Here is a 55,906-nt window from a genome sequence, read left to right on the forward strand (position 1 = left end):
GCTGCACGAACTCGAGCGCCGCGACGGCTCGACCGCCCTGATCACGATGTGCGCGGGCGGCGCACTCGCGACGGGCACCATCATCGAGCGGATCTGACGCCACGATGAAGCGCCCACCGTTGCTCGATACGCAGTTCACCCGATCCCTCGTCAAGTGGATGTCGAAAACGAACGTCGTCGTGTACCGGGTCACGGGTGGGCGCATCGGCGGCAAGTGGCGGATCGGCAGCGCCGCGAAGCACGGCCTGCCGATCTGCCTGCTCACCACCACCGGACGCAAGACCGGCGAGCCACGGGTGACCCCCCTGGTGTTCCTCGAGGATGACGACCGCATCGTCCTCGTCGCCTCGCAGGGCGGCCAGCCGATGAACCCGATGTGGTACCTGAACCTGAAGGCCGACCCGAAAGTGACGATCCAGATCCGTTCACAGGTACGCAATCTGGTAGCCCGTGTCGCCGACGACGACGAGCGCGCGCAGCTGTGGCCGAAGCTGCTGGCGATGTATCCCGAGTTCGATGATTACCAGGCCTGGACCGATCGGCAGATCCCCGTCGTCGTCTGCGAATAGCGCGCGGCACTCCCCCGCAGGCGCACAGACGGGAATAATGAGGGTCGACGCCCGGCACATCGGCGCCGGGACCCCCGTTCTCGAGGAGGAATGTCGCACCATGACAGTGAAGAACCACGACCAGGTGATCGACCGGCGCGAGATCGCTTCGGCCCTGCTGAAGGCACTCGACCGTCGTCACGAGGTCCTGGACGCAATCGTCGAGAGCAAGGACCGTGCCGCCGCCGTCGCGGCCGTCCGTGACCTGCTCGAGACGTCCGACTTCTGCGCCGAGGCCGTGCTGAACCTGCGTTTCGACCGGCTGACGGTCACGGAACGCGACCGGATCCGCACCGAGCTCGAGGACCTCGACGCCACCCTGCAGTGGCTGCCCGAGCAGCGTCCGTTCAGCACCGGCGCCGGAGTTCGCTTGCGCCCCTTCACCGATTCGGACGGGGACACCGACCTGTTCCGCAAGCGGTCCGCCGAGCGCTTCGACGATTCGGGCGCGCCGTGGAGCCAGGACCGCGTCGAGCAGGAGCGTCGGGACGGGCTCAAGCGCATCGACGACGAGTCGGCGGGGTGGTTCGTCGCGGAATGCACCACCGGCGACGAGCCCAGCAGTGTCGGCCTGGTGTTCGGCGAGCTCACCGGCAACGAGGTGGACGTCGCGATCTGGGTGGCGCCCGACGCCCGCAAGCAGGGCTACGGGACCGCGGCGCTCAAGCAGGCGCGCAGCGAACTGGCCGCCTACTTCCCCGGCACGGTTCTGATCATCCGCACCCCGGCATAAACACGCCGAAACACGAAAACCGCCCGTGCGCATCGAGTGCACGGGCGGTTTTCGTCAGGCGTGAATGCCGCTGCTCAGGCTCCGTAGACCGGGGTGGGGGTCTCGGCCTTCTCGAGCAGGTCGGCCACGACCGGTCCGAGTTCCTTCGGATCCCAACGGTCACCCTTGTCCTGGGTGGGGCCGTGGCGCCAGCCCTCGGCGACGGTGATCTTGCCACCCTCGACCTCGAACACGCGGCCGGTGACGTTCTTCGCCTCGGCGCTGCCCAGCCACACGACCAGCGGGGAGATGTTCTCCGGCGCCATCGCGTCGAAGCCCTCCTCTGGAGCGGCCATCGCCTCGGCCATCGCGCCACCGGCGCCGACGGTCATGCGGGTACGGGCCGCGGGGGCGATCGCGTTGACGGAGACGCCGTAGTTCTTCAGCTCGGCGGCAGCCTGGATCGTCATCTCGGCGATGCCGGCCTTGGCCGCGGCGTAGTTGCCCTGGCCGATGGAGCCCTGCAGGCCCGCGCCCGAGCTGGTGTTGATGATGCGGGCGTCCACCGGGCGTCCGGCCTTGGACTCGGCCCGCCAGTACGCGGCGGCGTGGCGCAGCGGGGCGAAGTGGCCCTTGAGGTGCACGCGGATGACCGCGTCCCACTCTTCCTCGCTCATGCCGACGAGCATGCGGTCACGCAGGAAGCCCGCATTGTTGACCAGGATGTCCAGTCCACCGAACGTGTCGATAGCGGTTTGGATCAGGTTCTGGGCACCCTCCCACGACGCGACATCGTCGCCGTTGACGACAGCCTCGCCGCCGGCGGCCTTGATCTCGGCGACAACCTGCTCGGCAGGGGTCTCGCCGGTGTTGGAGCCGTCGCCGCCGACACCGATATCGTTGACGACGACCTTGGCGCCCTCCGCCGCGAAGGCCAGCGCGTGCGCGCGACCGATTCCACGGCCGGCGCCGGTGATGATGACGACTCGGCCGTCAAGCAATCCGCTCACTTGATTCTCCTTAAGTTGTTGCCGCGGCCAGGAAGGCCGGGCGCTCGCCGCCGCCGTGGACGGTAAGGGTCGAACCGCTGACGTAGGCCGCCAACGGTGATGCCAGGAATGTCGCACAATTGCCGATGTCCTCGGGCAATGCCATCCGACCCAGCGGGACGGTGGCGCCGACGGCGTCGATGCCTGCCTCGTCGCCGTAGTGCAGGTGGCTCAGCTCGGTCTGCACGAGCCCGACAACGATCGAGTTGACCCGCACCTTGGGCGCCCACTCGACGGACAGGCTGGCCGCGAGCGAGTCGATACCCGCCTTCGCGGCGCCGTACGCCGCGGTGCCCGGGGAAGGCCTGCTGCCGCTGACGCTGGAGATCATCACGATCGACCCGCCGTCCTCTTGCTTCTGCATGACCGCGTTCGCGATCTGCGAGATCAGCAGCGGGGCGAGCAGGTTCAACTCGACGATCTTGGAGTGGAACTTGGGGCTCGCGTCGGCCGCCATCGCGAACGGGGCGCCACCGGCGTTGTTCACGACGGTGTCGAGCCGGCCGTACTTCGCGACGATCTGATCGATCATCGACTGCACCTGGTCTGCATCGCGCACGTCGCACGGGATGAAGTCGATGCTGCGCAGCTCGCCTCCGGGACCCGTGACCTCGACCGGTTTGTCGGCCGGGCGACGCGCGCACGTCACCACCGTCGCGCCCGCACACAGGAAGGACCGGCTGATGCCGGCTCCGATTCCGCGCACTCCGCCGGTCACCAGCACGACCTTGCCTTCGAGACCGAGATCCACGTTCATCCTCCCTGAAGCGGCACGGGTCATTCGCACCCGTCTGTGATAACTTACCAAGCAATCGCTTGGTTCGGTCAACAGACGTAAGGAACATGCCATGGGCATCACTTCGACCTCGGACGGTGCCGGGATCACCACGGTCACCGTCGACTACCCGCCCGTGAATGCCATCCCCTCGAAGGGCTGGTTCGAGTTGGCCGACGCCATCCTCGAAGCGGGCAAGGATCCCAACACGCACGTGGTGATCCTGCGCGCCGAGGGACGCGGCTTCAACGCCGGCGTCGACATCAAGGAAATGCAGGCCACCGAGGGTCACGGCGCGCTCATCGACGCCAACCGCGGCTGCGCCGCAGCCTTCTCCGCGGTCTACGACTGCGAGGTGCCCGTCGTGGTCGCCGTCAACGGCTTCTGCGTCGGCGGTGGCATCGGCCTGGTCGGCAACGCGGATGTCATCGTCGCGTCCGACGATGCGATCTTCGGCCTGCCCGAGGTGGACCGCGGCGCACTCGGTGCCGCCACGCACCTCGCCCGCCTGGTCCCCCAGCACATGATGCGCACGCTGTACTACACGGCCAAGAACGTCGACGCCCAGACGCTCAAGCACTTCGGTTCCGTGTACGACGTGGTCCCGCGCGCCGAGCTCGACGCATGCGCGCTGAAGATCGCCGGCGAGATCGCCGCCAAGGACACCCGCGTGATCCGGCGCGCCAAGGAAGCGATCAACCGCATCGACGTGATGGACGTGCACACCAGCTACCGGATCGAGCAGGGCTTCACGTTCGAGCTCAACCTCGCCGGCGTCGCCGACGAGCACCGCGACGAGTTCGTCGCCACGGGCAAGCCGAAGTCGAACACCACCGCACCCAAGGGAGACAGCAAGTAATGGCTGAGAAGCGCGACAAGCGCCGCTCACTGGATGAGGCCGTCGCCGGCATCCAGAGCGGGATGACCATCGGCATCGGCGGCTGGGGCTCGCGGCGCAAGCCGATGGCACTGGTGCGCGCGCTGCTGCGGAGCGACGTCAAGGACCTGACCGTCGTCGGGTACCTCGGCCCGGACCTCGGTCTGCTGATCTCCGCGGGCAAGGTCAAGCGCGCCTACTACGGCTTCGTGTCCCTGGACTCGGCGCCGTTCTACGACCCCTGGTTCGCACAGGCCCGCGTCGCCGGGACCATCGAGTCCCGCGAGATGGACGAGGGCATGGTCAAGGCCGGCCTGCAGGCCGCCGCCGCGCGCCTGCCGTTCATGCCGATCCGTGCGGGCCTCGGCTCGGATGCGCAGACCGTCTGGGGCGACGAGCTCAAGACCGTCGCATCCCCGTACCCGCATGCCGACGGCCGCATCGAGTCCCTCATCGCGATGCCCGCGCTGAACCTCGACGCTGCCCTGGTCCACCTGGACCTGGCCGACGAGCGCGGCAACGCCGCCTACACCGGCGTCGACCCCTACTTCGACGACCTGTTCTGTCTCGCGGCCGAGCAGCGCATCCTCAGCGTCGACAAGATCGTCTCGACCGAGGAACTCGTCAAGTCCGTCCCGAATCAGGCCCTGATCCTGAACCGCGCGATGGTCGACACCGTCACCGAGGCCCCGGGCGGCGCGCACTTCACCTTCGCCGGCGAATACAAGCGCGACGAGAAGTTCCAGCGCCACTACGCCGAGTCCGCCAAGACCCCCGAGGCGTGGCAGGCCTTCGCCGACACCTACCTGTCCGGCAGCGAGGACGACTACCAGGCCGCCGTGCGCAAGTTCGCAGAGGAGCAGAAGTCATGACCGAGGTAACCCGCGCGGAGTACTGCGCCATCGCGTGCGCCGAGTTGTTCGCCGACGCCGGCGAGATCTTCGCCTCCCCCATGGCGACGCTGCCGCTGATCGGTGCCCGCCTGGCCAAGCTCACCACCGAGCCGGACCTGATCATCACCGACGGCGAGGCCCTGATCCTGGCCGACGCGCCGGCCATCGGCGCCACCGCGCCGATCGAGGGCTACATCCCGTTCTCCAAGGTGTTCGACGTGGTCGCATCCGGCCGTCGCCACGTGGTGATGGGCGCGAACCAGATCGACAAGTTCGGCAACCAGAACCTCTCCGCGTTCGGCCCGCTGGACAAGCCGACCCGCCAGATGTTCGGCCTGCGCGGCGCCCCCGGCAACACCATCAACCACGCCACCAGCTACTGGGTGGGCAAGCACTCCACCCGCGTGTTCGCCGAGCAGGTCGACGTGGTGTGCGGCGTCGGCTACGACAAGGTGGACCCGGAGAACCCGGCGTTCCGCTTCCTGAAGAACCACCAGGTGGTCACCAACCTCGGTGTGTTCGACTTCCACGGCCCGAACCAGACTATGCGTGCGGTGAGCCTGCACCCCGGCGTCACCGCCGAGGACGTCAAGGCCAACACCTCCTTCGAGATCGCGGGCCTGGCCGAGGCCGGCGTCACCCGCGAGCCCACCGCCGAGGAGCTGCGCCTGATCCGCGAGGTCATCGATCCGAAGAGCCTGCGTGACCGCGAGGTCTCGCTGTGAGCCAGCTGCTGAAGACGCCGTTCACCGAGCTGGTCGGTGTCGAGCATCCGATCGTTCAGACGGGCATGGGCTGGGTGTCCGGCCCGCGCCTGACCGCGGCCACCGCCAACGCGGGCGGCCTCGGCATCCTCGCCTCGGCGACGATGACCTACGAGGAGCTCGAGGCAGCGGTCCTCAAGACCAAGCAGCTGACGGACAAGCCGTTCGGCGTCAACATGCGCGCCGACGCGTCGGACGCCTCGAAGCGCTGCGATCTGCTGATCCGCGAGGGTGTCAAGGTCGCCTCGTTCGCGTTGGCGCCCAAGAAGGAACTGATCGCCAAGCTCAAGGACAACGGGATCGTCGTGATCCCGTCGATCGGTGCCGCCAAGCACGCCGTCAAGGTCGCCTCGTGGGGCGCCGACGCGGTGATCGTGCAGGGCGGTGAGGGCGGTGGCCACACCGGCGGAGTCGCGACCACCCTGCTGCTGCCGTCCGTGCTCGACGCGGTCGACATCCCGGTTGTCGCCGGCGGCGGCTTCTTCGACGGTCGCGGCCTGGCCGCGGCGCTGTCGTACGGTGCCGCCGGTGTCGCGATGGGCACCCGCTTCCTGCTCACGAGCGATTCGGCGGTGCCGGACTCGGTCAAGCAGGAGTACCTCAAGCGCAGCCTGACCGACACCACGGTGTCGGTGAAGGTCGACGGCATGCCGCACCGCGTGCTCAACACCGAACTGGTGAACGCACTCGAGAAGTCCAGCTACGCAAAGGGACTCGTTGCGGCCACCAAGAATGCCATGAAGTTCAAGGCGATGACGGGCATGAAGTGGTCCACCCTCGCCAAGGACGGACTCGCCATGAAGAAGTCCGGCGACCGCACGTGGCAGCAGATCATCATGGCCGCCAACACCCCGATGCTGCTCAAGGCCGGTCTGGTCGAGGGCAACACCGAGGCCGGCGTGCTCGCCTCCGGTCAGGTGGTCGGCATGATCGACGACCTGCCCAGCTGCCAGGAACTGATCGACCGCATCATGGCCGACGCTGCGAAGCGCATCGATGCACTTGGAGACCTCAAGGCCTGATCGGCCGGCCTCCAGCTGAAGGGACCCTTCATGCGCCACCAGCGCGTGAAGGGTCCCTTCGTCCGTTCAGGCGAGTTCCTCGCTCGCTTCCGCCGGCTGCTCCGGCCGGGAGAACAGTCCGCCGAGCACGTCCAGGACGTCGGTCCAGGCGTCGATCGTCGAGGTCGCCAGACGGCGGTGGTCGATGACTCCGGGCTGCGCGAGGGCCGCGTCGAAGGGCACCTCGACGAATCCTGCGATCCGTGGTGACAGTGCGTCCCGGATCGGCCCCAGATCGACTGGTGCGTCGGGCATCTGGTGCGAGACGACGACGGTGGTGCCGCCGAGCACCTGCGCACCGTACGTCGACATCACCCAGGTGAGGGCGTCACGCATCCGGCTCAGCGGTTCGGAACGAGCGGGCGCGACCACCACCAGTGCCGCACCGGAGCGGATCAGTGGCGCCAGTCGCGGCGAGCGCAGCGCGGTACCGACGTCGTGGACGCGAGCGCTGTGCCGGGCCGCGAGCAGCTCGTCGACGATCGCGGGGTCGCTCGCCTGCGCGTTGCCGCTGCCCACCACCACCACACCGGCGGACGTGAGCGCCATGCGCGACTCGAGCTGCCGGATCGATCGGGCGGGATCGACAGCGCCGAATCCGGCCCGCGCGAGAAGGTTTCCGCCGTCGCTGGTCGCGTCGACCGCCGAGACGTCCTTGCCGGTACCGAGGCGGAGCGCAGTGGCCAACCCGTACACCGTCGTGGTGGTGGCGGCCCCACCCGATCCAGCGACCACCATCGCGGACACCCGCTCCGGCTCGGGCACCCTGGGGGTGCGGCGCAGCGAGACCACGTTGTTCATCGCAGGTCCTCCACCTTGGCGATCTTGAATCCCGCCGGCGACGGTGCGACCGTGACACGTTGACGGATCACACCGTCCGAACCGGTCGGCGACCGCAATCCCAGATCGACCTCGAAGACGTTCGGGTCGGCGGTGGGCACGACCGTGACGCAGTGCTCGGTACCGAGCGGAACCTCGTCGATCCACTTCTGGATGTCCGGAACGGCGTTGGGCGTCAACATCAGTGACGCGACCCTGCCCCCGTCGCGGTCGACGTAGTACGCGTGGTCGAACGCCCTGATCGCGCCCGGGCCGTCGTCGACACTTCCCGGTCCGCGACCGACGCTCCGCCCGTCGGCGACAGAATCCGCACACCACCCGGCGGACTGCGCCGGCGCCACCGCGACCGTCGTGTCCGCTGCCGACGATGACGCCGCAGTGGAACCGGCGACGGGATTCGGCGAGCCCGCGATCGCGTCGCTTGCGCCGCGGAACCCGACGATCGTCGCGGCCGCAGCGATGACGAGGAGCGCGGCGGCGCCGCCACCGATCAGCAGCGGCTTCCTCTTCGCGGACGGCTTCTCCGCCGGTGACTCCGCCGGGGCGGTCACCAGCCACGTCGGCAACTGGTCGAACTCGGCGACCGGCTCGGGTACGGCGTCGGGCTCGGCCGGTTCGATGGGCCCGGGCACGGCGAGCGATTCGGGGGTTGCGACCGGCTCGGGGGGTGCAACAGGCTCTGCGACCACGGCGGGCTCGGGCGCCGGGTGCGCCTGCTCCGGGGGATGCCCGAGGTCCGGTTCGGACGGAACCGGCAGCGCCGCAATCTCTTCGGTCACCGTTCGTTCGGGGACCGACTCCGTCCCGTAGTGCTCGGTGACGTCCGGGAACAGCGAATCGTCCGCTCGGTTGTCCGTCGCCATGTGTCCTCCCCGAAGTCGACGGGCGGGGCGGACACCGGTCCGCCCCACCCGTGGCTCATGCCTGGATGCCGCCCCCGACGGCTCCACTGATCATGTTCGCGGCAACGCCGATTGACGACTCGGCGACGAATGTGGTGATTGCCCCGTCGATCCGTTCGAGCACCTGCGTGCCGCCGGGCTGCGCCGACACGAAATCCCTTGCCTGACGATCGATTCCGGGTGCGGCGTTCACGACGTCCCGCACGGCCGACGCGGTGGCCCCACCGATCGGCGTGGTCTCCCACTGCGCGAGGGTCTCCTGCGTCTGGGCCGTGACCGCGGGCTGGTCGACGTCGTTGAAGTAGCTACGCACCTCGGCAGGCAGCTCCTGCGGCTCGCCGAGATCACCAGTGCCGATGGTGGTTCCCGCGATAACACCAGTCACAGCGCCCGGCACAGCGCCGAGCACTCCGCCGACGGCAGCACCGATCGCGGTGCCGGCCACACCGTTGGTGACGAAGACGACCTGCCCACCTGGAATGAGTAGATCGGTTCCGCCCCACATTCCTGCTCCGATGCCGCCGCCAATCGTCCCGCCGACCAGCGCGCCGGCAACACCCGTCCCGATCGCGCCCGCCGCACCCATCCCCAACTGTGCCGCCGCCAAACGGTTCGCACGCGTGGTCTCGACGCCCAGCGAGCGCCAGAACGTCGACACCTCGGCCTCGATGACGGCGGAGGTGTTGTTGGTCCGCGCGAGGTCACCGTCGGTGATCCAGTTGGGCTGCGGCGTGTGAAAGGTACCCAGGCGCAGCGTTTCGCGCGGCGCGATGATCGGTGCGGTGGGCTCGACATACGTCGGCAGGTGCAGTTCCTCGAACTGGACGGGCGCCACGTAGTAGTTGTCGGGCGCGTTGTAGGTATTGGTGTCGTAGTCGTAGTTGTCGAGCGGCTGGTACTCGATGTTCTGGTACTGGGCCGGGGGCTCCACCCAGTAGACCGGCTCCGGCTGCGCAGGCGCGGACGTGACGCCGCCCTGCGACGACGGTCCGGAGGTGACGCCGCCCTGCGTCTGCGGAGCGGAGGTGACACCGCCCTGCGACGGCAACTGGTCCGGCGCAGCCGACGCCGCGCCCGATGCCGCCACGACCACTGCGGCCGCGGCGGAGGGAACCAACGCCACCCGAGCGATCGTCCTCGCCCGGCTCTTGCGGTGCTTACCCATCTGTGAACCCCCTTGATATGTCGAGCTGACTCGAGTCTGAGACGTCGCGGATGATCAGGCCTGGAAGAACCGCAGGCCGGCGGGCGCGAGGTACACCGATGTCGTGGCCGGGTATGTCTCGGAGATCGCGGGCGCCGACGCTGCCCACACACGATCGTGGGCACACACGTGCCCGTTCGTCCCCCTCGGCAACAAAAGCCGCCCCCATCGCGAAAGTCCTCCCCCACCGACCCGATGCCCCCGGTCGGTCCTTTGCATTGGGCAATATAACAGGGGTTCAGGGTGACTTCGGCGCACCCCTGGAGACGGGACGGGAAGCATGCGGATCGGGATCCTCGCCTACGACGGCTGCCTCGCGGCCGAGATCTTCCTCTTCTCCGATCTGCTGCTCATCGCGAACCGCGTGGCGCGGGAAACGGGTGTTGCGTCGGAGGATCCGTTCCAGGTGTCGGTCATCGCGTCGTCGGCATCCCCTGTCACGGCGGCCGGCGGATTCCCGATCGGGGCGCAGGCGTGGCACCACGACTTCGACCGCCTGGTCGTGCCAGGTTTCGAGCTCGCGCCGTCGGCGGATCTCGACGCCCGACTGTCCGGCCTGAGCCGCGAGACCGCGTTCCTGCGCGCCGCCGAGGCCCGAGGCACCCGCATCGCCTCGGTGTGTGTCGGAGCGTTCCTCCTCGGGGAGGCCGACCTGCTGAACGGGCGTCGGTGCACCACGTCGTGGCTGTTCGCTTCACAACTCGCCCAACGGTATCCACGCGCGAGCGTCCGCGGCGAGGCGCTGATCGCGGACGACGACCGCGTCACCACGACGGCGGCGTTCAGTGCCGCTCTCGATCTCGCGACGGTCATCATCCGCGAGCATCTCGGCGACGACGTCGCCCGGGCCACGGCCCGCATCACGCTCGTCGCCGAGAACCGCTCGAGCCAGGCGCCGTACATCGTCGAATCGATGCTCCCGCCGCGCCGCGGGCAGTTCGTCGAGGACGTCGGCCGATGGCTGGTCGAACACCTGGCAGACCCCTACGACCTGCCTCGTCTCTCGGCGACGTTTCACGTCAGCACCCGAACGATGTTGCGGCGGTTCGGTGCCGAGGCCGGCGAGTCTCCGCTGTCATTCCTGCGACGGGCGCGGGTTCGCGCCGCCAAACGGCTGTTGGAGACGACGGACCGGCCGTTGGAGGAGATCGTGAACCTCGTCGGCTATCGGGACGCCGGCACGTTCCGTCGACTGTTCGTCGAGCAGGTGGGTGTCAGCGCCGGCGACTACCGCCGACGGTTCCGCGCCGATACGCGAGGTGGCGAGAATGCCCCCGAACGTGGCGATCGCGCCTCTCGCCCCGTCGACGCGGCGCGGCGACACTGATCTCGTTCGCACACACGGGATGAGGAGGTACGGCCGTGCCGCACCGGAGCATGAACGTCGACGATCCCCTCGAGGACTTCACGCGTCGGCAGATCGACCTCGAAGGCGCGACGAAGGCGGTGCACGTGGCCGGCGCGGGACCGGCGGTGATCGTCATGCCGGAGATGCCGGGGATCAGCCCGCACGTGGCCCGCTTCGCCCGGTGGGTGCGGGACGCGGGCTTCACCGTGTACCTGCCGTCGCTGTTCGGTCGCGACGGCGCGGTGCCCACCGTCGAGGAGGGCACCGCGGTCCTGCGGCGGGCATGCGTCAGCGCGGAGTTCCGCGCGTTCGCGTCGGACGAGCAGAGCCCGGTGACCGTGTGGCTGCGGTCCCTCGCCAGGCTCGCCCACGCGGAATGCGGCGGCCCGGGCGTCGGGGCGATCGGAATGTGTTTCACGGGCAACTTCGCGCTGACGATGATGCTCGAACCCGCGATGCTCGCGCCGGTCCTGTCGCAGCCGTCGCTCCCGATCGACGATCCTGACGCAACGGCTAGTCCCGCAGATGAGCTCGCCGCCGTTCGGAAACGTCTCGACAACGACGATCTGACGGTGCTGGCCTACCGGTTCCGGGGCGATCGATTCTGCCGGGCGCAGCGATTCGCGGCGTACGCCGAGGCGCTGGGCGACCGCTTCGTCGCGCGCGAACTTCCCGACGAAGCGGCCAATCGGGCGACCTCGCCGTTCTTCGAGCACGTGATCGGGAGCCCGCACAGCGTCGTGACGGCCCACCTGATCGACGGCGCGGGCCAGCCGACGATCGCGGCCCGCGACGAGATCCTGTCGTTCTTCGCCCGCCGCCTCACCTGACGGTCAGGATCCCGCGGCCGCACCCTTCGCCGCCGCCATCCGCGCCCGCACCTCGGGCCGGCGCAGGGGCGGCACCGTCGGGGGCGGCTGCTTGCGCGGCGGCAGCGCCCCGAGCAGTTCCGCCGTGGTCGCGGTGACCTCCTCGACGGCCCGCTCGAACGCGGCGCGGTTGGCGTCGGACAGCTTGTGGATGCCGCTGACCTTCCGGACGTACTGTCGGGCGGCAGCCTCGATTTCCTCGGGGGTGGCGGCCGGCTCGAGCCCTCGCAGCTCAGTGATGTTTCGGCACATGCCTCGAACGGTAATCCCGCGTCCGGCCGCGCAAAAGGCTGTTCCCCGGTCCGGTTACCGCGTACTTTCGGTATCAGACACCGGACGGTCGAACGGGGGCGGGATGCGCGTCGAGGAGAACCTGGAAACCGCAGCGACGGCCGTCCCGCATCCGCCCCGGCGCCTTCCTCTGCTCGGCGACGTCCTGGGCGTCTCGCTGCACACCCCGGTGCAGGACTCGATGAGGATCGGTCGACAGCTGGGGCCGATCTTCGAGCGCAACGCGCTCGGGCACCGCTTCGTGTTCGTCTCGGGCGCCGACATGGTCGCGGAACTGTCCGACGAGTCGCGCTTCGCGAAGAACGTCGCACCCGGGATCGCGGAACTGCGCGGCATCGGCGGCGACGGCCTGTTCACCGCCTACAACGAGGAACCCAACTGGGGCAGGGCGCACAACCTGCTGCGGCCGGCATTCACCCAGTCTGCGATGCGGTCGTACCACGACATCATGGTGCAGGTGGCCGACGAGCTCACCGAGCACTGGGACGGCCTCGCCGGCGGCGCACCGGTGGACGTCTCGTCGGACATGACGAAGCTGACGCTCGAGACGATCGGACGGACCGGCTTCAGTTACTCGTTCGATTCGTTCCGCCGCGAGCGGCCGCACCCGTTCGTGGAGGCGATGGTCCGCGCCCTCACACACGCGCAGCGCCGGACGTTCCGGGCCGTTCCGGTCCTCGGGAAGGCTCTCTACCGCAGGTCCGATCGACAGAACGCCGCCGACACCGCGTACCTGGCCGACGTGGTGGACGAGGTGATCCGCAGCCGCCGCGACACCGCTGCGGCCGGCCCGGAGGACCTGCTCGAGATCATGCTCCGCGCTGCCCGCGAGGACGATCCGAACCGCCTCGACGACGTCAACATCCGCCACCAGGTGGTGACGTTCCTCGTCGCCGGGCACGAAACCACTTCGGGCGCGCTGTCGTTCGCGTTGTACTACCTGGCCCACAACCCCGACGTCCTGGCGAAGGCCCGCGCCGAGGTGGACGCCGTGTGGGGCGACGAGACGCCGCCGTTCGAGAAGGTCGCAAAGCTGCGCTACGTCCGACGTGTGCTCGACGAGACACTGCGACTGTGGCCCACCGCGCCCGGCTACGCGCGGGAGGCCCGTGAGGACACCGTGCTGGGCGGCCGCTACCCGATGCGGGCCGGCGACTGGGTGCTGGTGCTGATCCCGTCGCTGCACCGCGATCCTTCATGGGGCGACGATCCGGAACGCTTCGACCCGGACCGATTCGCCCCCGATAATGTTCGCGGCCGGGCACCGCACATCTACAAGCCGTTCGGAACCGGTGAACGCGCCTGTATCGGACGGCAATTCGCACTGCACGAGGCGGTCCTCGTGCTGGGCACGATCCTGCGCCGCTACGACTTCTCCGCCGACCCCGACTACCAGTTGCGCATCCAGGAGCGACTGACACTGATGCCTACGGGGTTCACGCTGTCGCTGCGGCGGCGTCGAGACTGATTCCGCCAGTATCTATTCGGGCATTTCGCCCACCCGCGCAGTGCAGTGTCGTTACCGTTCGCGTCACATCCGCACACCAGAACGGCGAACAACATGGACTCAGCCCTGGCCACGGTGGCCCTGCCGGCCGCCCTCGCGATCATCATGTTCGGCCTCGGCCTGTCGCTGACGGTCGCCGACTTCGCCCGCGTCGCACGACATCCCCGCGTCGTGACGATCGCTCTCGCCTGCCAGCTGCTGATTCTGCCGGCGGTGGCGTTCGGACTCGTGCTGCTGTTCGACCTGCCGCCGCTGCTCGCGGTCGGCATGATGGTGCTCGCGGCCTCCCCCGGCGGCACCACCGCCAATCTCTTCAGCCACCTCTACCGCGGCGACGTCGCCCTCAACATCACACTGACGGCGGTCAATTCGGTGATCGCCGTCGTGACGCTGCCACTCATCACGAATTTCGCGCTCGGCCACTTCGACCCCGATGACACCGGCACGTCGATGGGCCTCGACTTCACCAAGATCCTGCAGGTGTTCGCGATCGTGCTGATCCCCGTCGCGATCGGCATGCTCGTGCGTGCCAAGCGCGAGGACTTCGCGCAGCGGATGGACCGCCCGGTCCGGATCGCGTCGGCCCTCGTCCTGGTGCTCGTCATCGTCGGCACCATCGCGGCCGAGCGGGAGAACGTGCCGTCGTATCTCGCGGACGTCGGCGTGATCACGATCCTGTTCTGCCTCATCAGTCTCGCCGTGGGCTACTGGATCCCGAAACTGCTCAGCGTCGGGCAGCGTCAGGCGATCGCGTGCTCGATGGAGATCGGCGTCCACAACAGCACCCTGGCGATCGCGATCTCCATCAGCGTCCTCGACAGCGTCGACATCGCGATCCCCGCCGCCGTGTACGGCGTCGTGATGTTCCCACTGGCCGCGGCCGTCGGCTGGCTGATCAGTCGCGGCACGCAGGCCGGGACGACGGATGCCGTCTCGGTTCAGGATCGAACCGAGAGGGCCTCCGAGGCAGGCTGACACAACGTCACGGCACGAGCACGATCGTTCCGCTGGTCGCTCGCTCGTCGATCCGGCGGTGGGCCGTGGCCACCGCATCGAGCGGCATCGTGGAATCGAAGACGGGCCGGACCGTGCCGCCGGCGACGCGATCGAGCGCGATCGAACGAAGCGCGGCGACGCGGTCGAGCCAGGCGGGCCCGGCGCAGGCGGTGACGGTGTACCCACCGGCATACAGATCCGCCGCTGCGATCCGGGGCGCCTCCCCGGAGAGCATCCCGTACGACAGCAACTGTCCGCGCAGCGGCGTGAGGGCGTCGAGCACACGCCGTGCGGTCGATCCCCCGATCGAGTCGAACGCCGCATCGATCGTGCGCCCACCGGCCGCCGCCGCGAGTGCGCCCGGTCGGTCCAGGTCGGCATGATCGAGCACGACATCTGCACCGAAGGATGCTGCACGGGTGCGGCTTTCATCGCTCCCCGCGGTTGCGACCACCAGCCCCGCCCGGCCTCGCAGCAGCTGCGTCAGGTACGCACCGATCCCGCTGCCCGCCGCCTCCACGAGCACCGTCGCATCACTCAGATCACCCGCCCGTTCCAGCAGTGCGAGCGCGACGGGGAGCCCGGTGAGCGCGACGGCCGCATCCACGGCCCCGATCGCGTCCGGCACCGCCACGCACTGCTCGACCGCGGCGCAGACGAACTCGGCGTGTGCGCCGATCCCCACACCACTCACCGCGACCCGGGTGCCGATCAGTTGCGGATCGACGCCGTCGCCCACCTCATCGACCAGCCCCACGGCCTGGGAGCCGAAGACCGTCGGCGGCGCGGCCGGCGACGGCACCAGCCCTGCCCGCATCTGCGTCTCCACCCACAACACCGGACTGGCCTCGGTGCGCACCCGCACCTGCCCACCGGCGGCATGCACATCGTCGCCGTCTCGCGCCGCCAGCGTGTCCGGCCCGCCCGCCTGTGACCACAGAACCCCACGCATCACATCACCCCTTAAATGGACCATCGGTTCAGTTAAAGCATGCGTCGATCTGGACCGGCGGTCAAGATATATTCGGTCACCCTCGTACAACGGCTTCCAGGAGATGTAATGCCCGACGCGCGACCGGAACGCGCCGACGCCGCCCGAAACCGGCGCGCGATTCTCGCCGCCGCGCAGCGTCTGTTCACCGAGCACGACCCGGACCGGGTGTCCGTCGACCAGATCGCCGCGGCCGCCGGTGTCGGGAAGGCGACGGTGTTCCACCGGTTCGGCAGTCGCAACGAACTGGTCCGCGCGGTCGTGTACGAACAGGCGAACGCGCTGCGCCAGGCGGTCCTCGACGCGCCACCGCCACTCGGTCCCGGAGCGCCCGCGGACGCGCGGCTCGTCGCATTCCTCGTCGCCTTCGCGCACCTGATCGTCGACCACCCCGCACTCACCGCCGCATACGACGCCTCCGATGCCGACGAACGCGCCGACGACCTGCACCGGTTCTGGTACGACCACCTGAGCGCGCTGATCACCGAGGTGCGGCCGGACATGGACCCGGACGGGACCGCCGTGCTGCTGCTCGCGATGGTCGCCGGGGCGGCGCGTCCGCTCGCCGCCGGCGGCGCCCGCGCCGGACGGATCGTCGACTCGGTCGAGGCGGTGGCCCGCTCGATCGTCGGCGACCGGGCATGATGGTTTGACGTAGGCATCACAGGCTGGAGGCCCACATGGGCCAACCGTCCTCGCGGGAGGCATTCGAGCCGCGCCGCCCGGTCCGCTTCTGCACGGCGCCGACCGGCACGCGGATCGCGTACACCTGCATGGGACGGGGAAAGGCGCTTCTGGTTCCCGCGGCGTGGATCAGCCATCTGGAACTGCTGTGGCAGGACCCGGCCTACCGAGCCTTCTTCACGCCGCTGGCGGCGGTCCGGACAGTGGTGCAGTACGACCGGCCCGGCTGCGGGCTGTCCGACCCCTCGCCGGGGACGCAGGGACTGGATGCCGATGTAGTGGTGCTTCGGACCCTTGCCGATCACCTGGACCTGGAGCGCTTCGATCTGCTGGGCATCTCCCTGGGCGCACCGGTGTCGGTCTCCTTCGCGGCGCAGTTCCCACAGCGGGTCGGCAGGCTGATCCTGTACGGCGGTTACGCCGACGGCTCGCAGATCGCGACGCCGGAGGTCCGGACCGCCATGCTGGGGATGATCCGGGCGCACTGGGGGTTGGGGTCGGAGCTGCTGGCCGACGTCTTCCTCCCGGACGGCAGTGCCGCGACCAAGGCGCTCTTCGCCCGGCTGCAGCGGGAGGCGGCGTCGCCCGACCTCGCCGTCGATCTGCTCGCGCAATGCTACGAAATCGACGTCGATGATCTGCTCGCCCGGGTCGCCGCCCCGACCCTGGTGGTGCACCGGCGCGGAGACCGTGCAATCCCCTACCGCGCGGGCCGCGAGGTGGCCGCGCACATCCCCGGCGCCCGGCTGCTCTCGCTGCCCGGCACCAGCCATTTCCCGTTCGTGGGCGACTCCTCCGCCATCGTCCGAGCGATCCTGGAATTCCTGGGGAGCAGCCCCGCCCCGCCGTCGGCGGAGCGGCCGGGCCCGCCGTCGGGCGAGCTGACCGCGCGGCAGCTGCAGGTGGCGGCGCTGGTCGCCGAGGGCATGACAAACCGGCAGATCGCCCAGCGGCTGGGTATCGAGGAGCGCTCCGCCGAGGGGCACGTCGAGCGGATCCGTCTGCGGCTCGGCGTGACGTCCCGCGCGCAGGTTGCCGCCTGGTGGGGCCGACGCATCTCTGCCGGTTCGGGAACCGACGTCGAGGTACCGGATTGAGGTATCGGCAGGGGTGATTCCCGCCTATCCACCGCTGCGCCCCTCCGGGAGGCTCGTAGTCACATCGATGACCGCGAACCCCGAAAGGAGCGCCAGCGATGGACACCAGCCACGATGTGCTGTCCTTCGAGCCGAAGGAGCCTGCGCCGACACCGGAGACGTTTCGGCCCCACCCGCTCCGCGGGCCGTTCAACGCGCTGTTCTTCACCGCGCTCGACCGGTACCTGGATCACTTGCTTCGGCCACACAAACGATCCCTCTTCGACAACCTTCCCCCCACGGTCGTCGAGCTCGGGCCCGGTGTGGGGGCCAACCTGCGCTACCTCCGCCCCGGCACCCGGCTGATCGCCGTCGAGCCGAATCCGGCCATGCACGATCGTCTGCGGGCGCGAGCCGCCCGCGCCCGGATCGATCTCGAACTGCACAACACCGGCGCCGAACGGCTCGATCTGCCCGACGAGTCGGTGGACGCGGTGATATCCAGCCTTCTGCTCTGCACCGTGTCCGACCCCGTCGCCGTCCTCACCGAGGTCCACCGCGTCCTGCGCCCCGGCGGACGCTACGCATTCCTGGAACACGTCGCCGCTCCGGACGGCACAGCGCTCCGCCGCCTGCAGAGGGCCACGCGCCGGCCGTGGAGTTGGACCTTCGAGGGCTGCTCCTGCGAGCGGGACCTGCGGGCAGACGTCGAGGCCGCCGGATTCGCCGGGACGACCGTCGAGGCCTACCGGCTGCGCTCACCCTTCCTGCAGGTCAACACCCAGATCGCCGGCGTCGCCGTCAAGGCGCCTCCCCGCAGCTGACGCCGGGATGTGAATCCGAGCTTGTGCAGGGCGTTGCGTAAGTGAACGCGTTGACGGTGTCCCAACCCAACCCGAGAGCGCGGGCGACCGCGGACACCGGCATTTTGCCGATCGCCAACCGCTGGAGAATCCAGCGGGCACACCGCCTGGTCGTCGACGCTTTCGGTGCGGCGACCCGGTCGAGGGACTGCCGGAAGATCGTCACCTCGCAGGCTTGGTCCTCGCAGGTGAACCGGTGGCAGACGCACCTGCAGGCGGGTCGGGTGCCCGACCACAGGCAGGTCCGTCAAAACTCGCACGACGTGGTCCCGCAGCTGCCCTGTCCGTCCGCACACCGGGCACGTCGGATCCATCTCGACAGGCCGACATTCGATGTGGGTGAGTTTCTCGCCGATCGCGACGCCGGTGATGGTCACCCCGAGTTCGACGGTTCGGCAGATGGTGTCGGCGACAAGGCACGTAGGCTCAGGCATGGGTCCACGGAACTCGTCGGTGAGCTTGCCGTTCTCGTCCATCCGGTAGTGGTGTACGCGCGAGTCGGTCTCTTCGGTACGCGTCAGGACCCGCTTGCCTTGGCTGTCCGGGCTTACCTGCCATCGCTGCGGGCCGTCCTTACCCGAGATGTCCCGCCAGCCGTAGCCTTCGCTATCGACCTGACCGGTGAATGTGCTGACGAGCCCCCCTCCTCGTTTCGGGTGGTCTCTGAGAATGTCTTGTTGCCGTAGTTGTCGACATGAACGTTGTCGTACAGACCGCTCTGGTTCGCGACACCTACATCGGTGCCCACCCGGTTCCCGTCTTCGTCGTACGAAGCGGTATAGGTATTGTTGTAGTCGCTGGACATCCCGAACTCGTGGCTGGCCTGGCCCGTAGTCGATGTCCCGGGATCGAAGTGCTGGCCGTAGACCTCGGAGTCCTGCGTGTCCTTGCTGGCGTAGGAGGAGGTGCCGGTGGAGTCGTCGTTCCACCGCTGCCACCCGCCATCTCCGTTGTCGACTACACGCGAATTGGTCGTGCTGCCATCAGGATTCGTGATTTCCTGATCGACAGTCTGATTGCCGTTTCCTTTCGGGATGGTGTTCTTGACGGTTCGCCCGTCGGGCAACGTTGTAGTCCACGTATCGCCCTCCTGGCGGCCATTGGTGTCGGGCAGACCGTAGATATCTGACACGGCTCGTCGCCTCCTCAAAGATTTCAGGCGCGTCGCGACCGGACTCGAAATGCTGCAAGCTACGCGGCACCCGGATGGGTAGCGGCGGCGAGCAATTCGGCGTGCGCGCGCAGAGAGTTGTCGACCGGTCTGTGACAAGTCGAGAAGAGACATGTGCCGCGCTCAACCAAAGGTTGAGCGCGGCACATGTAGAACACGATCCCCGATATCGGGAATGGCTTTACACCATTAGATGTGGTGCCGCCCGAGTGCGCGGTGTGCGGGAATGAGCACCGAGTTACGGTTTGATCGCGACGGCCGAAAGCTCGCCGGTGGCGGTGGCGACCGCGTTGGCGGTACGGGCCGTCACCGCGGCGCCGAAGCCCGCGGCCAGGACAACCTGGCCGCCGGACCCGACAGCGACACCAGCCGTAGCCGATCCTTCACTGCCGAGCGAAATAGTCTCCCGCAGTATGGGTTTCGTAGCGAAGGTCAAAGACCCGAGCCCGGTCGCCTCGGCGGCGAGCTTGGCCGAGGGCTTGAAGGTCACGGCTGGGGTGGCGGTTCCGCCGAACGCGGCGTAGACGAATGCCGGGATGACCGGGACCTGCGCACCGTCGACCCGGCTGACCGGCGACCCCGGCAGTGCCACCACCATCGTCGGTGGCGCCGCGACCGCGGTGAGCACTGTCGGTTGCGTGGGCAGTGCGGCCACGATCGCCTGTGCTGGTGCTGGCATAGCAGCCTCCAAATCGAAGAGGTGAATCAGCTCACGGCGAAGGTCGGGGTGATCAGCAGGGTGCCCTGGGCGCTCAGCTTCATCTCGGTGATCGCGACCTTGTCGATGAACGTGCCTGCGGTGGCGGCGCTCCACAGACCGGCGTGGGTGTAGGTGCCGGCGGGCAGGTTCACGGTGACCTGGCTGCCGGTCATCTGGCCGTTGGCCGGCGCACCCCAGGTGGTGGCCACACGGGCATAGGCCGGCGCACCACCCGAGGCTTCAGCGAGGCCGGTGGGGCCCGGGTCGCTGGTATGGACCGAAACATACATAGTGGTCGGAGTGGTCCCCGTATTGGCGTAGGCGGTGCACAGAGCGTTCTTGGTTGACGTAACAGCGATAGCCATGATGTTCTCCTTGAGAAATGTTTCTTTGCAATGAATTGCGCCGTTGTCGAGCGGCGAAAGAGGTCAGTTGCGGATGACGGAGCCGACGTACCAGGCGTAGGTGGTGGCCGGGGTGGTCGTGTAGGTGACCAACATCGTGTAGCGCGAGTTGGTGGGGATCGGATCGGACGTGGCTGCGGGTACGGTCCAGCTGGCCGCGGTCGGGGTGACGGTGGCGGGCCAGGTACCCAGCGATGCGCCGCCGGGCGCGATGAGCACGATGGAAACCGTTGTTCCGGCGGGGAATACGGCCCCATCGGAGGGCTGAATGGTCTGCACGAAGCCGGCGCCGGTGGTGAGTTTGAGTGGTTCGATCTTCGGCTGGTAGCCGAGGTATCCGGGATCGATCGGTGATGTCATGTGATTCCTTCGCTGTGTTCGACCTCGTCCATGAGTTCTCTGGACAGGTTCAGTTCCGGGATGCGGCCGTGCTGGGCCGCTTCGATTACGCCGCGCAGTACGGCGAGCGCCTCGCGGAAAAGGCCGGTGACACGGTCCAATTCCTGCATGGACGCCGCCTGCGCGGCCTCTACCCCGTCGAGCCGCAGGGAGACGACCCGCAGTTCTTCCGACACACGGGACAGGGTCGCCAAGGCGATATCGTTGACCTGTTTGGCAGCGGACACTTCGTGGCGAATATTTTGTGCCGGTTGCGCTTTCCGGGCCCGAAGCCAGGAGTAGAAGCTGGTGGCGCCGGAGCCGCCCAGAAAGGTGGCGGCGCTGATCAGCGTGGTTTCGAGAAGAGGCATCAGGTCCCTTCGGACCTGGGCACGGTCGGCTGGTGATGACTCTGCGCCATTGTGGACTCCAGGGGGTTAGTAGGGTCGCCAACGGGAGAGGGCTCGACCAAGTCGGCCCTGCGAAGGCATCGGGGTTGAGTTGGGCACCGGCTAGGCGCGGTTGATCAGGGCCCCGTCGAAATAGGTGTTGGAGCCGACGAGATTGTTGTTGAGATTGGAGCTGTAGCCAGGAGCGACGACTGCCCCCGCGGGCAGGTAGACGACGAACGTCGCCTCGACGCTCGAGGCGTACCCGTAGTAATCGGTCGTGTATATCGGGTTGCCGTCACCGTCGACGCCGCTTTGGGTGGTCTCGATCCGAAGCTGAACGGTCTTGGGCCCGGCGCGCAACTGCTGCCAGGTCGCGCCGGAGCTCGGGGCCCACCAGAGGTCGGCCCCGATCTCGGTGGTCAGCGCCTTGGCGTAGGTCAGGCCGAGGCTCATCCGGTACCAGCCTGAGACCGGCACCTGAACTTGTCCAAGCCCCAGGGCGGAGACCGTCACTGCCGAGCTATTCCGAACGGTGTCGAAGGTACCTGCCGCGACGGCACGGGACCCCGCTGGCTGGAGCGCGTTCGTGGAACTGATGCGGGCCAGCGCCCAGCCGATACCGGTGACCGGCCGGGACGCGAGATCGCTAGCCGTCAACGCGGCGACGGCGAAGGAGAAATACCCGAACAAGCCCGACCAGTAGTACTGGCTGTCGAATCCGAAAGACCGGTTCCCCACCCCGACGGGTGAGCTCTTGGCACTGTCGTTGTAAGCCAAGACAGCGACCCCGTTGATCAGCACCTGGTAGTTCGCTCCGACCGCGCTCAGGGTGACGGTATCGCCGGTTCGGACGGTAACCGCCGCGGTGCCCCATCGGATGTAGTTCAGCCCGGTTGTGCGGGTGCCTCGTCCGAGCCGCACTTCATTGGCAAGTACGTCGGCGAAGACGAAGGTGGCCAAGTCGGGCGCGGCACGAATGAAGAGCGAGGTGGCGACTGTGCCGGCTTGATTCGCGCGGCCCATGACCGCCGAGACCGCTTGGTCGTCGGTTCGCAGCACCATCTTCGACAGTGCGACGACGTTGCCGGTGCCCTTGTCACCTTGCTGGTTCAGTTGAACCTGACCGCTGACAATGGTCAGGTCTGCAACTTGACCGAATTTATAGGTGGTGTAGCCGGATCCGAGCGCCGTGCGCTCGAAGTCATCAGAAAACGTGGTGCCACTGAGCTGTTCGCCAGGCGGCGGCGGTTTCAGTGCCTCGATAGTGGCTTTGTTGGCATCGGCAACCACCTGCGCACTGGCGGCGGTGGACTTGGCCTCGGAGGACCGCGTTTGCGCCGTTGTGGTGGCGGATTGGGATTTGTCGGTGATCGCCTTCCAGTTGCCGCCGATGGCGGTCACGCCCGCGAACGAGCCGATGACACCGGAAACCATCGACTCGCGGGCACCCTCCCAGGTCAGCTTCTGGAGGTTGCCGATGTTGTTCGAGGCCGCCGCGTCGCCGACGTACGCGCCGGCGGGGACCGATTTGTCAGGTGAGGTCACAGTCAGGCTCCATCAGTAGCTCAGCAAGGCGCCATCGAAATAGGTTGCCGTGCCGACGAACCCGTTGTTGGCACTGAGGTAGTAGCCCGGCGCCACCACCGATCCCTGCTGCAGAAAGACGGTGAATGAGCTGCCGACGCTTTTGGACAATGTGTCGTTGGCCGTGCGAGCGCCGACCCGCGACAACGACCAGGTTCCGTCGGGCGCCGCCGCGGTCCACAGTCCGACCCGCGCTCCGGTGGTAGGCGAAGACAGCGCATACGCGGTCGTGATCGCGTACCAGCCCGATTTCTCGATCTGCACCTGGCCGCGTCCGAGATCGGGTACGGCGATGTTTTTGTTGGGGCCGATGGAATCGAAAGTGTCTGCCGCCAAGCGTGCTTCACCGGCCGGCTGGGCGACAGCGGTGGGGCTGAGGCGGTACAGCGACCACCCGGTGCCGACAATCGGCGGCGAGGAGAGATCGGCCGCGGCGAGTGCGTTGATCGCGAACGAGAAGAATCCGAACAGCCCGGTCCAGTAGTACTGGCAGCCGAAGCCGAAGGACCGGTTGTTCGCTCCGATCGGAGATTCGGGGGGTACGTCGGTAGCCCTATCCGTGTGACCGGTGACGAGAACGCCGTTCACCAGGACCTTGTAGTTGCGACCCACGGCTTCAACCGTGACGGTATCGCCGGTATTGACCGCGGTCGATACCGGGGGCTTCCAATTGTTGTACACGGTGGTGTTGCCACTGCGCGTGCCCCGGCCGATAAAGACCTTGTCTCGATAGACATGGACGTACACGAAAGTCGACAGGTCCGTCGCGGAACGGACAACGATCCGGGCAGCGGCGCTGTAGGCCTCCTGAATCCGGCCGACCACCACGGACACGCGCTGATCATCGGTACCCGTCACGGTTTTGGACAGGGCGACAACATCGCCGGTGTTCTTGTCACCGACGCGATTGAGTTGCACCTGGCCGTCGATGACCACCAGATCCGCCACCGGGCCGGTCTTGAATGTGGTGTAGTCCAGACCCAACTCAGCGCGGCTGAATGCGTCGGAAAACGCTGTACCGCCCGTGGTTTGGCCGGACTGATTGGCGACCAGCTCCGCCAGGTCCACGGCGTTCTGGGCCGTGGTATTCTCCACGGCCACAGCCGACGCCTGCGCCTGGGAGGCGCCGGACTGCGCGGCGGTGGCAGTGTTCAACGCCAGCTTAGTCACCGAGTTCAGATTCGAGCCGATCGCTTCCACACCGGCGAACGACGCTGTGACGCTGGACAGGATCTGCGCCCGGGCCGAGTCCCAGGTCACCTTCTGCAGGTTGCGAATCGAGCCGCCGGTATACGCGCCCGACGGTACCCACCCGTCCGGGCTGGTCATCGGGCACCGCCCGTCGAAAGGTGTCCCGCCACCGCATGGTCGGAGTCCGAGACTCCGACCGCGTCGGTGAACGATTCCACCAGCTCGGCCGCAGCGTCCGCAGCGGCCTCCAGTACCGGCTCGTTCTTGACGATCCACACGTTGACGGTGCGCAGCACTTCGAGTGCGGTGAGCAGTGCAACGCCCACGCCGACCGCGGAAGCCGGCGCGTACTGCAGCAATGCCACCGCAACGGTGAGCACGCTGATGATGCCGCCGATCAGCGACACCACCGCTTTCGCGTTGCGAGCGACGAAAGCTCCAACGTTCTGAGCCATGAGCAACTCCTAGGAAGACAATTGCGCCGGAAGGCGCGAGAAATGAATTGGAGGCGGCCCTGATCCGCGACAACAGCGATCCCCGAAACGTTCGCTCCGCCGGGTTTCCACTGGTCCACAGCCAGTTTCGTGGATTACCTGGCCTGAAGGTTGTCTGAGCCGATGCACCATCCACCTGTTCCCGGGTCTGGTTGGTCTGCAGGTCGGCGTTCGCCGTCGAGGTGTTCTGCGCGGAGGTCGCCGTGGATTGTGCACCCGCCGCGCCGACTCGAGCCGTATTGGCCGTATTCAGAGCGCGGTTGGTCGCCGAATTGAGATTCGAACCGATCGCTTCCACCCCGACGAAAGACGCGCTGACACTGGACAGGGCCGATGCCCGCGCCGAGTCCGAGCTGACCTTCTTCAAGTTCCGGATCGAGCCGCCGGTTTACGCACCCGGGGGAATTGATTCATCCGGGCTTGTCCTCAGCTGCCGTCCGGGAGTTCGTCGGCAGAACCGACTTTCGCGGTGTTCAGGTCGAGATCACGCGGGTCCACCAGGTGCTTGAGTTCACCGGATTCCCTGAGCTGCTCTACCAGGTGAGCCCTTTCGTCCGGCGTCAGCTCGGTGACATCCGGTGCCGAACTCTCCGGCGGACGCGGCGCGCCCTTCTCCGCCCACTGGCCGGCGCCGTTGAGCCAATGCGACAGACCGCGCGCGGGCGGGTGGTATTCCTTGGTCTGCTCGCTGGCGTAGTGGCGAAATCCTAGGTCCCACAGGTGTTTCGACCACTGCCGTAGCACGTCGGGGTGCACGAGAAGTGGTGAGTTCTGGGGGCCGGGCAGGCCGACCAGCGCCCACACGAAGGCCTCGCTGGGATCGTCGGGGTTGCACTGCTCGAGGTAAGGGATGGACATGTTCTCTCCGGAGGGTTTCGATAGGGATTCGGCGGGCGGAACTACATCTGGACAGCCAGTGCGTGGATGTCGTCGACAATGTCGGCGACCACGCGCATGGACTTGGCGAAGGGCATATCGTGGTCACGTTCCGAGCCGACGGTGACCTGCCAGGCCGGGCTCGCGGTCCGCGACCAAGCCAGTTCGAGTTCGGTGACCTGGTCGACGTACACCGAGCCTTCGGGCATGCCCTTGACGGTGGAACCGACACGATCGCCGAGGAAGAAGTGCCCCTGACCCTGGTCGCCGATCAGATACGGTTCGCCGTTGGCGACGATGAACTTGTGGGTGAAGTGCTGACGGGTCTTCCACATCCCCTCACCCAGGGTCAGCAACGAGCCGAGGGTGTAGGCCCGGTCGGCACTGTTTTCGAAGTGCTCCCAGTAGTGCGACCAGCCCGCGTCGCTGACGCGCTGTCCCGATTTGTGTTTCTGCCAGGCCAGCAGCGTGTCCGACAACAGTGACGTCGCGATCGTGTTGGCGACCGCCGTGGCGGCGTTCACCACACCACCGGCGATGGAACCACCGAACGGAATCTCACCGAGGGCGCCGGCGACCAGCATGCCGACTACCTGGATCGCCGAGGAGATCGCCTCGTTCACGCCGGGCATCGAGTGACCGCCGGTGAGAACCTGCACCGCCGACGAGGGGTTGACGATGAACTGTGAGGTCTGGATGCCAGTGTTGTCGTTCTGCCGGTAGACCACCCACGGATTGGACGGGAGCGTGCCCATCCAGCCCCGACTGTCCGGGTTCCTGTACAGCTCAGGCACATTCGGATCCTTCAGCTCATCCGGGCTGTAGTCGAGCATGGTGTTGTCGAGCACCTGCTTGGTGCGCTTGAGCCCATCCCACATGTTGCCGCCGGTGCTGGTACCGGTCCAAAAGCCGGACTTGTCGACGATGTCGACAACCAGGCAGCCGTGCCGGACCTTCGCGCCCTCCCACGGTGGCGGATCACCCTGCAACCAGCGCCGCGTGACGACCGCCAGCTGCGCCGTTTCCAATGTGCCCGCCGAGGCTTCGTGGAAGTTCTGGAAGCGAGAGCTGAAGATCGTCCACATCGACGTATCAGATCGGAACTCACCAGGTTTCACCACGACACCCCACGTGGACTGATCAAGGCTGCCCCACTGACTGGGGTCCATCGGATCGTCGGGCAACGTCCACAGCCCGCCTTGCAGGCGGAGCAGATTCAGATGCAACGCAGTCTTGAGCACCCAGACGCTGGGCCCCGCGAGCAGGAACTGCCGCGGGAACTGAACCGCTTCCGGCAGAAACGGATTCGACCAACAGTAGATGTGCTTGAGATCCTGGTACGAGTGCATGAACAGCAGTTCGACGGTGGTGACACCGTGGCCGTCGGTCTTGATGACAGCCTTCTCCAGCCGCCCGTCCCAGCGCGCGCCGTCCTTGTCGACGGTGATGTGCACGTTCTTCTTGGTGCGGCCATTGATATCGACCGCCCACTTCGCCAAGTAGTAGTCGTAGGGCAGCACCAGCAGACCGGTGCCGGCCTGGTTCAGAATCCAGCGGAAATCAGCGCTGATCTCCGCGCCGCACACACCGCGCAGGTTCCAGTCGCCATCCCACAGGCGGATCAGAGGCCGCGAGAACCGCTGCTGCTTGCGAACCGTCTTGGCCGATTGCGCATCCGCGTAGATCGCGGGGAGGTCCAGCACCGAAGTCACTGCAGCCCCCACGGTCGCGACCAGTTGCGCGGCTGCACCACCAGCACCGACGCGCCGGTCGGCGCACCACTCACCTTGACCGGTACCGCGGTGGCCGGCGTGTACGGGGGCACCGGATAGAGGAAGCTGACGCCGTTCATCAGCGCCCAGATCTGGGAGCCGTCCTTGGCGACGATCATCTCTTCCATCGGGTCGGTGTCGACCGTCAGATCCTTGCCCGCGGCGGTCAGCGGCAAGGTGATCGTCCGCGCGCCGTCGCCATCGACCGCCCCCCACGAGAAGTCCGGCAGTGTCCACTGACCCGGCGCCGAACACACCCACTTGAGCCACATCGGCTGATCGGTCGGGTTGGCGATGGTGATCGTGCCGGACTGGCTCTTGTTCGTGCCGGTGGTATCGATCGTGGAGGTCCAGGATCCGGTCACATCGGACTCGACCCACCACGGATTGCCCGCTGTACAGGTCATGACGACCTTGCCGATCGACTTCAGATGCGGATCCTTGTCCGGCTTGAAGTCTGGTTGCTCCGACATCCGCAGTTTCAGCGTTCGCGTGCCGAAATCGGTCGTGATCGTCAACGTCGCGTCGCGGTCGTAGGCCCAGGCCTTGCGCCACGCGGAATCCACCGCTTCCCACGAACTACCCGCGGTCTGAAAGACATTGACCGCGAAAACGACATCGCGCTTGTTCGTCCGGTAACCACCGAACGAGGAACCGGCCTGAAACGCCGACTGATTCCAAATCGTCGTCACCGGCGCGTCGTACAACCCGGTCGGCGACGTAGCCAGCTCTACACCCTCACGACCACTCCCCTGACCGGCGATGGTCCATCGTGAACCATCGACTCCGGTCACCGTGATCATCGCAGCATTGGACGCCACAGATTCACCTCAATCCATATCATTACGGCGGCGACTAATGAGACAATTCCCATTGCGCCGCGAGAATTTTCAATCGTCCGATGATGTCTTCGTTGCTCGACATCGAGATGTTCACCGTCGCAGGCTGCCCACCGGGGGCCGGCTGGGCCGGGCCGCTACCGCCGCCGGATCCACCGCCCGGCGAACGTGCCGCCAGCATCTTCTGCAAGAAGGACGGATCGGCGTTCAATGCCTGCAGGAACGGGCGGTTTGCCGCGGTCGATCGGGCGTTCATCACGAATTCGCCGTCGGAAAGGTAGGCCGGAATCTTGTCGCCGATCGACGATCCCGGCCCCTTGATATCGCCGCCGGAGGCGTAAGCGGGCACATTTCCGCTCTGTCGCAAGAAGCTCTGCAGCCTGCTGCTCGCGTCACTATTTTCGTTCATAGTCATATCGATTCGTTTGCCATCGTCTGCGCGTCAGCTCACGAAGACCGACACGAACAGTCCACTGCCGATGGCCTGCCCCGTGCCGTTCTGGTGCATTCGCACGTCCAGCACATCGCCGGAGCGTAGTACCGGTGGCGCGGTGAGCGGAATGGTGACGGGGATTTCCGCGGCCAGATTCAGGCCGGCGGTCAGCGTGAGGCTCGCAAAGGTCTGCAGCACAGCGCCATCGCGGAGCTGGCGGACAGAGATGGTGGCGTTGCTGGTCGCGGCGCCGGTGACAGTGGCAAACCCCGGCGGTGCGACGAGCTGGACGTCGGTGACGGTGTCGCCGCTGTAGAAGGCCGGGGAATAGACCCCGGCCAGGGTTGTGGTGTCGGCCGCGCCGGCGGCTTGGGCCGGCAGCGTTGCGGAATAGATCATTCGTCCTCCCAGGTGGATCCGGTGAACTGGTCGATGAGGCCTTGCATCGACTCGTCTCGTTGTGCGTCGCGGACGATGTCCACCGCGGTGACCGGTCGGGGCATCGGCGTCATCCGGGGCGGATCGCCACCGGCGGCGGCGATCACCGCGGCCTGCACGCCCTGGAGCGCGTCGATGATCGACAGCAGCAGATAGCTGTCGATGGTGTATCCCTCCGGAGTCGGGCCGGCGGGTTCGGTCTTCTCTTCGTACAGGTCGAGATCGGCCTCGGCTTGTTCGGCGGCGAGCATCTGCTCGGCCAGCTCGCGATCCATCGCCAGCGCCGAGCGATATTGTGAACCGTGCGGCAGTCTGTCCTTGAGGGACCAGATCGTGCGCCAATCACGGTTGCGAATGGTGTGGGGCCCGAAGCATTCCCGGATGTCGATGCCGCGCTCGAGTAAGTCGTAGTCGAGCGCGGCACCGAAACGTTCCCAGAACTCTACGAGCCCTGCGATCCCCCCGGCAGCTCCGAGGAGCCCTGGCCGAAGAGGTGGGCGTAGAGGTCCTTCTGGAAGGCGAACCACTCGTCGAGCGGCCGATCGGCGAACAGTTCTTCGACGGCTTCGTACTGGTCACCCAGCACGATGACCATCTGTTCGTCATCGCTGGCGGTCCGGCGCAAGGCCAGGACCTGGCTGCGGGTGACCGGTGCGATCGCGATGTCGTCGGTCAGGCGGTAGGGCGCGCGTCGGCGCGGGGCGAGCTCTTGCTGCAGCTCGTAGAAACGACCGCCGACCTCGGCCTGGTCGGCCGCTTCGGGTGTGGATGCCATGATGCTATTTCTCCGGGTGGTGTTGTGCTACTAGGACTTCGAAGCGCGGCCGCGGGCCGGCTTGTCGACGGCTTCGACCTCGGCCTTCTCGGCGTGGCCGAGCTTGAAGACCGCGGTGACGTACTCGGTCGCGTTGGCAACGATGTAGTCGTCGACGCCGTCGGTCATGGTGACGGGGTACTCGGTGGGGATGGCGGACACGGTGGACCCGCTTTCTTCTCCGGCAAGAATGGATAAGGAATGTGTGGGGCGTGCCATGACCGGAGACACATGACACGCCCCACGCCCAAGTCCGTGGACCTGGGAGATCGAGAAACCGTCAGGAGACGGTTGGGGGTGCTTTACGCAGCGTTCGGGATGTTGGTCTGGGTCAGGATCTTCTTCCAGCCCGCGCCGCCGAAGCCATGGGCGATGGCGTAGCCGGCGGTGTCGTCCTTGAAGGCGACCATGGTCAACTTCTGGGCGAGGACCTCGGTGGGGTTCCACTGCTCGCCGCCGTACTTGCTGACCGCGACCTTCGGCAGCACCTTGTAGACGTAGATCGGGTTGGCGTCGTTGCCGTCCTTGCCGATGATGATCGCCGAGTAGTAGGTGATCTCTTCCGAGGCCGGCTGGGCGAAGAACACTTCACCGGAGGCGGCATTGGCCTTGATCGCCGACAGCGCGGTGCCAGTGGCCAGGTTCAGCGTCAGCGCGGTCGTCTGCTGCGGCTGGAACTCGATGGTGGTGATATCGCTGGTGACGTCGTTGCGCACCGGCTGCAGTTCACCGTAGGACTCGATCGGCGCGGCGGTGATGCCACGAGCGAAGGCCACACCGGTCTTCTTGTCGATCAGGCCGACAGGCTGGTAGGCCGGCGGCAGCGTCTGCAGGACGCCGGAGGCGTCGGTCAGCGCGGACGGCGCCGGGGTGTAGTGCGGTGCGATGAAAACGGCCGCGTCGAGCGGCTTGAGCAGCAGCGACCGCTGCGCGTTCTTCAGCGCGGTGAGGTTGGTGGCAGGCATGTGTCTCCAATCGAGCGCCCGCGAATGCAGGCATGGTTAACAGGAATCGGCACCGAGTGGCGCCGGTGAAAGCCCCGTCAAGGACGGGATTCACCCACCGCCTACTGGCGGCGAGCTTCGATCGAGAACGCAACCTCGACCATCTGGTTGAGCGGGTCGAGGTCGGGCACCTCGGTGAGACCGCGGCCACGACGCAAGATCGGCGGATGGAACTTCGGTTCCTCGGCCGCGATCTCCTCGGTATAGTCGACGAGCACACCGTTGACCCGGTTGGCCGGGGCATCGAGCATCGCCGTTCGGATCTGCACCGAAAGCTGCTGCGCCTGAGCGCGAGTGGTGCCGAAGGCCACCACGCTAACCTTCGCCTTGTAGGTGATCGCGTTGATGTCGAGCGTTCCCCCGGTGGTCCGCACCCAGATCAAGGGCAGCTTGGACTGCAGGTCTGCCGAGGTGGCGGGCAAGGTGGTGACGGTGGTCGCGGTCGGGGTGAACAGGTCGACCATGAACTGCTCGAAGTCGGGGAACTCCCCCGGTGCGGGATAGGTCGGCATTACGCTGCTTCCGGTGCCAGGCCGACTGTCACCTCGGCGCCGAGAGCGCCCTCGGGCGCACCCTCGGGGGTCTCCGGCGGCGGAATGGCCGCGGCCACTGTCATCGCGACGCCCTGGGCGAGGTCGGACAGCACATTGACATCGGCCTTCAACATCGCGAGTCGCGCGACCACGGCCTGCACTTCGGTCTGGATACGTTCGGCGAGACCGCTGGGATCATCGGAACTGGGCACGAGATTCTCCAAATGTTGGGTTCACGGGTAGTCCGTGGAAACGAATAGTTCGGATTCGGTCCGGCGGCATCGACTGCACTACTGGACCCAGCGGGGCTTCCACAAACCCCGTTCTGACACTTCGGGTTACAGACCGAGCAGCGGCAGCAACAGCGGAAGCACGCTGACAGTCTCGAGGACATCGACGACGGTACTGAGCATTTCTCATCACCCCCTTTCGCTCGTGCGAGCGGGAGCGCTTCAGCGCACGTGACTCAGATAGGTTGCGATCCGCTCGCGCAACGGGTCGTTGGTGAAAGTCGCGCCGTCAGGGGCGGTCTTGATCACGTTGATGGTGGTGCTCCGGTCTATCTCCGGGCTCATACGCCCTACGGGCGTGCGAAATCGGGGCTGCACCAGCTTCGGGGCGTCCTGCCGGAGGTTCTGCGATGCGGAAGACAGGGTCTGCACCACGGTGCTGACCGTGCTGGTCAACGCGGTGGCCGCGCCCGCGGTGGCGGCTACGGCCGGGCCGGTGACGGCACCGACCATAGCCGTGATGGCAGCTTCGCCACCTGCGGAGACGATTTCGTCCCGCGTGCCTTTGTAGATGTTGTACCAGTTGTGCCACTGCAGGAAAGGGAAGAGCGAGCCGACCGGAGCCGTGGAGAGGAAGCCGCCGGCGTCGGTGGGACCGTGTTCGTCCTCCACTTCGCCACCGGAAGCGTAGGCCTTCACATTGACCATCGCCTTGGTCGGGCCCTTCAGCGCACTGCTGGCGATCGACGCCCACTGGAGGAAGGGAAGCAGGCGGCTGGGTCGTGAGACCGACAGTGCGCCATCGTCATAGCCGGTGCGGCGGCCTTCCCATTCGCCGTCGGCGAAACGCACGAACTGTGCGTCATCTCGTACATCTTCGAAAGACATTGTCGACCATCCATTTGGTTCCAGGCGGTGACCGCGGGTCGGTGCGCATTGAGCAGCGCGGCGAGCCGGTCGCAGTAACCGTCAGTTCGTTATTTGACGTTGTGGGCGAAGCGGATACGGTCGGCCAGTGCGCTCCCCCCACCCGCCCAGGACGGCGAAGCTGAAGCCGACGTGCTGTCGGCAAGCGTTCGAAGCGGCGAATTGGCAGGGCAGCAGGTGATTTCATCTGCGTGGTGGGCTACTTGTATCCGAGGATCCCCACACGGTTCGGGGTAGCGCGGATCTCCGCGACCAGCGCCCGAACGCCCATCGCGACCGACTGTTCCTCGGAGCGACCGGCAAAGAGGTTCCGCGGATTGGCAGGACCGACACTGGCCGGGTAGTCGACGCCGGGGCCGATCAGGTATTTGCTGCTGTCGAGCCGGCGCGTGATGCACGAGAGCATATTCACCCGGTCCGCCTCACACGCTCTCCGGTGCCGCTACACGTCAGAACAGTGATCACGCCATCGACCTTTCTGTGTTGCGGAACTCCCTGTGCGGGAATCCATTCGATGAGTTGGAGAAGTCCCGCCCCCGGAGTCGAGGGGAATGCTCCGGGGGCGGGACCATGACGCCCCTGCGCTGCGACGACGTCTGCGACCGCGGGCTACCCGCAGGAGACGGGCGCGCAAGGGGCGGGGCATGCGGAACGCTCTCAACCCGCTTTTCAACCAGATAGTTGTTCGGGGGCGAGCCGCATGGGCTGGGAGTGACGGGCTATCAGACCCGTCGAGATTGTTGCAATCGAGAGGTGAGAAACGTTGGAAGGAGTTCCGATTCGTTTCTTGCCTGTGGCTCAAGCCTACAACGGGGTGTGTGACAACCGGCCGGAAAACGACCAACAGTGCAGGTAAATAGTGGTTTGAACCACCCCGAGGTATCCGGAGGCTTCATTCCTTGGGAAGGATGGAGTCATGTCATCAGGGACGTCGACGAGGTACCCGCCTGAGCTGCGTGATCGGGCCATGCGGATGGTCGCCGAGATCCGCCACGGACACAGCTCGGGGTGGGCGGCAATCTAGTCCGTCGCAGGCAAGCTCGGGATAGGTAGTGCTCAGACGCTCCACAACTGGGCCCGCAAGGCGCAGGTCGATTCGGGGCAGCGCGCCGACGTGACCTCCGACGCTGCCGCCGGTGGGACACTCGGGACGAGTTGCGGTTAGCGATCGCCACTTGGATCGAGCGGACCTACAATCGGCGACGTCGTCAACGGGGGCTCGGGCGACTGACCCCGGTCGAATATGAGACCCTCAATCAGGCTCCACTCGCGGCATGAAACTACACACCCCGCGTGGCAGGTCAAGATGTCAACCAAACCGGGGGCAGTCCCATCAGCCCGGGGTGGGCGGAGCACACAGGTAGGCCGGACAGCGTGGCGTCGCGATACCTGCGTGTACACCTCCTCACAAATCAAGTGGCCCCAAACCCAGAGTTCCCCGTCGGGCCGATTGGCGATGTACTAGCCGCTCAGGCCAGCACGCGGGACTCACGAAAGATCGAGGCTAGTGCGAGCTGCGCAAGCTATCGATTTTCAGGAATGACAGCGAGTCGGGCCGGCCGCAGCCTCAACCGACCTCACGTCTACTCATCTTCGGCGCTCTGCTCGATTTCGTCGCACCATTGCTGGTACGCAGGACTGACCAGATACACCCTGACCGATGAGACGCCGATCTGGGCCGTAACCACCACGCCCGGAAGGTCCCAGCGCAGGCCGCGGGTCGGTTCGATCCACCAATCCGTGGGCCGCTGCCCGAGCAGTTCGAACATCCGCTGCACGAGTGCATCGAAAACTTCATCCAGCTCAGGCTTCAAGTCGCTCCGACCGAGAACCACATCACTGGCACGGAAGGAGATCTCATTGATCGCTCGCGACAAGTCGGTTGTCGATCTGTCCGCGACGGACACCCTCACATCCGGGCGATTGACTTCCAGATTGGTCACCGCTGCCGGCACCTGCTCATCGAGGCCGCTGAACTGCCAGCCGACCTGACCGCAGAACGGCGGCAGGTCATGGACGGTCCACGTCCAGTCGAACTCAGCGGCCGCGCGCACCGCCTGGGCAGCGCGTTCGATATCTGCTCGCATCTTTTACAGCTCTTTCTCGTAGTCAGAGTGGGTGGTTCGGTCGTGGCCGTCACGGCGGTCGTAGCCTCCCACATCACGACGGGGCCAAGTCCTCACAGGTAAGTCATGCCGCGGAGTCGTTCGTCGTCCGAGACGATCTGTCCGGGCGGCGGCGTGTGCTGCACGACGTTGACTGTCAATGATTCGTTTGCCGGTGTTCGAGGGGGCCGGAACCCGGGTAGCAGGGCAGGCACCGCAGGTACTGGAACAGCGAGTTGCCCGATCGCGGCGACATCGTGCAACCCTGCCTGGATCAGGCCACCGAGCCAGCTACCGGCCTGACCGAGCACACCGACCGGGAAGTTCCCCGCCCCCACGAAGGTGTTGGCCCGCGATAACGGCAGTGCGACCCCGCGCAGCCTAGGGCCAGGTCCATTACCGGTAGTTTGGCCGATAACCGTCTCGGCGGGGATACCATGCTCTGTCGGGATCTGCTCGGAGCCATAAACGATAGTCTTAATCATCCCATTGGGCTTGGTTTCGACCTTGATCAGCCGATAACCCACCCTGGAAGGGTCTTCGCTGTCAATGGCTGTCCACACCCCGTGATCGACAAGCCACTGCTTGAACTCGGGATCGTTTTTGGCGTCCTGCTTGAGTTTATGCCAGAGATACGGGTCGGTCATCTGCTGGGAAAGGATTTCGTCGCTACCGGGCCCGGCGGAGACGGTCGCCCCCTTGCCTGGCCGCGGGGTGCCTGGGTCACCGCCTTTTGCTTCGATCACCATGACTTCACCGTTCTTGACGGCGACGATGTCGTGGGTGCCCGAACCTCTGGGGCGGCGTTTCACTGTCCACCCGTCGGTTCGGAGCATCGCGATCGCCCCGGCTTCGCCGAGCAGTTCCTTGGCACGATCAACCACCGCCTTGGCACGCCACCATTCGTTGATTGCGTCATCCAGCGAGGCTTCCGGAGCGCCGAGATCAGCCAGCCTGTCCAGCTCGTCCCTCCTCGTTGCCAAGCTGGAGCTGGTGAGTTTGGCAAGGTCCGCTTTGTACCCGTTCCCGTTCCCGAGCCGCCAGATCTCGCCGAGAAATGTCTGCTGGTAGAGCCGTGTGCCGTGGAGGACGGCAAGAGCTACCATGATCGGTGGCCGGTGCTCTTCATCGATGTCATCGATACCCGATTCCAAGAGCTTGTATAGAACAGCCTGAAGGTTGAGGTCGGTCTTTGTGTCCGGGTTCTTCGCGAAGCCGGGCTTCATACCTGCTGGGTTTCCCTTATCCCACATCAGTCTATTTCCCAGCCAGTATTGTCCTTCCTCCGGAACCCGGTTCTGTCCCTCCTTCGTGCTGGGGAAACGGTTCTGGGTAGAAACCGTGTCCGGGTCATCAGCCGGGCTCGGGCGACTGGGTTCCGTGTCCGGGTCATCAGCCGGGCTCGGGCGACTGGGTCCCGTGTCCGGGTCATCAAACATGCTCGGGCGTCTGGGTCCCGTGTCCGGGTCATCAAACATGCTCGGGCGTCTGGGTACCGTGTCCGGGTCATCAAACGGGCTCGGGCGTCTGGGTACCGTGTCCGGGTCATCAAACGGGCTCAGGCGTCTGGGTACCGTGTCCGGGTCATCAAACGGGCTCGGGCGTCTGGGTACCGTGTCCGGGTCATCAAACGGGCTCGGGCGTCTGGGTACCGTGTCCGGGTCATCAAACGGGCTCGGGCGACTGGGTACCGTGTCCGGGTCATCAAACGGGCTCGGGCGACTGGGTACCGTGTCCGGGTCATCAAACGGGCTCGGGCGTCTGGGTACCGTGTCCGGGTCATCAAACGGGCTCGGGCGACTGGGTCCCGGTTCGAGCAAGGGGGGAGGTTGAACGCCCTCGTCGCCGTCGACCCTGGGCGGAATCCACGGCTGTGGCTGTCCAATCTCTGGAAGCGAGTTCGGGTCGACAGGCTTGACGCCATCGTCCTGGGGTTTGCCGTGCGGGCTGCCCGGGAGCACCCCGGTCTCCCACATGTAATAAGTAAGTCCGACCGCGACGACTAGACCGAGGGTTGCGGTCACCGCCGCGCCAGGCCCCGTGGGGGCTCCTGCCCCAGCACCTGCCGCAGCCCCGGCCGCCGCGCTTTCGGCGAGGGCTGCCCCCAGCGTCGTCGTTCCGGTAGCGACCCCGATTCCGAGGCCGGCCAGACCCGCGGACGGGTCCACCGTCGACGCCGATCCACCCTCGCCAATCGTGTTGCCAGAGCTGTCGATCGTGAACAGGTACTCACCGGCAGAGTTCAGTACTGCCCATCGTGGGGCATCGTTGTCATCGGCCAGACGTAGCCGGAGCGCGGGATCACCCTCGCCCTTCGCTAGCAGCGGCGTGCCGTTGGAGCCATAGTTGATGTCGACCGACGAACCATCGGCAAGCGGAACCTGTTGAGTCCTGCCCCAATAGGTCGGCTCCTGTCCGGGAACCACCACATTCCAGTCGGTGGTGGGCACGCCATCCGGGCCGATCGTTGTCTCACCCTCGAATTTCGTTCCGGGAGGCGTCATTTCAAGCATAAGTTGACCCAATGCGCCCACGCCCGGTGGGGGTGGATTCAGTCCTCCGCTGCCTGGTTTGTCAGCGGTCACGCCTGAAGGGAGCAACAATGACTCAAGGTCTTTGGGCACCGTGGTCTTTGGGAGGTCCTCGGCGGAGTATGTCGATCTCTCTGGTACCAACGGTGCTGCTGCCGGATTTCCGGGATAAGTGGCGATGCCCAGTTCCCCGGTCGGGTCGTAAGGATTCACCATCTTTGGAGGCTCGGGAAGCGGCTCCCCGTCGGGCCCTATGCCAATCATGGCGTAGGGACTGACGTTCGTGGACTTGCCAGGGCTGGGAGGCTGCTGCTCCTCCTCGGTAGGAGGGGCCGGGGTGGCGGGGGAAGTCGGCCGATCGACCAGCGGGTAGGGGTTGTCGATGAAGGCGGGCTTGTCGGGCTCGGGCGCAGTCTGCGGATTGACCACGGCGACGGGGCCGATGAAGGGCTCGGGCGCGGTCTTTTTAGTTGGTGGGGGACGTTTGTGACCTTCGGTTGCCATGGGTGTACCTCGGTGTTTCATGAAAGAGGCCGCACCCCAGGGTGGGGAGCGGCCGAAAAGTGGGCGGAAGGGAAAGCGCGGTACCCGACCGAAGGGGTATCTACCGGTGCGGAGTCGATGGGACGTCGGTCATGTGGACCGCGGTGTGCTCAAAGGGGTGAAATGGGTTGGCAGCCAGGGCCTTTTCCTAAACACGGAAGGGCCGGCAACGAAGAGTGGACATGAAATAGCCCAAGCAGCCTGCGTCGGAAACACTTTCCTGGGCAATGTGATTCATGACCAGTCGATGTGTTCTCGAACCTCGATCGGTCACTACGGACCACCTCACACCGAGGGCATCAGCCCATCGGGTGTTGTGTGACAGTCCTACGGAAAGCGACCAACAGTGCAGGTAGAGCACTATTTCAGTGAACGTGCTGCGGCAGGCCGCGCGGCCGGTCTGTGCGCAGCGGGGGCCCCGGGTTTGGTTGACTTCGGACTGGTGAGGATGCGTCCTCGCCTGGAAGGATCACCAACCATGCCGAAGCGCTACCCCGAGGAGTTTGGTCGCGACGTCGTCGCGGTGGCCCGCAAAGGCCAGGCGCCGCCGGCTCGGATCGCGAAGGACTTCGCGATCTCCGAAGCGACCTTGCACAACTGGCTGAAGAAAGCCGATATCGAGGACGGTGTCCGCCCGGGTGTGACGGTGCAGGAGTCCGAAGAGCTGCGCCAACTGCGCAACCGCAACAGGCTCCCCGAGCAGGAGAACGAGATCCTGCGGCGGGCGGCGGCGTTCTTCGCCCGCGAGTTGCCCCCAAAATGACGTACCCGCTGGTCCTTGACCTTGCCGCGGACGGTGTCCCCGTCGCGGTGGCCTGCCGGGTGCTCGGCTTCTCCACACAAGCGTTCTACAAGCGGCGCGCCGATCCGGTCTCGCAGCGAACTGGGACGACGCCCATCTGATCAACGCAGCCCTCGATATCCAGACCCACGATCCGGCGTTCGGGCACCGGTTCATCGCGAACGAGCTGCCCCATTACGACATCACCGCCGGCGAGAACCGCGTCCATCGGCTGCGCTCCCTGCAGCGGATCTGGTCCGCGTTCGCCAAGAAACCCGGCCGAGGCCGCAGGTCGGGGCCGCCGGTGCACGACGACCCGGTCGCCCGCGACTTCACTGCGACGAAGCCGAATATGTTGTGGCTGAACGACATTACCGAGCATCGCACCGCTGAAGGCAAGCTCTACCTGTGTGCGATCAAGGATTGCTACTCCAACAAGATCGTCGGCTACTTCGATGGACGCACGCATGACCTCTGACCTCGCCGTGTCCGCCCTGCGCAACGCCATCGCCCTCCGTAGTCCGGACAACCGGACCGTGGTGCGCTCCGACCGGTTGAACTCGCCCAGTACACGTCGGTTGCGTTCACCGAGCGGCTCGTCGAGGCCGGCGTCGACACCTCGGTCGGGACCACCGGGGACAGCTACGACAATGCCCTCACGGAGACGATCAACGGCCTCTACAAGACCGAGTTGATCACGCCGAGGCGCCTTTGGCGGACCGTTGACCAGGTCGAAGTCGCCACTCTCGAATGGGTCGACTGGTTCAACCACCGTCGACTCTACGAGCACTGCGGCGACCTGCCGCCAGCCGAGTTCGAGGCCCTCCACCACCGCAATCACCGAACTCAGCCTGCGGCTGGGCTTCCCAGGAGTTACTGGTTCCGGAGACATGAGGGTTCTCGCCGTTCTTTGCGCGAAAACGCGACCGCACACCAAATCACCGAACTCCGAAGTGACGGCGATCATGCGGCGGAGCTTCCAACGGGATCGATCCGGAACAAAATCCTCCAGCAAGGAGGCGGATTCGAGAGAGGAATAGTCCCGCCCCGGGGTATGAGCCGGCCCGAGTGCGGGACCTGGGCGCCCCGGGCGGCGGCGTCTGCGCCCGTGGACTTGCACGGGAGACGGGCACGCAACGAGGCGGGCCTGAGCGGACGCCAGGCCCAGCTGCTGTTCAGCGGAGCTTTGGGCGGTGTCGCGCGGGGCCCGGCGCGTTGGGGGTTAGGGGGCGGGCGGGATGAAGCGGCTTTCGAACTTATCCAACCGACCGATGACGTCAGCGAGGGCGTCGACCAGGGTGTGGCCGCCGAGCTGCGGCCAGCCGGCGTACTGGCCCCGGTCACGTTGGTCCAGGCCGCACAGCTGTTCGCGGATGTCCTTGACATCGCTGCTGATCGGGCCGCAGAACTTGATGATGAAGTCCTGGAGCTGGGTGACTTCTGAGGCGCTCATCGGCGCGTCCTTTCTCTCGAGGAAGGCCGCTACGTCGCGGCGGAATTCGTCCATGTCGATGCCGGCGGGGTCGATCTTTCCCTCTCGGCTGTACTCCCGGTGGGCTACGCAGTCATCGGCGGTGCGGCCGATGCGGCCCAGAATGGCGGCGCAGCCGCGTTTGTAAGCGTCGAGCTGGGCTGGGGTCCAGTCGGTTCCGTCGCCGCGGGAGACGGCTTCGATGCCGATCACGTGGTAGTTGGCGTTGTCGGTGGGCCAGCCAGGCCAGGAGCCGCGACCGGCGTGCCAGCAGACGCCCGCGGCGATGACGCGGAAGGTGCCGTCACGTTCCAGCACCAGCTGGGCGAGGGGGCCGTCCAGGTCGGGGCGGCCGTACTGGACGATGCGCCAGTCCTCGGTGCCGCCGCCGGCGGTGTGGTGGCACAGCACGCCGCGCAGGTCGCGGAAGTCGCCGTGGCCCCGGTCACGCCAGCCTTCGTGCTCGATCACCCGCAGGCCGGCCGCGCGCAGCACGTCGGCCAGCCAGATCGGGTCTCCGGTCCAAGACATCGGGTATTTCCTTTGCTGTATGTATTCGCTTGCAGGGACATTCGGTGGCCCTGCAAGCACTGAAGGTGTGGAGAGGGCGTGACTCCGCGTGCCGGCAAGGAAAGTGGCACCGACTCGGTGGAGGGCGAGCCAAGGAAGCGAATGATGTTGGCAAACAACGGCACAAACATCGTATGACGACAATGACATCGAAATATGGCGCTATACAACAGATCTGCATCCACACCAATCCGACGGCCCGAGCCTATCAGCGGGTCCGTGACGAATCCGGGGATACTGGCCAACACCGCAGGCAAATAGCCATTTCCAGAGTGCGGGAACCGCCGTCACACTGAACCGTCTCGGGTTTGATGCCGCTTCCATTCTTGTGAAGGATGCAGAACATGCCCAAGTGTTACCCCGCCGAGCAACGTGAGCGAGCCGTCAAGATGGTCCAGGGCCACCTCGACGAGTACCAATCCCTGCACGCCTCCTGCCAGGCCATCGGACCGAAGCTCGGTATCGGTCCGGAGTCGCTGCGGACCTGGACCAAGCAGGCCCAGATTGACACTGCCGAGCGTCCCGGTGCCACGTCAGCAGCGCAGCAGCGAATCAAGGAACTCGAACGCGAGAACCGAGATCTCAAGGAAGCCAACGAGATCCTGAGATCGGCGTCGATCTTCTTCGCGAGGGAACTCGTCCCCCGCAAGCGGGAGGTATCCCCACCTCGCCGCCGCGGGGGCACCTCCCTGCACCGCAGGTGCTTGGGGGCATCTGCCAGTTCATCGACGAAATGCGTGCACAGAACTGCAGGGTCGAGTCGATCTGCGCAGTGCTCACCGAGCGCGGCGTCAAGGTCGCCCCACGCACGTACCGGAACTGGAAAACCGCGCAACCGTCGGAGCGAACGGTGACCGACGCGCACCTGACGAACGCACTACTGCGCACCGCCGACACCGCCGAAGGACGCTACGGGCGCCGCAAGATGACCGCCTACCTGCGACGCAATGGACACCAGGTCGCCGCCTGCACCGTCGACCGACTGATGAGCGACGAGGGCCTGTCCGGCATCGTCCGCGGCCGCCGGCACCGCACCACAATCCGAGGCGGCAAGAACAGTCGCCGGGCTCCGGACCTGCTCGATCGGGACTTCACCGCCGAGGCGCCGAACCGGAAATGTCACTGACTTCACCTACTGCCGGACGTGGGCCGGGTTCGTGTACGTGGCGTTCGTGATCGACGGGGCCCCTACCTGCACGAAGTGCTTGGGGGCGTTCTCCCGCGCCATTGTCCGCTGGCATGCGGCGAGCGTGATGGACACTGCGATGGTCACGACTGCGTTGAAGATGGCATTGTGGCGTCGGGACCATGGTGGCCATGCCGTTGCCGACGGGCTTATCCATCCTCCCCAAGCACTTCGTGCAGGGCGGTCCCCCCAGCGATGCCGGTAGTCAATACACCTCAATTTCGCTTGCGGAAACCCTTGCGCTGGAAGGAATTGTGGCGTCGATCGGCCGTGACGGCGATGCTTACGACAATGCGTCGGCGGAGTCGACTATCGGGTTGTTCAAGACCGAGGCGGTCTCCAAGGGCAGCCCGTTCCTGGCGGGGCCGCTCAAGACGATCGACGATATCGAGTTCGCCACGATGGGTGGATCGACTGGTTCAACACGCGCCGCCTGCACAGCACCCTTGGTTACATCACGCCCGATGAATTCGAGGGATCTACTACGCTCAACAATCGGCCCTCCAACCGGAGTTGTCGCCAGCATAGGAGCGGCAACAAACCCGGACGGTTCACACCGCCCCGATCGCAGGGGACGGACGAGCCTTGGCCGGATCCGTCAACCTGCGACCCGGCTGCAGGGCAACCCGGCCCGTGCTAACGCCGCAGGGATGATCGGTAGACTCGCCGCTTATGACATACGAGTTGGACCCGCAGACCCCCGACGAGTTCGATGGTGAAATCACCTCGACCTCGGATTCGGGACTGGAGGGTACGGCCGGCTACCACGGGCGATCAAACGGCATCCCCCGAAGGGTCGGTGATCTGTCCGACCTGAACGAGGAGGACAAGCGCCTGTACGACGAGTTCCTGGCCGCTCTCAGGTAACGGCGGCAACATACGCACGGATCTGGCAACCCATGAGGTCTCCATAGATCCAATTTCGAACGGGGGGGGTGTCAGCAACAATGGCCAGCCGCAGCGGCAACAAACGGTACGACGCGCGGGTCCAGGCGGCGAAACTTGACGTTACCATAGGCAATGTCGGCTTCGCAGCACCGATCGTCATCTGGCAACCCACGTTCCGGGCGATACTGGTCACCGCGGACCTGACCACAGTGGATCGTCGAGAAGCACTCGCCCACGCGCTCGCGCACGCGCAACTCGAGCACTCGAAGACAGTCCGAAAAGCACGTGCCGGCCGCGAATCTCGTCAGAGCGTGGAACTCCGCGTTTACGAGCTGGCGTGTCGCAACCTGATTCCTATCGCGGATCTCAGAGAGGCGCTCGCGCGTTATACCAGCGTCGACGACGTTGCCGGCTGGCTCCAGGTGAATCCCGATACGGTGCGCTATCGACTCCAGTACCTGTCGCGCACGGAACGGCGAGTGCTGACCCCGGACATCGTGAATCGTCTCGACTGGTATGCAGACGCGAAATACCCGCTGCCGGTCAGCTGCATCTGGACCGACTCCGCGCCGCTGCCGGCATACCGGAAGCTGCCCGAGATCCTCAGACAATTTCGGTAGTCCCAACTACAGACGTTCCCTGAACACTGTTGTGACTCAGGCTGATCGGCGATAGACCCCCTGTGGCAGCGCACAGAGTTCGATCACGTCGCCCAGACGGTACACGGTGTCGTTTCCTACCACATGGCCAGTCAGCTTGCCTCGACGGGCCCACTGCCTGATCCGCTCGGCGGAGATGCGGTCACCGGAGCTGTCGGACACCAGCCGCGCGAGTTGAGCCGCGGTACCCATGATTTCGTAGGCCTGGTCCAACATTTTACGGCGGCGACGCCGCACCGCGACGACGGTCCCGCAGCCCTCGCATCGGACGAGGTCGGCATCGGACTGGGCGGAGAGCCCCCGGCCGCACTCACAGTTGCCAACACCGACACGAGATTCCGGGCGGTCGATCGTGCGGTATCCCAACCGAGTAGCCCTGGACAATGCGGCATCCAAACCGACGAGAGCATCCGAGTCATCGGGAATCCGGGGCAGGTGACGGATGAGGAACTGGCACTGCTCTATGGCGGTGACCGGAGCACGCTGCGCGATGGCGGCCGAGACCTTCGCGGCATAAGTGGTCAGCACCCCCGCGATGTCTCGGCGCGCTTTCGCGGCACCGCTATTGAACGGCAAGACCTGCTCAGCTCTCGTCGTGCGCACGTACCCCAGCGAACCCGCGGAGGTGATGGCGTCTGTGCGACTGAGAGTGATATCGAGCTCCGCCAACAGCGTTGGGACGGCCTCGAGGGCCGCCATGACAGCGGCGCGAGGCTCGGAGGTGAGATGTTCGGTGTACATATGACCTTCTTTGACTAGGCGATCAGATCCAGCGCCGCCGCGGGTTGCTGCGGGTTGTATCGGACATACACGACTCCTGCGCGCACCTCCGACTCGAAGCCCGGACCGAACGCGGCAGCCATTCCGGTACGGAGACGATGTTTGGTGGAGTGCGGGTATCGCGTCGGCCACGGATACATGGCCCACCGCCCAGGACGACTGCGCAACTCTTCGGCAAACTGCCGGTTCTCGCGTTCACGGGCACGGGTCTGCGGAGGAGGCAGCTGGACAGGGTCGGTGGACATGAGATTCCTTCCGGATGCACAGCGCAAGTCGGGGATCACCGATGCAACCTGGACGGGCACCAACCCTCGCGACAGCGCCGTCGCGGGGCGCGACGCAGCACCCAGATTACATCGTTGCATGCAATTTTGCAATATGTACAGCTGCCCCGAGCTGACGAAGCGGCCCAAGATGCGGCCTATTGCCATCCCCATCAGGCGTTTGAACACACATCAGCGAAGATGTATTAGATGTGTGTAATTGTTGGTAATAGTATAGAATCTGATGCATGAGCAATCGTCAAAGCGCCCCGGTGCCCAGGGAGGTCAGCGAGGCGATCCGTAGCGCGAGGCAGGCCAAGGGCCTGTCCCGTGATGCTGCAGCACGGGCGGCCGGGGTCAGCGTCAGCCTCTGGGCGCAGGTCGAATTGGGCACCCAGTACAAAGGCGAGAATAAGGTCGACGCCCGAACCACAGCGCGCACACTCCAGGCCATGGCCGAGGCCGTGGGGGTGGATCCTGCGCCATTGCTGCGCAAGACGGGATTGGACAAGCCCGCGACCGGCACCCCATCCACTTCGCGTCCGCAGCCCCTCCTTGACTTGACGGGATTGTCGGATGAGGACCTGGGCAGGGTCGCCGCGTTCGTCGCCGGCCTCAGAGCGCGCTGAATTTCCTACATTGACTACACGTTCAGTGCATACAACATGCAATGCGTGTTGTAGCCTAGCGCTGTGAACGATCAACCACCTTGCCTTGGACTACCTGGATTCCTGCGGCCCAAGGACACGAGCGGCTGGCAGGTACTGCCGGCAACCATCGCTGCGAAGGCGCTGTGTCAGGACAGATGTCCGCGCGACATCTTCCTGGCTTGCGCGCAGTCAGCTTTGACCGCCGGGACCTGCTTTGGGGAAGAAGAGCCCCGCGTCGCTGACGGCGTGGTGATGGCAGGAATCGTCTGCCGCGGCGATGCCCTGACCGAGAAAGCGCTCCGCCGCGTAATCAAGCAACTCGCGCAAGCGCCGACGGCGCGCCCTACCCATTGCCGGAACTGCCACAAGCCTATGACCACGCGCCGTCGCAAGCTGGTCGGCCACGTCGTCCATGAAGGGGGCGGAATGTGCACAGGGTGCCGCCGTGCAGAGCAGCGATCGGCGTGACTAGACGCACAGTGCAGCACTTGCGACCACAAGCCGATCAACCTCTTTCCGAGTCGATCACCGACGACTCGTAGCCTAGGCCCGCGACTGCGCCTGATTCGGTCCAAAAGTTGAACAGTGCAGGTAAAACAACCATTTCGTTGTGGCCCGCTCCGCGTGTCGGTTCCATGCTTCGTTGCAAGGAGTGCGCGGGCGCTGGATCGGCGCAGTTTGCCGGAGGTGGTTTTGGGCAGGGTTCCGGGCAAAGAACGGTCACCGTCCGGGGAGGGATGCACACGGCTTTGAAGACCGCTGTGCTGATGGCGCGTCGCAGTTGCAGGGTGAGGGCCTCGTCGTTGTGGTGGGCGGATTCGGCGAGCACGGCGAATCCTTCGCCGGGGCTGCCTGCGGCGAAAGTTACCGCGATGGCGTTGCCGGTGCGGACGCCGGCGACGCGTTCGGCGGCCCGTTCGATATCGGTCGGATACAGGTTGCGCCCAGAGATGATGATGACGCCCTTGCGGCGTCCGCAGATCACGGGTTTCACCCTCCTCGGTAAAGTATCGAGGTCACCGATCTGATTCCAGCCATCGGCATCCTGGGCGGCGACACTCCCTCGGGCGGTGAGGTACTCGCTGGTGATGTTCTCGCCACGCAGTTCGAACTCGCCTACCTGCCGGGTCGCCAGCGGGGTACGCGTATCCGGGTCGACGACCCGCACCTCTATCCCGGACAGCGGCTTTCCGAGTGTGGGGCAGGCGGGACCATCGGCCGCGGATGCGGCGATGCCTTCGACTTCAAGCACCAGCCGGTCGACATGATCTGCCCGCAGACCGCGCCCCCGGTCCGGGGTAGAGACTGCGACCACCGCTTCGGCCAAGCCGTAGCAGGGAGCCAATGCAGTTGGCGGCCAACAGAACCGCGATTCTTGCCGCGGAGGAAGTCGGCGGCGGTGATGCTGACCAGTTCTACGCCGGCCATCATCGGCATGGACAGGAACGTGATCATTCCCATGTCATGCGACAACAGCAAGGGACTACCCCCACTTCGGTTGACTCGTTGACCTGCCCCAAGCGGCGTTACCCCCGGCGGTGTGAAGATCAGGCCGGAACGGACGGATCCTCGAAGCGTAGCTCGTACTCGATCGGCGACACATAATCGAGCTGCGAGTGCCGTCTCTGCCGGTTGTAGAAGATCTCGATGTAGTCGAAGATTGCGTTCGCCAGATCGAGCCGGGTCCGCCACTTCTTCCGGTCCAAGAGTTCGATCTGCATCGACGACCAGAACGACTCCATCATCGCATTGTCATATCCGCCTGGCGATGGTGCCGAACGACGGCATCAGGCCTGAGGAGCGGATCTTGTTCGTGAAGGCCCATGACGTGAACTGCACCCCGTGGTCGGCATGCACGATCCCGCCGGGAGGTGGTGTTTGGTTCTTAGTGGCCATGTCGAGGGCGTTGACGACCCGGGTGGAGTCCTGGCAGTTATCGATTGACCAGCAGACGATCTTGCGGGAGGTGTCCATCACTGCGCAGCAGTAGACCTTGCCCTCGCGGGTGGGATGTTCGGTTATATCGTTGACCCACAACTCATTTGGCGACAATCGGTGGAACTTCCGATGTAGGAGATCATCGGCCGTGGCGACGCCCTTCAAGCGTTTGACCTTGGCCGGACCGGGTAGGCCGGCGATGCCGGCGAGCCTCATCAGCCGGGCAACAAGGTTCTCGCTGACCACGATGCCCATCCGCGGATCAGTTCGGCGTGTACGCGCCGGGATCCGTAGGTCTGCCGCGATGCGTCGTGGACCTCCCGGATCGAGCCAGTGCCACTGACGGCGCATCTGGGCCGCCGACATCGGACGGGTCTTGTACATGCAGTAGCCGGGGCTGCTGACGCCGAGTAAGCGGCAACAGACCGGAGACGGCCTGCAGCCTCGGCAGCCTGGCCGGTCTCTCCGGCTGACGACTCGGGTTCCCGTCGCGTCACCCACCGCCCAACCAGCACCCCGAAAACGAGCGGGGTATTGAAATACACTCCGCCGCAAACCGTTTGACACGCTACGTCCCACCAAAACCACCGAGCTTGGAGCGACGACATGGAATTCATTTCGGAAGGCCTCAAGGCGCCGCTGAACCTCCCGATGCTCAGTCTGGACGTCCTCATTTCTTCACCTTCGGATCCTTCGATCCCACCAAGAGCCTGTGGGACTGGTCGTAACGTCGCAACAGCGAGATTGGTGGCGCAGTCCGATGCTGCTGGGTCGACGTCCGACCCGCTCCCCCGCCTCGTCGAACGCGAACGCCCTCCCGACCCCGACGGGTCGAGAGGGCGTTCGTGACGGACCGACTCGCTAGTCCTGAATGCGCTCGATGATCGTGACGTTCGCGGTGCCGCCACCCTCGCAGATGGTGAGCAGGCCGTAGCGGCCGTCCGTGCGCTCGAGCTCGTTGAGCAGCGTCGCCATCAGCTTGGTGCCGGTCGCGCCCAGCGGGTGGCCGAGCGCGATCGCGCCGCCGTTGACGTTGACCTTGGCCGGGTCGGCGCCCAGCTCCTTGATCCACGCGAGCACGACGGGGGCGAACGCCTCGTTGATCTCGACCAGGTCGATGTCGTCGAGGGTCAGGCCCGCCTTCTCCAGCGCGTGCTGGGTGGCCGGGATCGGCGCACTCAGCATGAAGATCGGGTCGTCGCCGCGGGCGCTCATGTGATGGATGCGGGCGCGCGGCTTCAGGCCGTACTTCTTCACGGCCTCCTCCGACGCGAGCAGCAGCGCGCTGGCGCCGTCGGAGATCTGGCTGGCGACGGCGGCGGTCAGGCGGCCACCCTCGACCAGCACGTTGAGGCCGGCCATCTTCTCGAGGCTGGTCTCGCGCGGGCCCTCGTCGGTGGTGAACTCACCGAAGGGGACGATCTCGTTCTCGAAGCGGCCCTCGGCGATCGCGACCTTGGCGCGCTCGTGGCTCTGCAGGGCCCACTTCTCCAGATCCTCGCGGCTGACATCCCACTTGTCGGCGATCATCTCGGCGCCGCGGAACTGCGACACCTCCTCGTTGCCGTAGCGCTCGGTCCAGCCCTTGGACTCGGCGGTGGGGGTGGTGAAGCCGTACTGCTGGCCCACGATCATGGCGGCCGAGATCGGGATCTGGCTCATGTTCTGGACGCCGCCGGCGATGATCAGGTCGGCGGTGCCCGCGAGGATCGCCTGCGCACCGAACTGGATGGCCTGCTGGCTCGAACCGCACTGGCGGTCGACCGTCACGCCGGGCACGTGCTGCGGCAGGCCCGCGGCCAGCCACGACATGCGCGCGATGTTGCCGGCCTGGCCGCCGATCGCGTCGACGCAGCCGAAGACGACATCATCGACGTCCGACGGGTCGATGCCGGTGCGCTCCACGACGGCCTTGATGACGTGCGCGCCCAGGTCGATCGGGTGAACGGGCGCGAGGCTGCCGTTCTTCTTGCCGATCGGGGTGCGGATGGCGTCGACGATGTAAACCTCGGGCATAACTGCTCCTGGATTCGGATTACTTGTGGGAGTCGGGGCTGGCAAGCCCGTCCAGAACGATGGAGAGGTACTGCTTGGCGACGGCCTCGGCGGTCATCGGACCACCCGGCCGGTACCAGCGCACGGCAACCCAGACCGTGTCGCGCATGAAGCGGAAAACGATTTCGATGTCGAGGTCCTTGCGGAAGCTCCCGTCGGCGACACCGGCCTCGAGTACCCCGACCCACAGGTCGCGGAACTCCTGGTTACGCTCGGCGAGGTACGCGAACCGCTCGTTGGCGGCGAGGTGCTTGACCTCGTCCTGGTAGATCGCGACCGCGCTGTGCGAGGCGTCGATGGCCTCGAACGACGCGATCACGAGGGCCTCGAAGGTCTCGCGCGAGCCCATGCCCGCGTCGACGATCTCTCGGTAGCGGCCGAACAGGTCGTCCTGGAAGCCGCGCAGGATCTCGTCCACCATGGACTCCTTGGAGTCGAAGTGGTGGTAGAGGCTGCCGGACAGGATGCCCGCCGCGTCGGCGATGTCGCGCACGGTGGTGGCCCGCAGACCACGTTCGGCGAAGAGGCCCGCGGCGAGTTCGAGGAGTTCGGCGCGACGCCCGGACTTGTTCGAAGACTCGTCGGCGTCTCGGGGTGGAGTCATGCCGGACATCCTACCAACCAAGCGATTGCTAGGGTATCGGCGCATTTCGCCCAGTGGACAGCTTTCCACAGCGGCCGAATGTCCCATCGGTCCAGTCGAACTGAACCGATGGGACATTCGGCCACCGCAGGCACGGTCGACTACCTACGCGCGCTGGCTGGAGATCGAGACGATCTCGCCGGTGAGGTAGGTGGTGTAGTCGCTCGCGAGCATCGCGATGGTCGCGGCGATCTCCCACACCTCGGCGGCGCGGCCGAAGGCCTCGGACGAAGCCAGCTGGTCCAGCAGCTCCTCACTGGTGACCTTCGCCAGGAACGCGTGACGCGCAATGGACGGCGCGACGGCGTTGATGCGGACGCCGTACTCGGCGGCCTCGATCGCCGAGCAGCGGGTGAGCGCCATGACGCCGGCCTTGGCGGCCGCGTAGTGCGCCTGCGAGTGCTGCGCACGCCAGCCGAGCACCGACGCGTTGTTCACCAGCACACCGTTGTGTTCCACGCTCTTGAAGTAGCGCAGCGCCGCGCGGGTGGCACGGAACGTGCTGGTCAGCGTGATGTCGACGACGCGGTCCCACTGCTCGTCGGTCATGTCGACGACCGGGGTCTCGCCGCCCAGGCCGGCGTTGTTGACGAGGACGTCGATGCGGCCGAGCTTCTCGGCGGCGCCGGCGATGAGAGCGTCGACCTGCTCGGTGCTCGAGACGTCGCACACGAACGACTCGACCTGCTGGCTGCCGAACTCGGCGGACAGCTTCTCGACGGTCTCACCGAGACGACGCTCGTGGAAGTCCGAGACCAGGACGTCGGCGCCCTCGAGCAGCGCGCGACGCGCGGTGGCGAAGCCGATGCCCGTGCCGGCCGCGGCCGTCACGACGACCTTCTTGCCCTTGAGCAGGTTGTGGCCCTCGATCTCCTCGGGGGCGACGGACAGCGGGGACTTGATGGTGGCGGTCACGGGCGTGCCTCTCGGGGAAGGCCGAGCACGCGCTCGGCGATGATGTTGCGCTGGATCTCGTTGGATCCGCCGTAGATGGTGTCGGCGCGGGTGAACAGCCACAAACGCTGCAGGTCGTTCAGCTCCTCACCGGGCTCGGTGTTCTCGACACCCACCAGCGAGGCCGCACCCTGGACCTCCATGGCGAGCTCGCCGAGGCCACGGTGCCAGTTGGCCCACAGCAGCTTTGCGACCGACGCCTCGCCGCCGTTGGCGCTCGCGTCGACACTTGCGAGGGTGCGCAGCGCGTGGGCACGGATGACCTGCAGGCCCATCCACGCGCGGGAGATCTTGTTGCGGATCGCCGGATCCTTGGCCGCGCCGTTGCGCTCGGCCAGTTCGACGATCGACTCGAGCTCACGGGCGAAGCCGATCTGCTGGCCGAGAGTCGAGACGCCACGCTCGAAGGTGAGCGTGCCCATCGCGACGCCCCAGCCGTTGCCCTCGCCGCCGACGACCAGGTCCGCATCGGTGCGGGCGTTGTCGAAGAACACCTCGTTGAACTCGGAGGTACCGGTGAGCTGGATGATCGGGCGGACCTCGACACCCTCCTGGTTCATGGGAACCAGCAGGTACGACAGACCCTTGTGCCGCGAGGAGCCCGGCTCGGTGCGCGCGACCACGAAGCACCAGTCCGACAGGTGTGCGAGCGACGTCCAGACCTTCTGGCCGTTGACCGACCACTGGTCGCCGTCGAGGCGCGCGGTGGTCGACACGTTCGCAAGGTCGGAGCCCGCCCCGGGCTCGGAGTAGCCCTGGCACCACAGCTCGGTGACCGTCTTGATCCCCGGCAGGAAGCGCTTCTTCTGCTCCTCGGTGCCGAACGCGATGAGCGTCGGACCCAGCAGTTCCTCACCGATGTGACTCACGCGCGCAGGCGCATCGGCGCGCGCGTACTCCTGATGGAAGATGATCTGCTGGCTCAGCGTCGCCTCGCGTCCGCCGTATTCCTTCGGCCACCCGAGGCAGGTCCAACCGGCGGCAGCCAGGTGGCGATCCCACTCGAGGCGTTCCTCGAACGCCTCGTGTTCACGCCCCGGCCCGCCCAGGCCCTTCAGCTCGGCAAACTTCCCGGAAAGGTTCTCTTCGAGCCATTCGCGAATTTCCCGCGCAAAGGCCTCGTCAGCAGCTGCCTGCTCGCTGGTCTCAATACCCTGGCTAACGTCCACAGCGATACGGTACCCTACCAAGCACTTGCTTTGTATAGAGGTTCTGCCTCGTTGAGGAGAGATTGTGAGCACGAATGTGACCACCGAGCCCCGGACGACCCCGGCTGCGCTGTGGCGCGCCGCTGAGCAATTCGGATCGAACGAGGCTGTAGCGGACGGATCCGACCGGACCACCTACACCGAGCTGCTCGAACGGGTCCGCCTCGCGGCCCGGGCGTTCATGGCGAAGGGCGTCGAGGCGGGCGACCGCGTCGCGGTATGGGCCCCCAACACTCATCACTGGATCGAGGCGTTCCTCGCCGCGCAGTACGTCGGCGCGACGCTCGTCCCGATCAGCACCCGCTACACCGGTCACGAGGCCCTCGACCTGCTCGAGCGCACCCGGGCAAAGGTCCTGGTCGTCCCCGATCGCTTCCTCAAGAACGATCGCCTCGCGGACGTCCTGAAGGCCGCCGGACCCGAGGGCATCCCGACGCTGAAGCTCGTGCTCCGCACGCCGTCGGACGATCCCTCCGCCGGCGCCCCGACCACCGAGTTCCCCGGCGGCGAGATCCTCGAGTGGGATCAGCTCGCGGCCGCTGCCGAGCCGGTTTCCGCCGACGACGCTGATGCGCGTGCTCGCGCCGTCTCCCCCGATGACGTCGCCGACATCCTGTTCACGTCCGGGACCACCGGGAAGAGCAAGGGCGTCATGACGGCTCACCGCCAGACCGTCGGCATCGCCGACGCGTGGGCGGACTGCGCCGAGGTCGACAGCAACGACCGTTACCTCGTCATCAACCCGTTCTTCCACACGTTCGGCTACAAGGCCGGAATCATGGTGTGCATCCTGCGTGGCGCCACCATCGTGCCGGCCGCGGTCTTCGACGTCCCCACGATCATGACGACGATCGCGAACGAGAAGATCAGCGTGCTGCCGGGCGCCCCGACCATCCACCAGACGATCCTCGACTTCCCGACCCGCGACGAGTACGACCTGTCGAGCCTGCGCGTCGCGATCACCGGCGCCGCCGCGGTGCCCGTCGTTCTCGTCGAGCGCATGCAGGCCGAACTCGGCTACGACGCCGTCATCACCGCCTACGGCCAGACCGAGGCCGTCGTGGTGACGATGTGCCGCACCGACGACGACCCGGTCACCGTGTCGACGTCGTCCGGTCGCGCGATCCCCGGCATGGAAGTCAGGATCGGCGACCACGGCGAGATCCTGGTGCGCGGCGACAACGTCATGCTCGGCTACCTGGACGACCCCGAGTCGACGAAGAAGACGATCGATCCGGACGGCTGGCTACACACCGGAGACGTCGGCGTGCTCGACGAGCGCGGCTACCTCGACATCACCGACCGCCTCAAGGACATGTACATCTCGGGCGGCTTCAACGTGTACCCCGCCGAGATCGAGAACGCCCTCGCACGAATGGATTCCCTCGCCGAGGCGGCCGTGATCGGCATCCCCGACGAGCGGATGGGCGAGGTGGGCCGCGCCTACGTCGTACCGAGGCCCGGCGTCACCGTGACCGCGGAGGATGTCATCGCGTTCTGCAAGGAGCGCCTGGCGAACTTCAAGATTCCGCGCGAGGTGACGGTCGTCGGCGCACTGCCGCGCAACCCGTCGGGCAAGGTCCTCAAGAACGATCTGCGCGAGGGCAAGGCATGACCGTCGCCCACAGTGTTTCCGATCGGGGCGATGTTCCCGACGAGGGCGATGTCGTCACGTACGAGGTCCGCGACCATGTCGCGTACGTGACGATGAACCGTCCCGACTTCCGCAACGCGCAGAACTCGGTGATGACGTACGCGCTCGACGCCGCATTCGTGCGGGCCGTCGAGGACGACGACGTGAAGGTGATAGTGCTGGCCGGGAACGGCGAGCACTTCAGCGGCGGCCACGACATCGGCACGCAGGGTCGCGACCATCACGTGCACTACGAGAACAAGGCCGCCCTGTGGTGGGATCACCTCGACAAGCCTGGCGGTGACCAGCGTTTCGCCCGCGAGACCGAGGTGTACCTGGGGATGTGCCGCCGCTGGCGGGAGATCCCGAAGCCGATGATCGCCCAGATCCACGGCGCGTGCATCGCCGGCGGCCTGATGCTCGCATGGTGCTGCGACCTGATCATCGCGTCGGAGGACGCGTTCTTCTCGGATCCCGTTGTCCGGATGGGCATCCCGGGTGTCGAGTACTTCGCGCACCCGTGGGTGCTGGGGTCGCGGTTCGCGAAGGAGATCCTGTTCACCGGCGACCGCTTCACCGCGCAGCGCGCGTACGAGGTGGGCATGGTCAATCGGGTGGTGCCGCGCACCGACCTCGAGGCCGAGACGCTCGCTCTCGCCGGCCGTGTCGCGGAGATGCCGCGCTTCGGTCTGGCACTCACCAAGAAGGCCGTCAACCAGTGCGAGGACCTGATGGGTCAGCGGGCCGGTATGGATTCGGTGTTCGGCCTGCACCACTTTGCCCACGCACACAATGCCGAGGTGGGCAGGGACTCGCTGGGTGGAATGGACGTCAACAGTATGAAAGCGAAGGCGAAATAGTGGATCTCGAACTGGACGAAAAGGCCCGCGCCTTCCAGCTGGAAGTGCGCGAATGGCTCGCGGCTAACGTCCCGGCACAGCCGCTGCCGTCGATGGACACCGCGGAGGGCTTCGAGGCTCACCGCGAGTGGGAGCACAAGCTGGCCGACGCCCGCCTGTCGACCGTCGCGTGGCCGGTCGAGTACGGCGGCCGCGACGCGTCGATGATCGAGTGGGTCCTCTTCGAGGAGGAGTACTACAAGGCCGGCGCCCCCGGGCGGGTCAGCCAGAACGGCATCTTCCTGTTCGCGCCGACGCTGTTCGAGCACGGCACCGAGGAGCAGCTCGCGCGCATCATGCCGAGCATGTCGAACGCCGACGTCATCTGGGCGCAGGCGTGGTCCGAGCCGGAGGCCGGCAGCGACCTGGCAGGCATCCGTTCGACGGCCCGCCGCACCGAGGGCGGCTGGATCCTCAACGGCCAGAAGACGTGGAGCTCGCGCGCCACGTACGCCGACTGGGGCTTCGGCATGTTCCGCACCGACCCGGAGGCGCAGCGCCACAAGGGCCTGACGTACTTCATGTTCCCGCTGAACGTGGACGGCGTCACGGTGCGCCCGATCCCGCAGCTCGACGGCGAGCCCGGCTTCGCGGAGATCTTCTTCGAGGACGTCTTCGTCCCGGACACCGACGTCGTCGGTGAGGTCAACAACGGCTGGCGCGTCGCGATGAGCACCGCCAGCAACGAGCGTGGCCTGTCGCTGCGCAGCCCGGGCCGCTTCACCTCCGCGGTCGATCGCCTGGTCGAGGTGTGGAAGGCCGAGAGCGAACCGGCCGATACGTCCTCCAGAGACCGCGTCGTCGACGCGTGGATCGGCGCCGAGGCCTACCGCCTGCACACGTGGGGCACCGTCACCCGCATGCTCGAGGGTGTCCCCCTCGGCGTCGAGGGCTCGATCAACAAGATCTTCTGGTCGGAGCTCGACGTCCGCATCCACGAGACGGCCCTCGACCTGCTGGGCGCCGACGGCGAGCTCGCCGGCAAGTGGCAGGACGGGTACCTGTTCTCGCTGTCCGGCCCGATCTACGCCGGCACCAACGAAATTCAGCGCAACATCGTTGCCGAGCGGATGCTCGGACTCCCGAAGGCGGATCGATGAAATTCTCCCTGTCCACCGAGCAGCGCGATTTCGCGGACAGCCTCCGCGGCATGCTCGCCAACGCCAACACCCCGGCCGTCGTCCGGTCGTGGGGTGAGAACGACACCGCTTCGGGTCTGGCACTGCTGCAGCAGCTGGCCGAGACCGGCGTGACCGCACTCGCCGTGCCCGAGGAGTTCGACGGCATCGGCGCGCATCCGGCCGATCTGGCCGTCGCGTTCATCGAGCTGGGCCGCGCCGCCGTCCCGGGCCCGATCCTGGAGACGGCCGCCGCCGTCCCCGCGCTGCTGTCGGCGCTCGACGACCAGCAGCTCGCGAAGCGCTTCCTGCCCGGCATCGCCGAGGGCACGTCGCTGGCGTCGCTGGTGCTCGAGCCGTCCACGCCGCGGGCGCTCGACGGTGACATCGCGGATCCGGTCCTGCGGGTCTCGGGCGACACGCTCGAGATGGTCCGCGCGACCACGCAGCTCGAGTCGGTCGACCCGGCTCGCCGCCTGTTCGAGGTCGAGTCGGTCGAGACGCTCGCGCAGGGCGCGGACGTCGCCGCCGCCGCGGAGAA

The 55,906-nt window shown here is 66.3% G+C and carries 58 protein-coding genes and 5 pseudogenes (1 of these 63 cut by a window edge); 23 read left to right on the plus strand and 40 right to left on the minus strand.

What is annotated here, in order from left to right; genetic code table 11:
- The first annotated feature begins 104 nt into the window (after positions 1-104).
- Together J2X34_RS15335 and J2X34_RS15340 are read left to right on the plus strand one after the other, a co-directional pair.
- Positions 105-569: a nitroreductase family deazaflavin-dependent oxidoreductase gene (locus J2X34_RS15335; RefSeq protein ID WP_114723601.1), complete on the plus strand. Its 465-nt coding sequence runs from the start codon at positions 105-107 to the stop codon at positions 567-569.
- 100 nt (positions 570-669) lie between these two features.
- On the plus strand, positions 670-1,341 hold the full coding sequence (locus J2X34_RS15340; RefSeq protein WP_429518194.1) for a GNAT family N-acetyltransferase: 672 nt from the start codon (positions 670-672) through the stop codon (positions 1,339-1,341).
- A 74-nt stretch (positions 1,342-1,415) separates the two neighbouring features.
- Here the strand turns inward: J2X34_RS15340 and J2X34_RS15345 are convergent, their stop codons facing one another.
- Positions 1,416-2,330, minus strand: coding sequence for an SDR family oxidoreductase (locus J2X34_RS15345; RefSeq protein WP_114723602.1), 915 nt, complete (start codon positions 2,328-2,330; stop codon positions 1,416-1,418).
- 10 nt (positions 2,331-2,340) lie between these two features.
- Positions 2,341-3,120 (minus strand): SDR family oxidoreductase, encoded by a 780-nt coding sequence (locus J2X34_RS15350; RefSeq protein ID WP_429518196.1) that lies wholly within the window; start codon positions 3,118-3,120, stop codon positions 2,341-2,343.
- Positions 3,121-3,217: 97 nt separating this feature from the next.
- Here J2X34_RS15350 and echA20 point away from each other — a divergent pair, with 97 nt between their 5' ends.
- The 4 genes from echA20 to J2X34_RS15370 are packed head-to-tail and all read left to right on the plus strand — an operon-like array spanning position 3,218 to position 6,700.
- On the plus strand, positions 3,218-4,003 hold the full coding sequence (echA20, locus tag J2X34_RS15355) for a (7aS)-7a-methyl-1,5-dioxo-2,3,5,6,7,7a-hexahydro-1H-indene-carboxyl-CoA hydrolase (RefSeq protein ID WP_280763674.1): 786 nt from the start codon (positions 3,218-3,220) through the stop codon (positions 4,001-4,003).
- Entirely contained in the window at positions 4,003-4,893 is an 891-nt protein-coding gene (locus J2X34_RS15360; protein WP_429518199.1) for a CoA transferase subunit A, read from the plus strand. The genes echA20 and J2X34_RS15360 overlap by 1 nt, the downstream gene beginning before the upstream one ends.
- Complete coding sequence (locus tag J2X34_RS15365; protein WP_429518201.1) at positions 4,890-5,639, plus strand: CoA-transferase subunit beta; 750 nt, start codon at positions 4,890-4,892, stop codon at positions 5,637-5,639. The genes J2X34_RS15360 and J2X34_RS15365 overlap by 4 nt, the downstream gene beginning before the upstream one ends.
- Positions 5,636-6,700: an NAD(P)H-dependent flavin oxidoreductase gene (locus J2X34_RS15370; RefSeq protein WP_429518203.1), complete on the plus strand. Its 1,065-nt coding sequence runs from the start codon at positions 5,636-5,638 to the stop codon at positions 6,698-6,700. Before J2X34_RS15365 ends, J2X34_RS15370 begins: the two co-directional genes overlap by 4 nt.
- Before the next feature lie 66 nt (positions 6,701-6,766).
- On the opposite strand, the gene J2X34_RS15375 is transcribed toward J2X34_RS15370, so the two are convergent.
- Genes J2X34_RS15375 through J2X34_RS15385 form a run of 3 tightly spaced genes read right to left on the minus strand, consistent with a single transcriptional unit; the run spans position 6,767 to position 9,646 of the window.
- Positions 6,767-7,540: a hypothetical protein gene (locus tag J2X34_RS15375; protein ID WP_429518205.1), complete on the minus strand. Its 774-nt coding sequence runs from the start codon at positions 7,538-7,540 to the stop codon at positions 6,767-6,769.
- Entirely contained in the window at positions 7,537-8,442 is a 906-nt protein-coding gene (locus J2X34_RS15380; RefSeq protein WP_429518207.1) for a hypothetical protein, read from the minus strand. The genes J2X34_RS15375 and J2X34_RS15380 overlap by 4 nt, the downstream gene beginning before the upstream one ends.
- Positions 8,443-8,497: 55 nt before the next feature.
- Positions 8,498-9,646 carry a hypothetical protein gene (locus tag J2X34_RS15385; RefSeq protein WP_429518209.1) on the minus strand — a complete coding sequence of 383 codons (1,149 nt, stop codon included), beginning with the start codon at positions 9,644-9,646 and terminating at the stop codon, positions 8,498-8,500.
- Between the two features lie 319 nt (positions 9,647-9,965).
- Here J2X34_RS15385 and J2X34_RS15390 point away from each other — a divergent pair, with 319 nt between their 5' ends.
- Together J2X34_RS15390 and J2X34_RS15395 are read left to right on the plus strand one after the other, a co-directional pair.
- A complete protein-coding gene (locus tag J2X34_RS15390; RefSeq protein WP_429518211.1) occupies positions 9,966-11,012 on the plus strand; it encodes a GlxA family transcriptional regulator in 1,047 nt (348 codons plus the stop codon).
- A gap of 35 nt (positions 11,013-11,047) precedes the next feature.
- Complete coding sequence (locus J2X34_RS15395) at positions 11,048-11,863, plus strand: dienelactone hydrolase family protein (RefSeq protein WP_429518213.1); 816 nt, start codon at positions 11,048-11,050, stop codon at positions 11,861-11,863.
- Between the two features lie 3 nt (positions 11,864-11,866).
- Here J2X34_RS15395 and J2X34_RS15400 read toward each other — a convergent pair whose 3' ends face one another.
- Positions 11,867-12,154 carry a DUF2277 domain-containing protein gene (locus tag J2X34_RS15400; RefSeq protein WP_114723612.1) on the minus strand — a complete coding sequence of 96 codons (288 nt, stop codon included), beginning with the start codon at positions 12,152-12,154 and terminating at the stop codon, positions 11,867-11,869.
- Positions 12,155-12,257: 103 nt separating this feature from the next.
- On the opposite strand from J2X34_RS15400, the gene J2X34_RS15405 reads away from it, so the two are divergent.
- Together J2X34_RS15405 and J2X34_RS15410 are read left to right on the plus strand one after the other, a co-directional pair.
- Entirely contained in the window at positions 12,258-13,661 is a 1,404-nt protein-coding gene (locus J2X34_RS15405; RefSeq protein ID WP_114723613.1) for a cytochrome P450, read from the plus strand.
- A gap of 93 nt (positions 13,662-13,754) precedes the next feature.
- Positions 13,755-14,675, plus strand: coding sequence for a bile acid:sodium symporter family protein (locus tag J2X34_RS15410; RefSeq protein WP_174908174.1), 921 nt, complete (start codon positions 13,755-13,757; stop codon positions 14,673-14,675).
- Between the two features lie 7 nt (positions 14,676-14,682).
- Here J2X34_RS15410 and J2X34_RS15415 read toward each other — a convergent pair whose 3' ends face one another.
- Entirely contained in the window at positions 14,683-15,648 is a 966-nt protein-coding gene (locus J2X34_RS15415; protein ID WP_174908172.1) for a quinone oxidoreductase family protein, read from the minus strand.
- A gap of 108 nt (positions 15,649-15,756) precedes the next feature.
- Between J2X34_RS15415 and J2X34_RS15420 the strand changes: the two genes are divergently transcribed.
- From J2X34_RS15420 to J2X34_RS15430, 3 genes are all read left to right on the plus strand, one after another.
- Entirely contained in the window at positions 15,757-16,332 is a 576-nt protein-coding gene (locus J2X34_RS15420) for a TetR/AcrR family transcriptional regulator (protein WP_114723616.1), read from the plus strand.
- A gap of 35 nt (positions 16,333-16,367) precedes the next feature.
- The gene (locus tag J2X34_RS15425; protein ID WP_174908170.1) at positions 16,368-17,468 is read left to right on the plus strand and encodes an alpha/beta fold hydrolase; all 1,101 of its coding nucleotides are present in this window, start codon (positions 16,368-16,370) and stop codon (positions 17,466-17,468) included.
- A gap of 98 nt (positions 17,469-17,566) precedes the next feature.
- Positions 17,567-18,271, plus strand: coding sequence for a class I SAM-dependent methyltransferase (locus J2X34_RS15430; protein ID WP_174908168.1), 705 nt, complete (start codon positions 17,567-17,569; stop codon positions 18,269-18,271).
- Here the strand turns inward: J2X34_RS15430 and J2X34_RS15435 are convergent.
- From J2X34_RS15435 to J2X34_RS15540, 22 genes are all read right to left on the minus strand, one after another.
- A complete protein-coding gene (locus tag J2X34_RS15435; RefSeq protein WP_217487184.1) occupies positions 18,249-18,476 on the minus strand; it encodes a transposase family protein in 228 nt (75 codons plus the stop codon). The genes J2X34_RS15430 and J2X34_RS15435 overlap by 23 nt on opposite strands.
- 381 nt (positions 18,477-18,857) lie before the next feature.
- A complete protein-coding gene (locus tag J2X34_RS15440; protein ID WP_174908166.1) occupies positions 18,858-19,442 on the minus strand; it encodes a hypothetical protein in 585 nt (194 codons plus the stop codon).
- Between the two features lie 277 nt (positions 19,443-19,719).
- Positions 19,720-20,160, minus strand: coding sequence for a hypothetical protein (locus J2X34_RS15445; protein ID WP_174908164.1), 441 nt, complete (start codon positions 20,158-20,160; stop codon positions 19,720-19,722).
- Between the two features lie 26 nt (positions 20,161-20,186).
- On the minus strand, positions 20,187-20,546 hold the full coding sequence (locus tag J2X34_RS15450; RefSeq protein WP_217487183.1) for a phage tail fiber protein: 360 nt from the start codon (positions 20,544-20,546) through the stop codon (positions 20,187-20,189).
- A 63-nt stretch (positions 20,547-20,609) separates the two neighbouring features.
- A complete protein-coding gene (locus tag J2X34_RS15455; protein ID WP_174908162.1) occupies positions 20,610-20,945 on the minus strand; it encodes a DUF7264 domain-containing protein in 336 nt (111 codons plus the stop codon).
- Positions 20,942-21,334, minus strand: coding sequence for a hypothetical protein (locus J2X34_RS15460; protein ID WP_174908160.1), 393 nt, complete (start codon positions 21,332-21,334; stop codon positions 20,942-20,944). Before J2X34_RS15460 ends, J2X34_RS15455 begins: the two co-directional genes overlap by 4 nt.
- 141 nt (positions 21,335-21,475) lie before the next feature.
- Positions 21,476-22,900: a DUF7257 domain-containing protein gene (locus tag J2X34_RS15465; protein WP_174908158.1), complete on the minus strand. Its 1,425-nt coding sequence runs from the start codon at positions 22,898-22,900 to the stop codon at positions 21,476-21,478.
- Between the two features lie 12 nt (positions 22,901-22,912).
- Entirely contained in the window at positions 22,913-24,268 is a 1,356-nt protein-coding gene (locus J2X34_RS15470; protein WP_174908156.1) for a hypothetical protein, read from the minus strand.
- Positions 24,265-24,585, minus strand: coding sequence for a hypothetical protein (locus tag J2X34_RS15475; protein WP_174908154.1), 321 nt, complete (start codon positions 24,583-24,585; stop codon positions 24,265-24,267). The genes J2X34_RS15470 and J2X34_RS15475 overlap by 4 nt, the downstream gene beginning before the upstream one ends.
- A 465-nt stretch (positions 24,586-25,050) precedes the next feature.
- A complete protein-coding gene (locus J2X34_RS15480) occupies positions 25,051-25,482 on the minus strand; it encodes a phage gene 29 protein family protein (protein ID WP_174908152.1) in 432 nt (143 codons plus the stop codon).
- Positions 25,483-25,523: 41 nt separating this feature from the next.
- Entirely contained in the window at positions 25,524-27,212 is a 1,689-nt protein-coding gene (locus J2X34_RS15485) for a phage tail protein (protein WP_174908150.1), read from the minus strand.
- Positions 27,209-28,093, minus strand: a complete 885-nt coding sequence (locus J2X34_RS15490) for a phage tail protein (protein ID WP_174908148.1) — start codon at positions 28,091-28,093, stop codon at positions 27,209-27,211. The genes J2X34_RS15485 and J2X34_RS15490 overlap by 4 nt, the downstream gene beginning before the upstream one ends.
- Positions 28,094-28,127: 34 nt before the next feature.
- The gene (locus J2X34_RS15495) at positions 28,128-28,526 is read right to left on the minus strand and encodes a hypothetical protein (RefSeq protein ID WP_174908146.1); all 399 of its coding nucleotides are present in this window, start codon (positions 28,524-28,526) and stop codon (positions 28,128-28,130) included.
- Between the two features lie 27 nt (positions 28,527-28,553).
- The gene (locus tag J2X34_RS15500) at positions 28,554-28,943 is read right to left on the minus strand and encodes a hypothetical protein (RefSeq protein WP_174908144.1); all 390 of its coding nucleotides are present in this window, start codon (positions 28,941-28,943) and stop codon (positions 28,554-28,556) included.
- Positions 28,940-29,257, minus strand: a complete 318-nt coding sequence (locus J2X34_RS15505; RefSeq protein WP_174908142.1) for a hypothetical protein — start codon at positions 29,255-29,257, stop codon at positions 28,940-28,942. Before J2X34_RS15505 ends, J2X34_RS15500 begins: the two co-directional genes overlap by 4 nt.
- A 167-nt stretch (positions 29,258-29,424) precedes the next feature.
- The gene (locus tag J2X34_RS15510) at positions 29,425-29,757 is read right to left on the minus strand and encodes a hypothetical protein (RefSeq protein WP_174908141.1); all 333 of its coding nucleotides are present in this window, start codon (positions 29,755-29,757) and stop codon (positions 29,425-29,427) included.
- A 30-nt stretch (positions 29,758-29,787) separates the two neighbouring features.
- Positions 29,788-29,958, minus strand: a complete 171-nt coding sequence (locus J2X34_RS15515) for a hypothetical protein (protein WP_174908139.1) — start codon at positions 29,956-29,958, stop codon at positions 29,788-29,790.
- A gap of 140 nt (positions 29,959-30,098) precedes the next feature.
- The gene (locus J2X34_RS15520; protein WP_174908138.1) at positions 30,099-30,761 is read right to left on the minus strand and encodes a hypothetical protein; all 663 of its coding nucleotides are present in this window, start codon (positions 30,759-30,761) and stop codon (positions 30,099-30,101) included.
- 101 nt (positions 30,762-30,862) lie between these two features.
- Positions 30,863-31,312: a hypothetical protein gene (locus J2X34_RS15525; protein ID WP_174908136.1), complete on the minus strand. Its 450-nt coding sequence runs from the start codon at positions 31,310-31,312 to the stop codon at positions 30,863-30,865.
- Entirely contained in the window at positions 31,312-31,545 is a 234-nt protein-coding gene (locus tag J2X34_RS15530; RefSeq protein WP_174908134.1) for a hypothetical protein, read from the minus strand. The genes J2X34_RS15525 and J2X34_RS15530 overlap by 1 nt, the downstream gene beginning before the upstream one ends.
- 240 nt (positions 31,546-31,785) lie before the next feature.
- Positions 31,786-32,451: a hypothetical protein gene (locus J2X34_RS15535; protein ID WP_174908132.1), complete on the minus strand. Its 666-nt coding sequence runs from the start codon at positions 32,449-32,451 to the stop codon at positions 31,786-31,788.
- A 238-nt stretch (positions 32,452-32,689) separates the two neighbouring features.
- A complete protein-coding gene (locus tag J2X34_RS15540) occupies positions 32,690-32,902 on the minus strand; it encodes a hypothetical protein (RefSeq protein ID WP_174908130.1) in 213 nt (70 codons plus the stop codon).
- 716 nt (positions 32,903-33,618) lie between these two features.
- On the opposite strand from J2X34_RS15540, the pseudogene J2X34_RS15545 reads away from it, so the two are divergent.
- Positions 33,619-33,768, plus strand: a pseudogene (locus tag J2X34_RS15545) (IS3 family transposase); the annotation flags it as partial.
- A gap of 305 nt (positions 33,769-34,073) precedes the next feature.
- Here the strand turns inward: J2X34_RS15545 and J2X34_RS15550 are convergent.
- Together J2X34_RS15550 and J2X34_RS15555 are read right to left on the minus strand one after the other, a co-directional pair.
- Positions 34,074-34,577, minus strand: a complete 504-nt coding sequence (locus J2X34_RS15550; RefSeq protein WP_174908126.1) for a DUF6301 family protein — start codon at positions 34,575-34,577, stop codon at positions 34,074-34,076.
- 92 nt (positions 34,578-34,669) lie between these two features.
- Positions 34,670-37,630, minus strand: a complete 2,961-nt coding sequence (locus J2X34_RS15555) for a hypothetical protein (RefSeq protein WP_429518224.1) — start codon at positions 37,628-37,630, stop codon at positions 34,670-34,672.
- A gap of 517 nt (positions 37,631-38,147) precedes the next feature.
- On the opposite strand from J2X34_RS15555, the pseudogene J2X34_RS15560 reads away from it, so the two are divergent.
- Positions 38,148-39,279: pseudogene (locus tag J2X34_RS15560) on the plus strand (IS3 family transposase); the annotation flags it as partial.
- A 393-nt stretch (positions 39,280-39,672) separates the two neighbouring features.
- Here J2X34_RS15560 and J2X34_RS15565 read toward each other — a convergent pair.
- Positions 39,673-40,452 carry a peptidoglycan recognition protein family protein gene (locus J2X34_RS15565; RefSeq protein WP_174908122.1) on the minus strand — a complete coding sequence of 260 codons (780 nt, stop codon included), beginning with the start codon at positions 40,450-40,452 and terminating at the stop codon, positions 39,673-39,675.
- A 383-nt stretch (positions 40,453-40,835) separates the two neighbouring features.
- Here J2X34_RS15565 and J2X34_RS15570 point away from each other — a divergent pair.
- The 3 genes and pseudogenes from J2X34_RS15570 (at position 40,836) to J2X34_RS15580 (ending at position 43,185) form a co-directional block, all read left to right on the plus strand.
- Positions 40,836-42,205: pseudogene (locus J2X34_RS15570) on the plus strand (IS3 family transposase).
- Positions 42,206-42,349: 144 nt separating this feature from the next.
- Positions 42,350-42,544, plus strand: a complete 195-nt coding sequence (locus tag J2X34_RS15575) for a hypothetical protein (RefSeq protein WP_174908121.1) — start codon at positions 42,350-42,352, stop codon at positions 42,542-42,544.
- An 80-nt stretch (positions 42,545-42,624) separates the two neighbouring features.
- Positions 42,625-43,185 (plus strand): ImmA/IrrE family metallo-endopeptidase, encoded by a 561-nt coding sequence (locus tag J2X34_RS15580; RefSeq protein WP_174908119.1) that lies wholly within the window; start codon positions 42,625-42,627, stop codon positions 43,183-43,185.
- A gap of 36 nt (positions 43,186-43,221) precedes the next feature.
- On the opposite strand, the gene J2X34_RS15585 is transcribed toward J2X34_RS15580, so the two are convergent.
- Positions 43,222-43,965 carry a hypothetical protein gene (locus tag J2X34_RS15585; protein WP_174908117.1) on the minus strand — a complete coding sequence of 248 codons (744 nt, stop codon included), beginning with the start codon at positions 43,963-43,965 and terminating at the stop codon, positions 43,222-43,224.
- Positions 43,966-43,979: 14 nt separating this feature from the next.
- Positions 43,980-44,249, minus strand: a complete 270-nt coding sequence (locus J2X34_RS15590; RefSeq protein WP_174908115.1) for a hypothetical protein — start codon at positions 44,247-44,249, stop codon at positions 43,980-43,982.
- A 266-nt stretch (positions 44,250-44,515) separates the two neighbouring features.
- Between J2X34_RS15590 and J2X34_RS15595 the strand changes: the two genes are divergently transcribed.
- Complete coding sequence (locus tag J2X34_RS15595) at positions 44,516-44,896, plus strand: helix-turn-helix domain-containing protein (RefSeq protein ID WP_174908113.1); 381 nt, start codon at positions 44,516-44,518, stop codon at positions 44,894-44,896.
- A 526-nt stretch (positions 44,897-45,422) separates the two neighbouring features.
- On the opposite strand, the pseudogene J2X34_RS15600 reads toward J2X34_RS15595, so the two are convergent.
- From J2X34_RS15600 to J2X34_RS15625, 6 genes and pseudogenes are all read right to left on the minus strand, one after another.
- Positions 45,423-46,271: pseudogene (locus tag J2X34_RS15600) on the minus strand (AMP-binding protein); the annotation flags it as partial.
- Between the two features lie 193 nt (positions 46,272-46,464).
- Positions 46,465-47,290 (minus strand): annotated as a pseudogene (locus tag J2X34_RS15605) (IS3 family transposase); the annotation flags it as partial.
- Positions 47,291-47,716: 426 nt separating this feature from the next.
- The gene (locus J2X34_RS15610) at positions 47,717-48,871 is read right to left on the minus strand and encodes an acetyl-CoA C-acetyltransferase (RefSeq protein WP_174908105.1); all 1,155 of its coding nucleotides are present in this window, start codon (positions 48,869-48,871) and stop codon (positions 47,717-47,719) included.
- A gap of 19 nt (positions 48,872-48,890) precedes the next feature.
- Entirely contained in the window at positions 48,891-49,514 is a 624-nt protein-coding gene (locus J2X34_RS15615; RefSeq protein WP_174908103.1) for a TetR/AcrR family transcriptional regulator, read from the minus strand.
- Between the two features lie 144 nt (positions 49,515-49,658).
- Positions 49,659-50,468, minus strand: a complete 810-nt coding sequence (locus J2X34_RS15620; protein ID WP_429518229.1) for an SDR family oxidoreductase — start codon at positions 50,466-50,468, stop codon at positions 49,659-49,661.
- On the minus strand, positions 50,465-51,676 hold the full coding sequence (locus J2X34_RS15625; protein ID WP_429518231.1) for an acyl-CoA dehydrogenase family protein: 1,212 nt from the start codon (positions 51,674-51,676) through the stop codon (positions 50,465-50,467). Before J2X34_RS15625 ends, J2X34_RS15620 begins: the two co-directional genes overlap by 4 nt.
- Before the next feature lie 76 nt (positions 51,677-51,752).
- Between J2X34_RS15625 and J2X34_RS15630 the strand changes: the two genes are divergently transcribed.
- The 4 genes in view from J2X34_RS15630 to J2X34_RS15645 are tightly spaced (each overlapping or abutting the next) and all read left to right on the plus strand, a layout consistent with a single transcriptional unit that may run on beyond the window.
- The gene (locus J2X34_RS15630; protein WP_429518411.1) at positions 51,753-53,330 is read left to right on the plus strand and encodes a FadD3 family acyl-CoA ligase; all 1,578 of its coding nucleotides are present in this window, start codon (positions 51,753-51,755) and stop codon (positions 53,328-53,330) included.
- Complete coding sequence (locus J2X34_RS15635) at positions 53,327-54,208, plus strand: enoyl-CoA hydratase (protein WP_429518233.1); 882 nt, start codon at positions 53,327-53,329, stop codon at positions 54,206-54,208. Before J2X34_RS15630 ends, J2X34_RS15635 begins: the two co-directional genes overlap by 4 nt.
- Positions 54,208-55,347, plus strand: coding sequence for an acyl-CoA dehydrogenase family protein (locus J2X34_RS15640; RefSeq protein ID WP_114723624.1), 1,140 nt, complete (start codon positions 54,208-54,210; stop codon positions 55,345-55,347). Before J2X34_RS15635 ends, J2X34_RS15640 begins: the two co-directional genes overlap by 1 nt.
- Positions 55,344-55,906, plus strand: partial view of an acyl-CoA dehydrogenase family protein gene (locus tag J2X34_RS15645; RefSeq protein WP_429518236.1) — the 5' portion only. 427 nt of this gene lie beyond the right edge of the window; only the first 563 of its 990 coding nucleotides appear in the window; the start codon lies at positions 55,344-55,346; its stop codon lies beyond the right edge, outside the window. The genes J2X34_RS15640 and J2X34_RS15645 overlap by 4 nt, the downstream gene beginning before the upstream one ends.

Origin of the sequence: Rhodococcus sp. BE178 (assembly GCF_050433545.1) — a bacterium.
Classification (GTDB): domain Bacteria; phylum Actinomycetota; class Actinomycetes; order Mycobacteriales; family Mycobacteriaceae; genus Prescottella.

Coding starts and splice junctions, on each gene's coding strand:
- J2X34_RS15335 (WP_114723601.1), top strand. CDS start 105: ATGAAGCGCCCACCGTTGCTCGATACGCAGTTCACCCGATCCCTCGTC.
- J2X34_RS15340 (WP_429518194.1), top strand. CDS start 670: ATGACAGTGAAGAACCACGACCAGGTGATCGACCGGCGCGAGATCGCT.
- echA20 (WP_280763674.1), top strand. CDS start 3,218: ATGGGCATCACTTCGACCTCGGACGGTGCCGGGATCACCACGGTCACC.
- J2X34_RS15360 (WP_429518199.1), top strand. CDS start 4,003: ATGGCTGAGAAGCGCGACAAGCGCCGCTCACTGGATGAGGCCGTCGCC.
- J2X34_RS15365 (WP_429518201.1), top strand. CDS start 4,890: ATGACCGAGGTAACCCGCGCGGAGTACTGCGCCATCGCGTGCGCCGAG.
- J2X34_RS15375 (WP_429518205.1), bottom strand. CDS start 7,540: ATGAACAACGTGGTCTCGCTGCGCCGCACCCCCAGGGTGCCCGAGCCG.
- J2X34_RS15380 (WP_429518207.1), bottom strand. CDS start 8,442: ATGGCGACGGACAACCGAGCGGACGATTCGCTGTTCCCGGACGTCACC.
- J2X34_RS15385 (WP_429518209.1), bottom strand. CDS start 9,646: ATGGGTAAGCACCGCAAGAGCCGGGCGAGGACGATCGCTCGGGTGGCG.
- J2X34_RS15390 (WP_429518211.1), top strand. CDS start 9,966: ATGCGGATCGGGATCCTCGCCTACGACGGCTGCCTCGCGGCCGAGATC.
- J2X34_RS15400 (WP_114723612.1), bottom strand. CDS start 12,154: ATGTGCCGAAACATCACTGAGCTGCGAGGGCTCGAGCCGGCCGCCACC.
- J2X34_RS15405 (WP_114723613.1), top strand. CDS start 12,258: ATGCGCGTCGAGGAGAACCTGGAAACCGCAGCGACGGCCGTCCCGCAT.
- J2X34_RS15410 (WP_174908174.1), top strand. CDS start 13,755: ATGGACTCAGCCCTGGCCACGGTGGCCCTGCCGGCCGCCCTCGCGATC.
- J2X34_RS15415 (WP_174908172.1), bottom strand. CDS start 15,648: ATGCGTGGGGTTCTGTGGTCACAGGCGGGCGGGCCGGACACGCTGGCG.
- J2X34_RS15420 (WP_114723616.1), top strand. CDS start 15,757: ATGCCCGACGCGCGACCGGAACGCGCCGACGCCGCCCGAAACCGGCGC.
- J2X34_RS15425 (WP_174908170.1), top strand. CDS start 16,368: ATGGGCCAACCGTCCTCGCGGGAGGCATTCGAGCCGCGCCGCCCGGTC.
- J2X34_RS15430 (WP_174908168.1), top strand. CDS start 17,567: ATGGACACCAGCCACGATGTGCTGTCCTTCGAGCCGAAGGAGCCTGCG.
- J2X34_RS15445 (WP_174908164.1), bottom strand. CDS start 20,160: ATGCCAGCACCAGCACAGGCGATCGTGGCCGCACTGCCCACGCAACCG.
- J2X34_RS15450 (WP_217487183.1), bottom strand. CDS start 20,546: ATGGCTATCGCTGTTACGTCAACCAAGAACGCTCTGTGCACCGCCTAC.
- J2X34_RS15455 (WP_174908162.1), bottom strand. CDS start 20,945: ATGACATCACCGATCGATCCCGGATACCTCGGCTACCAGCCGAAGATC.
- J2X34_RS15460 (WP_174908160.1), bottom strand. CDS start 21,334: ATGCCTCTTCTCGAAACCACGCTGATCAGCGCCGCCACCTTTCTGGGC.
- J2X34_RS15470 (WP_174908156.1), bottom strand. CDS start 24,268: ATGACCAGCCCGGACGGGTGGGTACCGTCGGGCGCGTATACCGGCGGC.
- J2X34_RS15475 (WP_174908154.1), bottom strand. CDS start 24,585: ATGGCTCAGAACGTTGGAGCTTTCGTCGCTCGCAACGCGAAAGCGGTG.
- J2X34_RS15480 (WP_174908152.1), bottom strand. CDS start 25,482: ATGTCCATCCCTTACCTCGAGCAGTGCAACCCCGACGATCCCAGCGAG.
- J2X34_RS15495 (WP_174908146.1), bottom strand. CDS start 28,526: ATGACTATGAACGAAAATAGTGACGCGAGCAGCAGGCTGCAGAGCTTC.
- J2X34_RS15500 (WP_174908144.1), bottom strand. CDS start 28,943: ATGATCTATTCCGCAACGCTGCCGGCCCAAGCCGCCGGCGCGGCCGAC.
- J2X34_RS15505 (WP_174908142.1), bottom strand. CDS start 29,257: ATGGATCGCGAGCTGGCCGAGCAGATGCTCGCCGCCGAACAAGCCGAG.
- J2X34_RS15510 (WP_174908141.1), bottom strand. CDS start 29,757: ATGGCATCCACACCCGAAGCGGCCGACCAGGCCGAGGTCGGCGGTCGT.
- J2X34_RS15520 (WP_174908138.1), bottom strand. CDS start 30,761: ATGCCTGCCACCAACCTCACCGCGCTGAAGAACGCGCAGCGGTCGCTG.
- J2X34_RS15525 (WP_174908136.1), bottom strand. CDS start 31,312: ATGCCGACCTATCCCGCACCGGGGGAGTTCCCCGACTTCGAGCAGTTC.
- J2X34_RS15535 (WP_174908132.1), bottom strand. CDS start 32,451: ATGTCTTTCGAAGATGTACGAGATGACGCACAGTTCGTGCGTTTCGCC.
- J2X34_RS15550 (WP_174908126.1), bottom strand. CDS start 34,577: ATGCGAGCAGATATCGAACGCGCTGCCCAGGCGGTGCGCGCGGCCGCT.
- J2X34_RS15555 (WP_429518224.1), bottom strand. CDS start 37,630: ATGGCAACCGAAGGTCACAAACGTCCCCCACCAACTAAAAAGACCGCG.
- J2X34_RS15565 (WP_174908122.1), bottom strand. CDS start 40,452: ATGTCTTGGACCGGAGACCCGATCTGGCTGGCCGACGTGCTGCGCGCG.
- J2X34_RS15575 (WP_174908121.1), top strand. CDS start 42,350: ATGACATACGAGTTGGACCCGCAGACCCCCGACGAGTTCGATGGTGAA.
- J2X34_RS15580 (WP_174908119.1), top strand. CDS start 42,625: ATGGCCAGCCGCAGCGGCAACAAACGGTACGACGCGCGGGTCCAGGCG.
- J2X34_RS15585 (WP_174908117.1), bottom strand. CDS start 43,965: ATGTACACCGAACATCTCACCTCCGAGCCTCGCGCCGCTGTCATGGCG.
- J2X34_RS15590 (WP_174908115.1), bottom strand. CDS start 44,249: ATGTCCACCGACCCTGTCCAGCTGCCTCCTCCGCAGACCCGTGCCCGT.
- J2X34_RS15595 (WP_174908113.1), top strand. CDS start 44,516: ATGAGCAATCGTCAAAGCGCCCCGGTGCCCAGGGAGGTCAGCGAGGCG.
- J2X34_RS15610 (WP_174908105.1), bottom strand. CDS start 48,871: ATGCCCGAGGTTTACATCGTCGACGCCATCCGCACCCCGATCGGCAAG.
- J2X34_RS15615 (WP_174908103.1), bottom strand. CDS start 49,514: ATGACTCCACCCCGAGACGCCGACGAGTCTTCGAACAAGTCCGGGCGT.
- J2X34_RS15635 (WP_429518233.1), top strand. CDS start 53,327: ATGACCGTCGCCCACAGTGTTTCCGATCGGGGCGATGTTCCCGACGAG.